The 57671-nt window shown below is 57.5% G+C and carries 50 protein-coding genes and 4 tRNA genes (2 of these 54 running past the window's edge); 18 read left to right on the forward strand and 36 right to left on the reverse strand.

What is annotated here, in order from left to right; genetic code table 11:
• The 32 genes from rplC to AC1RN6_RS19030 form a co-directional block, all read right to left on the reverse strand.
• A protein-coding gene (gene rplC / locus AC1RN6_RS18875) for a 50S ribosomal protein L3 (RefSeq protein WP_007875299.1) crosses the window boundary here: on the reverse strand, positions 1 to 505 show its 5' portion. It extends 152 nt beyond the left edge of the window; 505 of the gene's 657 nt are visible here — the first part of the coding sequence; its start codon is at positions 503 to 505; its stop codon lies beyond the left edge, outside the window.
• A 195-nt stretch (positions 506 to 700) separates the two neighbouring features.
• Positions 701 to 1018, reverse strand: a complete 318-nt coding sequence (rpsJ, locus tag AC1RN6_RS18880) for a 30S ribosomal protein S10 (RefSeq protein WP_006464935.1) — start codon at positions 1016 to 1018, stop codon at positions 701 to 703.
• Between the two features lie 81 nt (positions 1019 to 1099).
• Positions 1100 to 2296: an elongation factor Tu gene (tuf, locus tag AC1RN6_RS18885; RefSeq protein ID WP_493006980.1), complete on the reverse strand. Its 1197-nt coding sequence runs from the start codon at positions 2294 to 2296 to the stop codon at positions 1100 to 1102.
• Between the two features lie 83 nt (positions 2297 to 2379).
• Positions 2380 to 4485, reverse strand: a complete 2106-nt coding sequence (gene fusA / locus AC1RN6_RS18890) for an elongation factor G (protein WP_050480086.1) — start codon at positions 4483 to 4485, stop codon at positions 2380 to 2382.
• A gap of 127 nt (positions 4486 to 4612) precedes the next feature.
• Positions 4613 to 5083 carry a 30S ribosomal protein S7 gene (rpsG, locus tag AC1RN6_RS18895; RefSeq protein ID WP_007875292.1) on the reverse strand — a complete coding sequence of 157 codons (471 nt, stop codon included), beginning with the start codon at positions 5081 to 5083 and terminating at the stop codon, positions 4613 to 4615.
• Positions 5084 to 5219: 136 nt separating this feature from the next.
• Positions 5220 to 5603 (reverse strand): 30S ribosomal protein S12, encoded by a 384-nt coding sequence (gene rpsL / locus AC1RN6_RS18900; RefSeq protein ID WP_094565768.1) that lies wholly within the window; start codon positions 5601 to 5603, stop codon positions 5220 to 5222.
• Between the two features lie 341 nt (positions 5604 to 5944).
• The gene (locus AC1RN6_RS18905) at positions 5945 to 7084 is read right to left on the reverse strand and encodes a hemin-degrading factor (protein ID WP_493006981.1); all 1140 of its coding nucleotides are present in this window, start codon (positions 7082 to 7084) and stop codon (positions 5945 to 5947) included.
• A gap of 45 nt (positions 7085 to 7129) precedes the next feature.
• Positions 7130 to 9397, reverse strand: coding sequence for a TonB-dependent hemoglobin/transferrin/lactoferrin family receptor (locus AC1RN6_RS18910; RefSeq protein WP_493006982.1), 2268 nt, complete (start codon positions 9395 to 9397; stop codon positions 7130 to 7132).
• A gap of 433 nt (positions 9398 to 9830) precedes the next feature.
• Positions 9831 to 14069: a DNA-directed RNA polymerase subunit beta' gene (gene rpoC / locus AC1RN6_RS18915; RefSeq protein WP_493006983.1), complete on the reverse strand. Its 4239-nt coding sequence runs from the start codon at positions 14067 to 14069 to the stop codon at positions 9831 to 9833.
• A gap of 251 nt (positions 14070 to 14320) precedes the next feature.
• A complete protein-coding gene (gene rpoB / locus AC1RN6_RS18920; RefSeq protein WP_493006984.1) occupies positions 14321 to 18427 on the reverse strand; it encodes a DNA-directed RNA polymerase subunit beta in 4107 nt (1368 codons plus the stop codon).
• 301 nt (positions 18428 to 18728) lie between these two features.
• Positions 18729 to 19106 (reverse strand): 50S ribosomal protein L7/L12, encoded by a 378-nt coding sequence (gene rplL, locus AC1RN6_RS18925; protein ID WP_402277763.1) that lies wholly within the window; start codon positions 19104 to 19106, stop codon positions 18729 to 18731.
• Positions 19107 to 19205: 99 nt separating this feature from the next.
• A complete protein-coding gene (rplJ, locus tag AC1RN6_RS18930; RefSeq protein ID WP_094565773.1) occupies positions 19206 to 19703 on the reverse strand; it encodes a 50S ribosomal protein L10 in 498 nt (165 codons plus the stop codon).
• 323 nt (positions 19704 to 20026) lie between these two features.
• Positions 20027 to 20722 (reverse strand): 50S ribosomal protein L1, encoded by a 696-nt coding sequence (rplA, locus tag AC1RN6_RS18935; RefSeq protein WP_007875266.1) that lies wholly within the window; start codon positions 20720 to 20722, stop codon positions 20027 to 20029.
• Positions 20722 to 21153: a 50S ribosomal protein L11 gene (gene rplK / locus AC1RN6_RS18940; RefSeq protein ID WP_007875265.1), complete on the reverse strand. Its 432-nt coding sequence runs from the start codon at positions 21151 to 21153 to the stop codon at positions 20722 to 20724. The genes rplA and rplK overlap by 1 nt, the downstream gene beginning before the upstream one ends.
• A 137-nt stretch (positions 21154 to 21290) precedes the next feature.
• Positions 21291 to 21881 (reverse strand): transcription termination/antitermination protein NusG, encoded by a 591-nt coding sequence (gene nusG, locus AC1RN6_RS18945; RefSeq protein WP_050480079.1) that lies wholly within the window; start codon positions 21879 to 21881, stop codon positions 21291 to 21293.
• A 2-nt stretch (positions 21882 to 21883) separates the two neighbouring features.
• Positions 21884 to 22264: a preprotein translocase subunit SecE gene (gene secE / locus AC1RN6_RS18950; RefSeq protein WP_493006985.1), complete on the reverse strand. Its 381-nt coding sequence runs from the start codon at positions 22262 to 22264 to the stop codon at positions 21884 to 21886.
• A 35-nt stretch (positions 22265 to 22299) separates the two neighbouring features.
• Positions 22300 to 22375 (reverse strand) — tRNA-Trp (locus AC1RN6_RS18955).
• Positions 22376 to 22485: 110 nt separating this feature from the next.
• Complete coding sequence (gene tuf / locus AC1RN6_RS18960; protein WP_493006980.1) at positions 22486 to 23682, reverse strand: elongation factor Tu; 1197 nt, start codon at positions 23680 to 23682, stop codon at positions 22486 to 22488.
• A 102-nt stretch (positions 23683 to 23784) separates the two neighbouring features.
• Positions 23785 to 23859 (reverse strand) — tRNA-Thr (locus AC1RN6_RS18965).
• A 48-nt stretch (positions 23860 to 23907) separates the two neighbouring features.
• Positions 23908 to 23981 (reverse strand) — tRNA-Gly (locus AC1RN6_RS18970).
• Between the two features lie 63 nt (positions 23982 to 24044).
• Positions 24045 to 24130 (reverse strand) — tRNA-Tyr (locus AC1RN6_RS18975).
• A 96-nt stretch (positions 24131 to 24226) separates the two neighbouring features.
• Positions 24227 to 25486 (reverse strand): AmpG family muropeptide MFS transporter, encoded by a 1260-nt coding sequence (locus tag AC1RN6_RS18980; protein WP_493006986.1) that lies wholly within the window; start codon positions 25484 to 25486, stop codon positions 24227 to 24229.
• A gap of 139 nt (positions 25487 to 25625) precedes the next feature.
• Entirely contained in the window at positions 25626 to 26231 is a 606-nt protein-coding gene (gene metW / locus AC1RN6_RS18985) for a methionine biosynthesis protein MetW (protein WP_493006987.1), read from the reverse strand.
• Entirely contained in the window at positions 26228 to 27367 is a 1140-nt protein-coding gene (metX, locus tag AC1RN6_RS18990) for a homoserine O-succinyltransferase MetX (protein WP_493006988.1), read from the reverse strand. Before metX ends, metW begins: the two co-directional genes overlap by 4 nt.
• A 274-nt stretch (positions 27368 to 27641) precedes the next feature.
• Entirely contained in the window at positions 27642 to 29435 is a 1794-nt protein-coding gene (ptsP, locus tag AC1RN6_RS18995; protein ID WP_493006989.1) for a phosphoenolpyruvate--protein phosphotransferase, read from the reverse strand.
• Positions 29436 to 29642: 207 nt separating this feature from the next.
• The gene (locus AC1RN6_RS19000; protein WP_050478380.1) at positions 29643 to 29912 is read right to left on the reverse strand and encodes an HPr family phosphocarrier protein; all 270 of its coding nucleotides are present in this window, start codon (positions 29910 to 29912) and stop codon (positions 29643 to 29645) included.
• A 75-nt stretch (positions 29913 to 29987) separates the two neighbouring features.
• Positions 29988 to 30395, reverse strand: coding sequence for a PTS sugar transporter subunit IIA (locus AC1RN6_RS19005; protein WP_050478379.1), 408 nt, complete (start codon positions 30393 to 30395; stop codon positions 29988 to 29990).
• A 53-nt stretch (positions 30396 to 30448) separates the two neighbouring features.
• On the reverse strand, positions 30449 to 31396 hold the full coding sequence (gene gshB / locus AC1RN6_RS19010; RefSeq protein WP_493006990.1) for a glutathione synthase: 948 nt from the start codon (positions 31394 to 31396) through the stop codon (positions 30449 to 30451).
• Positions 31397 to 31429: 33 nt separating this feature from the next.
• Positions 31430 to 32725, reverse strand: a complete 1296-nt coding sequence (gene gshA, locus AC1RN6_RS19015; RefSeq protein ID WP_493006991.1) for a glutamate--cysteine ligase — start codon at positions 32723 to 32725, stop codon at positions 31430 to 31432.
• A 250-nt stretch (positions 32726 to 32975) separates the two neighbouring features.
• Positions 32976 to 34532: an ammonium transporter gene (amt, locus tag AC1RN6_RS19020; RefSeq protein WP_493006992.1), complete on the reverse strand. Its 1557-nt coding sequence runs from the start codon at positions 34530 to 34532 to the stop codon at positions 32976 to 32978.
• Between the two features lie 12 nt (positions 34533 to 34544).
• Positions 34545 to 34883: a P-II family nitrogen regulator gene (locus AC1RN6_RS19025; protein ID WP_007884397.1), complete on the reverse strand. Its 339-nt coding sequence runs from the start codon at positions 34881 to 34883 to the stop codon at positions 34545 to 34547.
• 11 nt (positions 34884 to 34894) lie between these two features.
• A complete protein-coding gene (locus tag AC1RN6_RS19030; RefSeq protein WP_493006993.1) occupies positions 34895 to 35695 on the reverse strand; it encodes a TorF family putative porin in 801 nt (266 codons plus the stop codon).
• A 628-nt stretch (positions 35696 to 36323) separates the two neighbouring features.
• On the opposite strand from AC1RN6_RS19030, the gene AC1RN6_RS19035 reads away from it, so the two are divergent.
• The 6 genes from AC1RN6_RS19035 to AC1RN6_RS19060 all read left to right on the forward strand — a co-directional run bounded on the left by AC1RN6_RS19035 (position 36324) and on the right by AC1RN6_RS19060 (position 40874).
• Entirely contained in the window at positions 36324 to 36566 is a 243-nt protein-coding gene (locus AC1RN6_RS19035; protein ID WP_094565785.1) for an accessory factor UbiK family protein, read from the forward strand.
• Positions 36567 to 36608: 42 nt separating this feature from the next.
• A complete protein-coding gene (locus tag AC1RN6_RS19040) occupies positions 36609 to 38132 on the forward strand; it encodes a YifB family Mg chelatase-like AAA ATPase (protein WP_493006994.1) in 1524 nt (507 codons plus the stop codon).
• Between the two features lie 48 nt (positions 38133 to 38180).
• Positions 38181 to 38732 (forward strand): hypothetical protein, encoded by a 552-nt coding sequence (locus AC1RN6_RS19045; RefSeq protein ID WP_493006995.1) that lies wholly within the window; start codon positions 38181 to 38183, stop codon positions 38730 to 38732.
• Positions 38733 to 38816: 84 nt separating this feature from the next.
• Positions 38817 to 39797, forward strand: coding sequence for a DMT family transporter (locus AC1RN6_RS19050; protein ID WP_493006996.1), 981 nt, complete (start codon positions 38817 to 38819; stop codon positions 39795 to 39797).
• A 9-nt stretch (positions 39798 to 39806) separates the two neighbouring features.
• A complete protein-coding gene (locus tag AC1RN6_RS19055) occupies positions 39807 to 40325 on the forward strand; it encodes a hypothetical protein (protein ID WP_493006997.1) in 519 nt (172 codons plus the stop codon).
• Positions 40326 to 40529: 204 nt separating this feature from the next.
• A complete protein-coding gene (locus tag AC1RN6_RS19060) occupies positions 40530 to 40874 on the forward strand; it encodes a DUF1840 domain-containing protein (protein ID WP_493006998.1) in 345 nt (114 codons plus the stop codon).
• A gap of 71 nt (positions 40875 to 40945) precedes the next feature.
• Here the strand turns inward: AC1RN6_RS19060 and AC1RN6_RS19065 are convergent, their stop codons facing one another.
• Both AC1RN6_RS19065 and AC1RN6_RS19070 read right to left on the reverse strand, forming a co-directional pair.
• On the reverse strand, positions 40946 to 42154 hold the full coding sequence (locus tag AC1RN6_RS19065; RefSeq protein ID WP_493006999.1) for an MFS transporter: 1209 nt from the start codon (positions 42152 to 42154) through the stop codon (positions 40946 to 40948).
• Between the two features lie 170 nt (positions 42155 to 42324).
• Positions 42325 to 42528 (reverse strand): hypothetical protein, encoded by a 204-nt coding sequence (locus AC1RN6_RS19070; RefSeq protein ID WP_493007000.1) that lies wholly within the window; start codon positions 42526 to 42528, stop codon positions 42325 to 42327.
• Between the two features lie 4 nt (positions 42529 to 42532).
• Between AC1RN6_RS19070 and rsmB the strand changes: the two genes are divergently transcribed.
• From rsmB to AC1RN6_RS19105, 7 genes are all read left to right on the forward strand, one after another.
• Positions 42533 to 43852: a 16S rRNA (cytosine(967)-C(5))-methyltransferase RsmB gene (gene rsmB / locus AC1RN6_RS19075; RefSeq protein ID WP_493007001.1), complete on the forward strand. Its 1320-nt coding sequence runs from the start codon at positions 42533 to 42535 to the stop codon at positions 43850 to 43852.
• A 58-nt stretch (positions 43853 to 43910) separates the two neighbouring features.
• Complete coding sequence (locus AC1RN6_RS19080; RefSeq protein WP_493007360.1) at positions 43911 to 44495, forward strand: DUF4390 domain-containing protein; 585 nt, start codon at positions 43911 to 43913, stop codon at positions 44493 to 44495.
• Complete coding sequence (locus tag AC1RN6_RS19085) at positions 44492 to 46798, forward strand: sensor histidine kinase (protein ID WP_493007002.1); 2307 nt, start codon at positions 44492 to 44494, stop codon at positions 46796 to 46798. The genes AC1RN6_RS19080 and AC1RN6_RS19085 overlap by 4 nt, the downstream gene beginning before the upstream one ends.
• Positions 46799 to 47024: 226 nt before the next feature.
• Positions 47025 to 47765 (forward strand): response regulator, encoded by a 741-nt coding sequence (locus AC1RN6_RS19090; protein WP_493007003.1) that lies wholly within the window; start codon positions 47025 to 47027, stop codon positions 47763 to 47765.
• A gap of 339 nt (positions 47766 to 48104) precedes the next feature.
• On the forward strand, positions 48105 to 48362 hold the full coding sequence (locus tag AC1RN6_RS19095; protein ID WP_050478365.1) for a BTH_I0359 family protein: 258 nt from the start codon (positions 48105 to 48107) through the stop codon (positions 48360 to 48362).
• A gap of 189 nt (positions 48363 to 48551) precedes the next feature.
• Positions 48552 to 49229, forward strand: a complete 678-nt coding sequence (trmB, locus tag AC1RN6_RS19100) for a tRNA (guanine(46)-N(7))-methyltransferase TrmB (protein ID WP_493007004.1) — start codon at positions 48552 to 48554, stop codon at positions 49227 to 49229.
• A gap of 72 nt (positions 49230 to 49301) precedes the next feature.
• The gene (locus AC1RN6_RS19105) at positions 49302 to 50138 is read left to right on the forward strand and encodes a DMT family transporter (RefSeq protein WP_493007005.1); all 837 of its coding nucleotides are present in this window, start codon (positions 49302 to 49304) and stop codon (positions 50136 to 50138) included.
• 19 nt (positions 50139 to 50157) lie between these two features.
• On the opposite strand, the gene AC1RN6_RS19110 is transcribed toward AC1RN6_RS19105, so the two are convergent.
• Positions 50158 to 52059, reverse strand: coding sequence for a potassium transporter Kup (locus AC1RN6_RS19110; protein ID WP_493007006.1), 1902 nt, complete (start codon positions 52057 to 52059; stop codon positions 50158 to 50160).
• 502 nt (positions 52060 to 52561) lie between these two features.
• Between AC1RN6_RS19110 and AC1RN6_RS19115 the strand changes: the two genes are divergently transcribed.
• From AC1RN6_RS19115 to AC1RN6_RS19135, 5 genes are all read left to right on the forward strand, one after another.
• Entirely contained in the window at positions 52562 to 53548 is a 987-nt protein-coding gene (locus tag AC1RN6_RS19115; protein ID WP_493007361.1) for an ABC transporter substrate-binding protein, read from the forward strand.
• Position 53549: 1 nt separating this feature from the next.
• Complete coding sequence (locus tag AC1RN6_RS19120; protein WP_493007007.1) at positions 53550 to 54551, forward strand: ABC transporter substrate-binding protein; 1002 nt, start codon at positions 53550 to 53552, stop codon at positions 54549 to 54551.
• Complete coding sequence (locus AC1RN6_RS19125; RefSeq protein WP_493007008.1) at positions 54532 to 55434, forward strand: ABC transporter ATP-binding protein; 903 nt, start codon at positions 54532 to 54534, stop codon at positions 55432 to 55434. The genes AC1RN6_RS19120 and AC1RN6_RS19125 overlap by 20 nt, the downstream gene beginning before the upstream one ends.
• Before the next feature lie 159 nt (positions 55435 to 55593).
• Positions 55594 to 55989, forward strand: a complete 396-nt coding sequence (locus tag AC1RN6_RS19130; RefSeq protein WP_493007009.1) for a nuclear transport factor 2 family protein — start codon at positions 55594 to 55596, stop codon at positions 55987 to 55989.
• 220 nt (positions 55990 to 56209) lie between these two features.
• Entirely contained in the window at positions 56210 to 57076 is an 867-nt protein-coding gene (locus AC1RN6_RS19135) for an ABC transporter permease (protein ID WP_493007010.1), read from the forward strand.
• Between the two features lie 391 nt (positions 57077 to 57467).
• On the opposite strand, the gene AC1RN6_RS19140 is transcribed toward AC1RN6_RS19135, so the two are convergent.
• Positions 57468 to 57671: the end of a MetQ/NlpA family ABC transporter substrate-binding protein gene (locus AC1RN6_RS19140; RefSeq protein ID WP_493007011.1), read on the reverse strand. Its footprint extends 618 nt past the window's final position; only the last 204 of its 822 coding nucleotides appear in the window; the start codon falls outside the window, past its right edge; the stop codon is at positions 57468 to 57470.

Genomic DNA, 57671 nt, shown 5'->3' on the forward strand with positions numbered 1-57671 from the left:
CCAGGTGACCGGTCATGCGCTTACCAGGAAAAACACGACCTGGATCTTGCGCCATACCGATGGAGCCTGGAACATTGTGCGAACGGGAGTTACCGTGCGATGCGCGGCCGGATGCGAAGTTGTAACGCTTGATCGTACCAGCGTAGCCCTTACCGATGGACACGCCTTGCACGTCCACTTTTTGGCCAGCTTCGAACAAGCTTGCAGCGACGACGTCGCCAGCTTTCAACTCAGCAGCCTTAGCTGCATCAATGCGGAATTCTTTCAGAACGGTCCCGGCTTCAACGCCAGCTTTGGCGTAATGACCGGCAGCAGCTTTAGTCACACGCGAGGCGCGACGCTGACCGAATGCGACCTGAACAGCGGAATAACCATCCACTTCAGGCGTTTTGATTTGGGTCACGCGATTGTTCGACACATCCAACACGGTCACAGGAATAGAATCCCCGTCTTCCGTGAAGATACGCATCATACCAACCTTGCGACCAACAAGGCCTAGGCTCATTGTTTTTCTCCATTCCCGCCTGCGATTGGGCGGGGCTGATGTTTGTACAACTAAAATATGTGAAGTCACGAATCCCGTGACTCCACCGAAGCCGATCAGTATAACCGGGTAAATTTTTATTTGCAATACCCGACAGTGTCGTGGTATGTCAAAGTTTTATCCGCTCACACTTTTTACAACACTTGCCGCAAATGCTTATTGCAGCTTGATTTCAACATCAACGCCAGCCGGCAGATCCAGCTTCATCAATGCATCGACAGTCTTGTCGGTTGGATCAACGATATCCATCAGGCGTTGATGCGTGCGGATTTCGAATTGATCGCGCGAAGTCTTGTTGACGTGTGGGGAACGCAGAACGTCGAAACGCTGGATGCGTGTTGGCAGCGGAACAGGACCCTTGACGACAGCACCGGTGCGCTTTGCTGTGTCGACGATTTCCAGTGCGGATTGGTCGATCAGACGATAGTCGAATGCCTTCAGGCGGATACGGATTTTTTGGCTAGGAACTGACATGATTTTCCTTTAAAGAACGAACCGCGGATGACAACCATCCGCGGCAATGATAAAAAATTACTACTACGCTGCTACTTTTTATTACGCGTCAGCCAGGATCTTGGCAACAACACCTGCGCCAACAGTACGGCCACCTTCGCGGATCGCGAAGCGCAGACCTTCTTCCATCGCGATCGGGTTGATCAGCATCACGGTGATCGACACGTTATCGCCTGGCATAACCATTTCCTTGTCCTTCGGCAACTCGATCGAACCAGTCACGTCCGTGGTACGGAAGTAGAACTGTGGACGGTAGTTGTTGAAGAACGGTGTATGACGGCCGCCTTCGTCCTTCGACAGAACATAGATCTCGCCTGTGAAGTGTTTGTGCGGCTTGATCGAACCTGGCTTCGCCAGAACCTGGCCACGCTCCACGTCTTCACGCTTGGTGCCGCGCAGCAGCACGCCGACGTTGTCGCCAGCCTGACCTTGGTCCAGCAGCTTGCGGAACATTTCAACGCCGGTGCAAACTGTGTCTTGTGTGTCACGGATACCAACGATTTGCAGGGCTTCGCCGACCTTGACGATACCGCGCTCAACACGGCCGGTCACAACAGTACCGCGGCCGGAGATCGAGAACACGTCTTCCACTGGCAGCAGGAAGGAGCCGTCAACAGCGCGTTCCGGTGTCGGGATGTAAGTGTCCAGTGCTTCTGCCAGGGCCATGATGGCTTGCTCGCCCAATGGGCCAGTGTCGCCTTCCAGAGCCAGCTTTGCCGAACCCTTGATGATTGGCAGGTCGTCGCCTGGGAATTCGTACTTGGTCAACAGCTCGCGCACTTCCATTTCGACCAGTTCCAGCAGCTCTTCATCATCGACCATGTCGGCCTTGTTCAGGAATACGATGATGTAAGGAACGCCAACCTGACGCGACAGCAGGATGTGTTCCCGTGTTTGCGGCATCGGGCCGTCTGCTGCGGAGCAAACCAGGATCGCGCCGTCCATCTGCGCTGCGCCGGTAATCATGTTCTTCACATAGTCGGCGTGGCCTGGGCAGTCAACGTGAGCATAGTGACGGTTGGCTGTTTCGTATTCAACGTGGGCTGTGTTGATGGTGATGCCGCGTGCCTTTTCTTCTGGCGCTGCATCAATCTGATCGTAGGCCTTCGCTTCGCCGCCGAACTTCTTCGACAACACTGTTGCGATTGCTGCTGTCAGCGTGGTCTTGCCGTGGTCAACGTGACCAATCGTACCAACGTTCACGTGCGGCTTGGTCCGCTCGAATTTACCTTTTGCCATTTTGCATTTCCTTCAAAAAGAACGATTTTCTTAACAATTAAAAGCTCATTCCCCGCCAACGCAGGGAATGAGCAAAACTTAACTTACTTGGTCTTGGAAGTAACGATCGCGTCGATGACGTTCTTCGGTGCTTCGGAATAGTGCTTGAATTCCATCGAATATGTCGCACGACCTTGTGTTGCAGAACGCAACGAAGTCGAGTAACCGAACATTTCCGACAGCGGCACTTCAGCCTTGATGATCTTGCCGCCACCTCCGGCGATTTCATCCATACCTTGCACCATACCGCGACGGGACGACAAGTCGCCCATCACAGTACCAGCGTAGTCTTCTGGCGTTTCAACTTCAACTGCCATCATTGGCTCCAGAATAACCGGGCTGGCTTTACGGCAACCATCCTTGAACGCCATCGAGCCGGCCATGCGGAACGCATTTTCGTTCGAGTCAACGTCATGGTAGGAACCGAAGAACAGAGTGACCTTGACATCAACCACTGGGTAGCCGGCCAACACGCCGGTGTTCAGTGTTTCACGCACACCCTTTTCAACTGCCGGGATGAATTCGCGAGGAACGGTACCGCCCTTGATCGCGTCAACGAATTCAAAGCCCTTGCCTGGCTCTTGCGGCTCGATCTTCAGAACCACGTGACCATACTGACCACGACCACCGGATTGCTTGACGAACTTGCCTTCGATTTCTTCGCAAGTCTTGCGAATGGTTTCGCGGTAAGCAACCTGTGGCTTACCGACGGTCGCTTCCACGTTGAATTCACGCTTCATGCGGTCGACGATAATGTCCAGATGCAACTCGCCCATACCGGCGATAATCGTTTGACCCGATTCTTCGTCAGTACGCACGCGGAACGATGGATCTTCAGCAGCCAGACGGTTCAGCGCCAAGCCCATCTTTTCCTGGTCAGCCTTGGTCTTTGGCTCAACAGCTTGCGAAATCACAGGCTCAGGGAAGACCATGCGTTCCAGCACAACAACAGCCTTGTCGTCGCACAGGGTGTCGCCGGTTGTGGTGTCTTTCAGACCGACCACAGCAGCGATGTCGCCTGCCAGCATTTCCTTGATTTCTTCACGTTGGTTGGCGTGCATCTGAACGATACGGCCAATACGCTCTTTCTTCGACTTCACCGAGTTGAACACGGTATCGCCCGAATTCAGGGTACCCGAGTAGCAACGGATGAAGCACAGCTGACCGACGAACGGGTCAGTTGCGATCTTGAACGCCAGCGCCGAGAACTTCTCGGTGTCTTCTGCTTTACGCACGACTGGCTCGTCATCTTCATCCAGACCTGGAACAGGTGGAATATCAACCGGCGACGGCAGGTATTCGATCACGCCGTCCAACATGGCTTGCACGCCCTTGTTCTTGAACGCAGTGCCGCACATCATCGGAACGATTTCGCTGGCGATGGTACGCTGACGAATCGCAGCCTTGATGTCGGCTTCGCTCAGATCGCCGTCTTCCAGGTACTTGTTCATCAGTTCTTCGGATGCTTCAGCAGCCGCTTCGACCATGTTTTCGCGCCATTTTTGCGCTTCTTCCTTCAGATTTTCAGGAATATCACGGTAGTCGAACTTCATGCCCTGGCTGGCATCATCCCAGTAAATAGCGCGCATCTTGACCAGATCGATAACGCCTTCGAAACCGTCTTCAGCACCGATAGGCACTTGCATAGGAATCGGGTTGGCCTTCAGGCGTGCACGCATTTGGTCGTACACCTTGAAGAAGTTCGCGCCGGTGCGGTCCATCTTGTTGACGAACGCCAGACGTGGAACTTTGTACTTGTTCGCTTGACGCCAGACTGTTTCCGATTGTGGCTGAACGCCGCCGACTGCACAGTAGACCATGCAAGCGCCGTCGAGCACGCGCATCGAACGCTCAACTTCAATGGTGAAGTCAACGTGGCCCGGGGTGTCGATGATGTTGATGTGGTGAGCCGGGAAGTTGTTCGCCATACCCTTCCAGAAACAGGTCGTCGCAGCGGAAGTAATGGTAATACCGCGCTCTTGCTCTTGTTCCATCCAGTCCATGGTGGCGGCGCCATCATGCACTTCACCGATCTTGTGGTTCACGCCTGTGTAAAACAGAACGCGCTCAGTCGTCGTTGTCTTACCAGCATCAATGTGAGCAGAAATACCGATGTTGCGGTAACGCTCAATGGGGGTCTTGCGAGCCATGATTTATTCCTAAGTCTTTAATGCGCGAAACCGAGCGCCATTTTTGTAAAATAGTCGCTCGGCTCGAACAAATTTTAGATACAAACGGAGCTTCTCAAAAAAACCTGAAAAGCCCCGCCCAGTCTTGTTAGAAGCGGAAGTGGGAGAACGCCTTGTTCGCTTCAGCCATACGGTGAACTTCGTCACGCTTCTTCATCGCACCGCCACGGCCTTCAGCTGCTTCGATCAACTCGCCACCCAGACGTTGCGGCATGGACTTTTCGCTACGCTTGTTTGCGGCTTCGCGCAACCAACGCATCGACAACGCCATACGGCGGACTGGACGCACTTCAACCGGGACCTGGTAGTTAGCACCGCCGACACGACGGGACTTCACTTCGACCATCGGCTTGCAGTTGCTCAGCGCAGCGGCGAACACTTCCAGCGGGTCTTTACCAGTTTTGGTTTGAATGTGCTCAAACGCACCGTAGATGATGTTTTCAGCGACCGACTTTTTGCCGGACAGCATCAACACGTTGACGAACTTAGCAACATCAACATTGCCGAACTTTGGATCAGGCAGGATTTCCCGCTTGGGTACTTCACGACGACGTGGCATTTCAATTCCTTTCAGTCTTCAGTTGAGCGGGCAGAATGAATCTCACCGCACTCGCGGACGGCCATCATAGCCACCCACTTACTCGGCCCATCACGGACCGACACATTTCACCAGGCTTGCGCCCGAGGAAAACAAATTACTTCTTAGCCGCTTTAGCGCGCTTAGCACCGTACTTCGAGCGAGCTTGCTTACGATCCTTGACGCCTTGGGTATCCAGAGCACCGCGAACCATGTGGTAACGCACACCCGGCAAGTCTTTTACACGACCGCCGCGAATCAGCACGACGCTATGCTCTTGCAAGTTGTGGCCTTCACCACCGATGTACGAAATCACTTCGAAGCCGTTGGTCAAACGCACTTTTGCAACCTTACGCAAAGCGGAGTTTGGCTTTTTCGGAGTCGTTGTGTAAACGCGGGTACATACGCCACGTTTTTGCGGGCTGTTTTCCAGCGCCGGCGATTTGCTCTTCACGATCGCGGAGACGCGTGGATTGCGAATCAATTGATTGATGGTTGGCATCGTTTTAATCCAACAAAATTACGACGTTAATAACATTAATTCCAGAAACGGTTGCCTGGAATTAAACAAGAAACTTGCACGAAAGAAACCTGTGCACACCGACTTTAGAGAAAACGAGAGAAGCGCCGAGGAAAACCGGAAGCAGACCAAAGAACGCTTAAGCTCAGGAGAGCCTAAATTCGAGAACTCGCGAGTATATGCCTGAATGAGCAAGGGGTCAAGGCCCGTTTCCAGCACCCGACCCCCATTGGTAAATTTACGACGCTCTTACCGCCAGCCTGAAATCGCCAATAAATTGGCTTCAGGCAAGATTGCAGCGGCAATACTTGCCGCATTAACTACTACGCGCGTGCCAGGCTGGCAACAATGCTGCGCCACAACGCCGATTCCTCCTTGTTGCGGTCGCGACGGGAGAAGAAATTGACCACTTGTTCGCCATTGACGTCGTAAAACTCCACCGAGGTGATCACCCCATCCTTGGCCGGACGCTTGACCACCCAGCCGTGATCGATGCCAGCCTGGCGCAGATGCAGGTTGAAGTCCGGATCGAGCACATTGAACCACTCATCGGTTGCCTTCACTTTCTTGACCGTGCCGCTGAAGATCTGCGTCATGCCGGGATTGCTCACAAACACCATGATCGGCTGGGATTGACTGGAAGCGCTATTGAGCAAGGTCTGCACCGATTGTGCATTGATGCGATAGGCGGCATCTTTGCCGATCAGATCCAGGGCTTGCTCGCGGGTGATTCCCAGATCCTTCAGCAGACGCGGGAATTCGTGCACATCGGTCAGCTCATCCCATGACGCGCGCAGTTCCTTGACGTCAACGTCGCCGTTCGGTTTTTTGACGATTTTGGTCGGAGCGCGGTCCACCTTCAACGCGGCAAACTGATCGGGCGCCTTGAAATCGGCAACGAGCTTATCGAACGCAGCGGCACCAGCTTCATTGTCCAGGTAGACCTTGTTCACAGCGTTGCCGTGCACGTCAAAGAACTGCAGGCTGCGGCTGATCTTGCCTTCGCGGCCCGGCTGGACCACGGCGAAAGCGGAACGCCAGTTGTCGGTGCCGAAGCGTAGGTCGATCGGACCGCCGGCAAAGCCGGTTCCCGGAATGACGCGGCCTTCGTCGTTCAGCCTGGCCTTAGTGACGGTGCCGACACGCTCCAGCACGGCGTTGTCGTTACGCGTTATTGCCTTGATCTGCCCCAGTTCATGCAGTTGATCGTAGACGGCCTTATACGCTTTGCCACCATCCTGCAGACGTGTCACGCCCTTGCCGATATTGGTCGCCACCAGTTCGGCCTCGGACACACCCAGTTTTTGCGCGGCGTCGCGCGGATGAGTCTTCGGTTCTGCAGTACGCAACGCCGACCAGCGATCCGCGAGATCGCTATTCTGCGGCGCCGAGGTCGTCGTGCAAGCAGCGATACTGATCACGCCGGCGGCCAACAGCAATACGCTCAGTTTCTTGTATTTCATTCCATGCCTCTTTTCGGTTAAGTGCCTTACGGCGTTCTGCGGATGTCAGTACTCATACTTCATGCTGACGTTGAAGCTGCGGCCGGGTTCGGTGTACGCATCCTTGTTGGTAGCGCTGTCGGCCAGAGACAGACCGCGGATATCGGTCCAACTCCAATATTTACGATCGAACAAATTGCGAATGCCTGCGTTGAATGAGAGATTTTTGTTGACGCGATAACCGCTGCGCAGATCGACCACAAAGAACGACGGCGACACGAAGTTCGTCTTTGTGGCGATATCGTCTTTGTTCTTGGCTGCGTTGTAGACGACGTCGCTTTGCACGAACCAAACCTGATTAGGCTCATAGCGCAGACCCGTCACGACCGACAACGGTGCGACGGAATCCAGACCGCTCTTCACGCCGGCATTGCTGGTGGTTGTCCCCTTGGTGTAAGCGAAGCCGGTCTTGAGCGACAGACCGTTTTCCATGCGCCAGTCGAGACGCCCTTCGAAGCCATGAATCGACGCCTTCGCCGCATTCACATACTGGAAGATGGTCGGATTGGCGACGGTGCCCGCGCCGGAGATGGCCAACGAATCGATGAAGTTGCGATATTCGCCGGTGTAAGCTGCGGCGCTGTAGTTGAACATGCCAGCCGATGTCGGCAGCTTGCCGCGGAAGCCGATTTCGTACGAGTTGCTGGTTTCCGGCTTCAGATTCGGATTGGCAATCTGCGAGTAACCTTGGCTGGCGTTATTGAAGTAAGAGTTCACCTCTTGCGGCGACGGTGCGCGGAAGCCGCGAGCGTATTGCACGTACGGCGCGAATGCCGGCGCCACTTCATAGACAAAAGCCAGACGCGGCGACCATGCGCTGTCCTTGCTGGTGGACGCCGGCTGATTGTTGGCGATCGCTTGGGCATCGTACTTCGCGCTCGCCTCAGGCTTGAGCTTGTAGCTGTCGTAGCGCAGGCCAGGCACTACGCTGAAAGGACCGACGCGCATGTCGTACTGGTAGTACGCACCCAATACGCTGTACTCCGTCTTGGGGAAGTATTCGCAATATTGTGTGCCGGTGCATGTTGTCCAGCCGGTGCCGTTTGCGTTCATCTTCATCGTTGCCGTACTGGCGTCGACACCGTATGTCATCTTGTGCTTGATGGCGCCGGTGGTGAACGAGCTCTCCCCCAGCACGCCGCCGCCGAAGATGTCGTCCTGATACGTAATATCGCGGAAACGGGGGCGCACTGTCGCGCCGACCGTTGTGCCGCTTTCGTAGGAATACTGCTGCGTCTTGGAATCGCGGTAGTACACATTGGCGCGCAATTTCTGGATCAGCCTGTTGTCGGCATCATCGTGCTCGAAGATCGCCTGCAACTTGTTACTGGTCACATTGCTGTTGCTTTGGTAGCCGCTGATGACGGAGGTAATCGCCGACAGGCTGTCGCCGCGCAGGCGATTGTCCACCGTTTCGAAGCTGAGTTTGACAACATTGCGCGGGTCGATCTTGAAGACCACTTTACCCAGCGCTGAACGGTTGTTGTAGGTAAGCGGATCGGCCTTGGTGCGTGCGGCGCCTGTACCGCCTACGCTGCCGTTGGTTTCAGTTTCATTGCCGTGGCGAGCATTCAGCACCAGCATGCCCTGCACGACGTCGTTGCCGAACGCCATGGTGCCAGTCGCACCATAGCTGCTGTCGCTGGAATCATAGGAAGGACGCACTGCAAAGTAGCTGCTCTTGCCGAACACGTTGAGCAAATCCTGCGGATCTTTGGTAACGAAATTGACCACGCCGGTCAGGCCATCACTACCGTACATTGACGACGCAGGGCCACGCAAGATTTCAATACGCTGATACAAGTCCGTGTCCGTGTATGCGCCGCGCCCGGCGAACAACGTGCCCTGGCTAAATGAGCGTGGCAGTGAAACACCGTCTTCCAACATCATCACACGATTGCCGTCCAGGCCGCGAATGCTGATACCTTCGTTACCGCCGCGGCCCATGGTCGCCGATGCCCCGGTCACGCCACCGACACGGTAGACCGAGCGACGCACTTCGACGCCCGGTTCATAGCGCAGCGCGTCCTTGATATCCTTCGCGTTCCCCTGCTCAAGCTCTTCCGAGGTAATGACCGATACGGTCGCCGCGACGCGGTTGAGATCGGTGCCGACGCCACGTGTCGATGTAACGGTAATTTCTTCCAGCGGACGGCTTTGGGCCAACAGTTGCGGTGCGGATTGTTGTGCTTGTTGCGCCATGACCGGCGCCATAGACCATTGTTGCAAGACGACAGCCGTCGCCAATGCAAGTTTCTTTTTGCATAGAGCCATGAGACCCATTCCCCTGAGTGGATTTGGTCACTGGCGATGTTCTATGCTGGCTACCTGATTGTGTTTAACGAGAGTATCGACCGCTTCGTGGCGTGTTTCGGCAAACTGTGCCGAAGGGCTTTTAAGTGATCGAGATATCGGACGAGACGCCAAATCAAGAAAGATTTGCGGCCACCGCCTATCGAACGATGCGTGAAGCGAGACGATTTTTAATAAGAATAATTCTTATTTACTAATTGTAGGAGAAATCTGACAGATACTCAATATGAATCTGAAAATATACGTCATAGCCATATCTGTATAGGCAACAAACACCAAGACGGGCATGCGCACGCATTGCCTTCGTCAATGAAAAAACGGCGCCAGAATTTCTTCTGACGCCGTTTTTTGTACTGCTTCGACAGCCGGTAAAAGCTGCCGCGCTGCTATGCCATTACGCTTCGCCGTCCGCACCGCCGAGAGTCTCGGTGGAGTGCGCTTCGGTTTCGGTCACACGCGCCTGACGCTCGGATTCCAACAGCGCTGCGCGCTCGTCGGCTTCCCATGCGTCTTTTTCCTTGCGTGCACGGTGGAACGCCAGACCGGTACCAGCCGGGATCAGACGACCAACGATGACGTTTTCCTTCAGACCGCGCAGGCCGTCCTTCTTGCCCATGATCGCCGCTTCGGTCAGGACACGTGTGGTCTCCTGGAACGATGCAGCCGAGATGAACGAGTCGGTCGACAGCGATGCCTTGGTAATACCCAGCAAGACGTTTTCGTACGTTGCAGGGATCTTCGTCTCTGCATTGACGCGGTCGTTTTCGTCCAGCAGTTCCGAACGTTCGACCTGTTCGCCGGTGATGTAGTTGGTATCGCCCGGATCCACAACTTGCACGCGACGCAGCATCTGACGCACGATGACTTCGATGTGCTTGTCGTTGATCTTCACGCCTTGCAAACGATACACGTCCTGAACTTCGTCGACGATGTAACGTGCCAGCGCTTCGATACCCAGCAGACGCAGGATGTCTTGCGGATCGGCAGGACCGTCGACAATCATTTCGCCCTTGTTCACCACCTGGCCGTCATGCACCAGCACTTGCTTGTCCTTGGTGATCAGGAACTCATGCTTGGCGCCGTCCATGTCTGTGATTTCCAGACGTTGCTTGCCCTTGGTTTCCTTACCGAACGCCACAGTACCTGTGACTTCAGCCAGCATACCTGCATCCTTCGGCGAACGTGCCTCGAACAGTTCGGCAACGCGTGGCAGACCACCGGTAATATCGCGCGTCTTTTGCGATTCAGTCGGGATACGCGCCAGCACTTCACCAACGTGAACTTGCTGACCGTCCTTGACGGTGATCAGCGCGCCGACCTGGAAGCCGATCGTCACTGCATGTTCGGTGCCGGCGATCTTGACTTCTTCGCCTTGCTCGTTCAGCAGCTTGACCTGTGGACGCAACACCTTGGCAGCGGACGAACCGCGACGCTTGGCATCGATAACCACCAGAGTCGACAGACCGGTCACTTCGTCGATCTGCTTGGCGACGGTCGAGCCTTCTTCGACGTTTTCGAACTTCACGGTACCGGTGTACTCGGTGATGATCGGACGTGTCAGCGGATCCCATGTCGCCAGCGCAGTACCAGCCTTGATGACCATGCCATCCTTGACGATCAGGGTCGCGCCGTACGGTACTTTATGACGCTCACGCTCGCGGCCCAGATCGTCGGTAATCAGCACTTCGCCCGAACGGGAAATGACGATCAGCTCGCCCTTGCCGTTGGTGACGTAACGCATCGTCGCTGTGAAGCGAATCGTACCGTTGGACTTGGCTTCCACCGACGAAGCAACTGCCGCACGCGACGCTGCACCACCGATGTGGAAAGTACGCATGGTCAGCTGAGTACCTGGTTCACCGATCGACTGCGCAGCGATAACGCCAACTGCTTCGCCGCTGTTGACCAGTACGCCGCGGCCCAGATCGCGACCGTAGCACTTGGCGCACAGGCCGTAGCGCGTGTCGCAAGTCAGCGGAGTGCGGACCTTGACTTCATCAATGCCGAGGCGTTCGACTTCTTCAACCGAATCCTCGTCCATCAAGGTACCGGCTTCGTACAGCGTCGCCTGGGTTTCCGGATTGATGATGTCGGTAGCAGCAACGCGGCCGAGGATACGGTCACGCAACGCTTCGATAACTTCACCGCCTTCAACCAGCGCCTTCATGGATGCGCCGTTGGATGTGCCGCAATCATCTTCGATCACGACCAGATCCTGGGTCACGTCAACCAGACGGCGTGTCAGGTAACCGGAGTTCGCAGTCTTCAGCGCCGTATCGGCCAGACCCTTACGGGCGCCGTGCGTCGAAATAAAGTACTGCAACACGTTCAGGCCTTCGCGGAAGTTCGCGGTAATCGGCGTTTCGATAATCGAACCGTCCGGTTTCGCCATCAGACCACGCATACCTGCCAACTGACGAATCTGTGCTGCGGAACCGCGGGCGCCGGAGTCGGCCATCATGTAAATCGCGTTGAACGACTCTTGTGTACCCTTGGTGCCGTCGCGGCGGACCACGTCTTCGACCTTCAGCTGATCCATCATCGCCTTGCCGACGTCGTCGCCGGCCTTGCCCCAGATGTCCACAACCTTGTTGTAGCGTTCGCCGGCGGTAACCAGACCGGACGAGTATTGCTGTTCGATCTGTTTGACTTCGCTTTCAGCGGTCGCAATGATGGTCGCCTTTTGTGGCGGCACCAGCATGTCGTCCACGCAGATCGAGATACCGGCGCGTGTCGCCAGGCGGAAGCCCGATTGCATCAGCTGGTCGGCGAACACCACGGTGGCGCGCAGACCGCACTTGCGGAACGACGTGTTGATCAGCTTCGAAATTTCTTTCTTCTTCAACGCGCGGTTCAGCACGGAGAATGGCAGACCCTTCGGCAGAATTTCCGACAGGATGGCGCGGCCGACAGTCGTTTCGTAACGCTTGACGGTACGCACGAATTCGCCAGTGACCGGATCCTTTGGATTTTCAACGATACGCACGGTGACGCGGGTAGCCAGTTCGACTTCCTTGTTGTCGTACGCGCGGATAACTTCCGAAACGTCCTGGAACAACATGCCTTCGTTCTTGGCGTTGATCGCTTCACGTGTCGCGTAGTACAGACCCAGCACGATATCCTGGGACGGCACGATCGACGGTTCGCCGTTCGATGGGAACAGGATGTTGTTCGACGCCAGCATCAGCGTACGCGCTTCCATCTGCGCTTCGATCGACAGAGGAACGTGGACCGCCATCTGGTCGCCGTCAAAGTCGGCGTTGAACGCGGCGCAAACCAGCGGATGCAGCTGGATCGCTTTGCCTTCGATCAGGACCGGCTCAAACGCCTGGATACCCAGACGGTGTAGTGTCGGCGCGCGGTTCAGCATGACCGGATGTTCGCGGATCACGTCTTCCAGGATGTCCCAGACCACAGGCTCTTGGATTTCGACCAGCTTCTTCGCAGCCTTGATGGTCGTTGCCAGACCCATCAGTTCCAGCTTGTTGAAAATGAACGGCTTGAACAGTTCCAGTGCCATCAGCTTCGGCAGACCGCATTGATGCAATTTGAGCTGCGGGCCCACCACGATGACGGAACGGCCCGAATAGTCGACGCGCTTACCGAGCAAGTTTTGACGGAAACGACCGCCCTTACCCTTGATCATTTCAGCCAGCGACTTCAGCGGACGCTTGTTGGCGCCAGTCATCGCCTTACCGCGACGGCCGTTGTCCAGCAGCGAGTCAACCGCTTCTTGCAACATGCGCTTTTCGTTGCGCGTGATGATTTCCGGAGCGCGCAATTCCATCAGGCGCTTCAGGCGGTTGTTACGGTTGATGACGCGACGATACAAATCGTTCAGATCGGAAGTCGCAAAGCGGCCGCCGTCCAGCGGGACCAGTGGGCGCAATTCCGGTGGCAGCACCGGCAGCACTTCCATGATCATCCAGTCAGGCTTGATGCCCGAACGCTGGAACGCTTCCAGAACCTTCAGACGCTTGGCGTATTTCTTGATCTTGGCTTCGGACTTCGATTCTTTCAGTTCCACGCGCAGGGTTTCTGCATCGCGGTCGATGTCGATCGAGCGCAGCAGTTCACGGATGCCTTCGGCGCCCATGAATGCGGTGAAGTCGTCGCCGTACTCTTCGTACTTGGCGGCGTAGTCGTCTTCCGACATGATCTGGCACTTCTTCAGCGGAGTCATGCCTGGATCGGTCACAACGTAGGCTTCGAAGTACAAAACGCGTTCGATATCGCGCAGGGTCATGTCGAGGACCATGCCCAGACGCGACGGCAGCGATTTCAGGAACCAGATGTGCGCAGTCGGCGAAGCCAGTTCGATGTGGCCCATGCGCTCACGGCGCACTTTGGCCAGCGTGACTTCGACGCCGCATTTTTCGCAGATGACGCCGCGGTGCTTGAGGCGCTTGTACTTGCCGCAGAGGCATTCGTAGTCTTTGATCGGGCCAAAGATCTTGGCGCAGAACAGACCGTCGCGCTCTGGCTTGAAGGTACGGTAGTTGATGGTTTCCGGCTTTTTGACTTCGCCGTAGGACCACGAACGGATTTTCTCAGGCGACGCCAGACCAATTTTGATCGCGTCGAATTGTTCGTTTTGCTGAACTTGCTTGAATAGATCGAGCAGTGCTTTCATGTATCACTCCAGTTGGCGTGAGAACGCTAAATTGCGCACTATGTATGACGATGAGACAAGAGGATCCTACCGCGCTGCTACACCCTGTTCGCATCTGCGGGAGAGCCGTGGCTTGCGCCGGGTTCCGCAGGTACCGGGACAGACTTGGTCGTCCTTAACTGCTTTTGAATTGCTTACTTTACTACCTTGCCGTCTTTGCTGCAGACAGCCAAACCGGGCGAAACGGCATCGCCGTTCCGCCCTTGAGAACATCAGTCGCGTTCCAGATCGATGTCGATACCGAGCGAACGGATTTCCTTGACCAGCACGTTGAAGGACTCCGGCATGCCGGCGTCAATCACGTGATCGCCCTTGACCAGGTTTTCATAAACCTTGGTACGGCCGTTCACGTCATCGGACTTCACAGTCAGCATTTCCTGCAGCACATACGATGCGCCGTAGGCTTCCAGTGCCCAGACTTCCATTTCACCGAAGCGCTGACCACCGAACTGAGCCTTACCGCCCAGAGGCTGCTGAGTAACCAGCGAGTAAGGACCGGTCGAACGTGCATGCATCTTGTCATCAACCAAGTGATGCAGCTTCAGGTAATGCATGTAGCCGACTGTCACGGTGCGCTCGAAAGCTTCGCCGGTACGGCCGTCATACATGGTGACCTGATTCTTCGACGGGGTCATGCCCAGCTGCTTGGCGATGTGATCCGGATACGCCAGATCCAGCATGCGGCGTGTTTCGTCTTCGTGTGCACCGTCAAACACCGGCGTAGCGAACGGAACACCCTTCTTCAGGTTGGCTGCCAGTTCCAGGATCTCGTGATCGCTGAACTCGTCGAGCGCTTCTTTCTTGCCCGATTCGTTGTAGATCGTGGTCAGGAACTTGCGCAGTTCAGCGATCTGCACCTGTGCGTTCAGCATTTCGCCGATACGCAGGCCCAGACCCTTGGCTGCCCAGCCCAGATGAACTTCCAACACCTGACCGACGTTCATACGCGACGGCACGCCCAGCGGGTTCAGCACGATGTCTGCTGGAGTACCGTCGGCCATGTGCGGCATATCTTCGATCGGCAGAATGCGCGAAACCACACCCTTGTTACCGTGACGGCCCGCCATCTTGTCGCCTGGCTGCAGACGACGCTTCACGGCCAGGTAGACCTTGACCATCTTTTGCACGCCTGGCGGCAGTTCGTCGCCTTGTGTCAGCTTCTTGCGCTTTTCTTCAAACGCCAGATCGAACTGGTGACGCTTTTCGGCGATCGATTCCTTGATCGCTTCCAGTGCTGTCGCCATGTCGTCATCCGCAGGGCGGATGTCGAACCAATGGTACTTGTCCAGATCGTCCAGGTAGGCCTTGTCCAGCTTGGTGCCCTTGACCAGTTTCTTCGGACCGCCGTTGGCGACCTTGCCGATCAGCATCTTTTCCAGACGCTGGAAGGCATCGCCTTCAACGATACGCAGCTGGTCGTTCAGGTCCAGGCGATAGCGCTTCAGTTCATCGTCGATGATCTGTTGTGCGCGCTTGTCGCGTTGGATGCCTTCGCGGGTAAACACTTGCACGTCGATGACGGTGCCGACCATGCCCGAAGGCACGCGCAGCGAGGTGTCCTTAACGTCCGAAGCTTTTTCGCCGAAGATCGCGCGCAGCAGCTTTTCTTCCGGTGTCAGCTGGGTTTCGCCCTTTGGCGTGACCTTACCGACCAGCGTATCGCCGGCTTCGACTTCAGCACCGATGTAGGTGATGCCGGATTCGTCCAGGCGCGCCAGTTGGTTTTCAGCCAGGTTCGAAATATCGCGAGTGATTTCTTCCGCGCCGAGCTTGGTGTCACGAGCCACAACCGACAACTCTTCGATGTGGATCGAGGTGTAACGGTCATCAGCAACGACTTTTTCGGAGATCAGGATCGAATCTTCGAAGTTGTAGCCGTTCCATGGCATAAAGGCCACCAGCATGTTCTGCCCCAGAGCCAATTCGCCCAAGTCGGTCGATGCGCCGTCGGCGATCACGTCATGCTTGGCAACACGGTCGCCAACCTTGACGATAGGACGCTGGTTGATGTTGGTGTTCTGGTTCGAACGTGTGTACTTGATCAGGTTATAGATGTCGACGCCGACTTCACCAGCCTGCGCTTCTTCATCGTTCACGCGAATCACCACACGGCCTGCATCGACGTAATCGACGATACCGCCACGCAGCGCTTGCACGGTCGTACCCGAGTCAACTGCAACGGTACGCTCGATACCGGTACCGACCAGCGGCTTTTCCGGACGCAGGCAAGGCACAGCCTGACGTTGCATGTTGGCGCCCATCAATGCGCGGTTCGCATCATCGTGCTCGAGGAACGGAATCAGCGACGCCGCCACCGACACGACCTGGCCTGGAGCCACGTCCATGTACTGAACGCGTTCTGGCGAGACCAGAATGGTTTCACCGGCTTCACGTGCCGAGACCAGTTCATCGGACAGCTTCAGCGAAGCGTCGATGGTCGCATTCGCCTGAGCGATGATGTAGCGGCCTTCTTCGATTGCCGACAGATAGTCGATCTGGTTGGTGACCTTGCTGCCTTCGACCTTGCGATATGGGGTTTCCAGGAAACCGTATTCGTTCAGACGGGCATACAGCGCCAGCGAGTTGATCAGACCGATGTTCGGGCCTTCAGGCGTTTCGATCGGGCACACGCGGCCGTAGTGGGTCGGGTGTACGTCACGTACTTCAAAGCCGGCGCGTTCGCGGGTCAGACCGCCAGGTCCCAGAGCGGATACACGGCGTTTATGCGTGATTTCCGACAGCGGGTTGGTTTGATCCATAAACTGCGACAACTGCGACGAACCGAAGAATTCGCGGATCGCGGCCGAGATCGGCTTGGAGTTGATCAGGTCGTGCGGCATCAGGTTGTCCGCTTCGGCTTGGCCGAGGCGTTCCTTGACGGCGCGCTCAACGCGAACCAGACCGGCACGGAATTGATTTTCCGCCAGTTCACCGACGCAACGGACGCGACGGTTACCCAAGTGATCGATGTCATCGACTTCGCCGCGGCCATTGCGCAACTCAACCAGAATCTTGATCACAGCCAGGATGTCTTCGTTCGACAGCGTCATGGCGCCAGTCAGTTCATCACGACCGATACGGCGGTTGAACTTCATGCGGCCGACAGCCGACAGGTCGTAACGGTCTTCGCTGTAGAACAGGCCGTTGAACAACGCTTCCACCGAATCTTCGGTTGGCGGTTCGCCAGGACGCATCATGCGATAGATCGCCACGCGCGCAGCGGTTTGATCCGCTGTATCGTCAGTGCGCAATGTTTGCGAGATGTAGCCGCCTTGGTCCAGATCGTTGGTGTACAGCGTCTGGATAGCATCGATGTCAGCTTCGCGCAAGCGAGCCAGCAATTCTTCAGTAAGCTCGTCGTTAGCCGACGCAATGACTTCACCGGTATCGCCGTCGACGATGTTCTTCGCCAATACGCGGCCCAGCAGGTAGTCTTCCGGCACGGAAATTTGCTTGATGCCGGCAGCTTCGATGTCACGCACGTGTTTGGCGTTGATACGCTTGTCTTTCGCGACCAGCGGCTTGCCGGACTTGTCGAGAATATCGAAGCGCGCGACTTCACCGCGCAGACGCTCGGAGACGAATTCCATCTCAGCGCCTTCAGCGTGCAGCGTGAAGTTGTCGAACACGAAGAAGTTCGCCAGGATCTGCTCGGATGTCATGCCGATTGCTTTGAGCAGGATCGTCACAGGCATCTTGCGGCGACGGTCGACGCGGAAGAACAGGATGTCCTTCGGATCGAATTCGAAGTCGAGCCACGAACCGCGGTAAGGAATGATACGTGCGGAGAACAGCAGTTTTCCGGACGAGTGAGTCTTGCCGCGGTCATGTTCAAAGAACACCCCAGGCGAACGGTGCAGCTGCGACACGATGACGCGCTCGGTACCGTTGATGACGAACGAACCGGTAGTCGTCATGAGCGGCAATTCGCCCATGTAAACTTCCTGTTCTTTCATTTCCTTGACGACCGGCTTGGTCGGCGATTCCTTATCCAGGATCACCAAACGCACCTTGGCACGCAGCGGCGACGCGAACGTCAGGCCACGTTGTTGACATTCCTTGACGTCGAACGGCGGCGCGCCCAACACATAGGAGAGAAACTCGAGACGCGCAAAACCATTGTGCGAAACGATAGGGAAAATCGATGTAAAGGCCGATTGCAGACCTTCGTTCTTACGTTGGGACGCTGTTTTGTCCGTTTGCAAGAATGTCTGGTATGACTCGATCTGAGTCGCTAGCAGGAACGGAACGTTGTGGACGTTAGCGCGTTTCGCAAAGGATTTACGAATACGCTTCTTCTCAGTAAATGAGTAGTGCATGGACACTCCGTGAGTGACAGGAAGGATAGAGAGTTCAGGACTCGCCCGGATTGCTTATTACCTTGTTGCCGCGATCCGTTAGCAGCGAAACCTCAAGTCTCAGCCCTTCAGTCTTGGTCTGGCGCCACCTCTTGCTTAGCTAAAACTAGCTGCAAAACAAGAAATTGCTAACCACTAAACATACAAAATTTCGAAACGACAAAGGAGCCAAAGCCGAATCCTTTTTTCAAAGGACTCTGCACTTTGACTCCGGTGGAACGATGCGCCGGCGAACCGGCGGATATTCCAGCTCAAGTAAAAATTACTTGAGTTCTGCTTTCGCGCCAGCTTCTTCCAGCTTCTTCTTGGCTGCTTCGGCGTCTGCCTTAGCAATGCCTTCTTTAACTGGCTTCGGTGCGCCGTCAACCAGATCTTTAGCTTCTTTCAAGCCCAGACCGGTGATTTCGCGAACTGCCTTAATAACGCCAACCTTGTTCGCGCCGACTTCCGACAGAACAACGGTGAACTCTGTTTGCTCTTCAGCAGCAGCGGCGCCAGCGCCACCACCAGCAGGACCAGCGACAGCCATTGCTGCTGCGGAAACGCCAAACTTTTCTTCGAATGCCTTCACCAGGTCATTCAATTCCAACACGGTCAAGGCGCCTACGGCTTCCAAGATATCGTCTTTGCTAATTGCCATTTGAAACTCCTAATTTATTTCGGTAATAACATCTAATCGGTACTGACGCAGAGGTCAAAGTGCTCATGAACAGCTGCCACATTGCTGCGGCCAGCGCTCTTAAGCTGCTTCGGCTTCTTTCTTGGCTGCCAGAGCAGCCAGACCACGCGCAAAACCAGCAACCGGAACCTGCATCATGCCCAGCAATTGGGCCAGCAGAACTTCGCGGGACGGGATATTTGCCAATGCAGTGACAGCAGCCTTATCCAGCGGCTTACCTGCATAGTTACCTGCCTTGACGACCAGTTTGTCGTTGGTTTTAGCAAAGTCAGAGATGACTTTAGCTGCAGCAACGGCATCTTCCGAGATCGAATAGATCAGCGGGCCGGTCATTTCAGAAGCGAGGTCAGCAAACGCGGAACCTTCAACAGCGCGGCGAGCGAGTGTGTTTTTCAACACGCGCAGGTACACGCCTTGGTCACGCGCTTTGGCGCGCAGTTGCGTCAAGTGACCAACCTGGATGCCACGGTATTCGGCCACGACGATAGTCTGTGCAGTTGCAACTTTTGCAGCGACTTCGGCGACAACGGCCTTTTTGTCATTCAGATTGAGACTCAAGATCAACCTCCAAAAATGATGCTTGGCGACGACACAGGCGAAAAACCTGCTTGCCTTACATCGGTTCGAACACGGCGTCCGACGTTAGGAGTTCATTGCAACGTTTCGAAAACCTGAAACGCTGGTGAGACTGCAAAACTTGTTCGGGTACACCATCTGCGCTGGGTAATCAAAAACGAGAGTTTTTGACGTTTTAACTTTGTGCCTGCCTGCTGCACGCCGCCCAACGGTCTTTGATTGCCTGAAGCACTTCACAATTGCAAAATGCTCCAGCCCAAAGATGTGCCTCGCTTCCGTGAGGAAACGAGGACTTGATTCTTTACTTAAGCAGCCAGAGTTGCCTGATCCACACGGACGCCGGCGCCCATAGTGGAGGACAGCGAAACCTTGCGCAGGTAAACACCCTTGCTGGTTGCTGGCTTAGCTTTGTTCAGTGCATCGATCAGTGCAACCAGATTGGACTTCAGATCTGCATCGCTGAACGACTTGCGGCCGATAGTGGCGTGAATGATGCCGGCCTTGTCGGTACGGTATTGCACTTGACCAGCCTTGGCGTTCTTGACGGCGGTAGCGACGTCAGGAGTAACAGTGCCGACCTTCGGGTTAGGCATCAGGCCGCGTGGGCCCAGGATCTGACCCAGAGTACCGACGATACGCATAGTGTCCGGCGAAGCGATAACGATGTCGAAAGGCATGTTGCCGGCCTTGACTTGCTCAGCCAGATCTTCCATACCGACGACGTCTGCACCGGCAGCCTTAGCTTGCTCAGCCTTTTCGCCCGAAGCAAACACAGCCACGCGCACAGTCTTGCCTGTACCAGCTGGCAGAACCACGGAACCGCGAACCACTTGGTCCGACTTCTTCGCATCAACGCCCAGCTGGACGGACACGTCGATCGATTCATTGAACTTCGCTGTTGCGAATTCTTTAACCAGCGCCAGTGCGTTATCGAAAGGATAAGCCTTGGTGCGATCGATCTTGCCTTCTTGCGCCTTAGCGCGCTTTGTCAACTTAGCCATTACAGACCCTCCACCGTGATGCCCATGGAACGTGCCGAACCAGCGATGGTGCGCACAGCCGCTTCCAGATCAGCAGCGGTAAGATCCGGCTTCTTCTGGGTAGCGATTTCTTCCGCTTGTTTACGAGTAATCTTGCCAACCTTGTCTGTATGCGGCTTGGCAGAACCCTTTTGAATGCCGGCAGCCTTCTTGATCAGAATAGTTGCTGGAGGAGTCTTCATCACGAATGTGAAGGACTTGTCCGCAAATGCAGTGATCACGACTGGAATTGGCAGACCTGGCTCAACGCCTTGAGTCTGGGCATTAAATGCCTTACAGAACTCCATGATGTTCAGACCGCGCTGACCCAGCGCCGGGCCGATCGGTGGGGATGGATTTGCTTTACCAGCTGGCACTTGCAGCTTGATAAAACCGATGATTTTCTTTGCCATGATGGCTCCTACGTTGATTGAGTGTTAGCGCCTTTTCTGCATCTTGCGACACGGTACTAAGGCTCCTCTGCTGCTTGCCGGATTTGATGAAATTTGCATTTCGCCGCGCTCCTGCGGGCGCTTGAATGGGGCAATGCTTAGACTTTTTCGACTTGGCCGAACTCGAGTTCGACTGGTGTGGCGCGGCCAAAAATAGTGACCGATACACGCACGCGGGATTTTTCGTAATTCACTTCTTCCACGTTGCCGTTGAAATCGGTAAAAGGACCATCCTTGATACGTACCAGCTCGCCCACTTCGTACAACACCTTTGGACGCGGCTTTTCGATACCGTCTTGCATTTGCTGCATGATCTTGTCGACTTCATGCGGAGGAATCGGGGTTGGACGATTCGACTTGCCGCCGATGAAACCGGTCACCTTGCTGGTGTTTTTCACTAAGTGCCAGGTTTCATCCGTCATTTCCATCTCAACCAGGACGTAGCCCGGGAAGAAACGACGTTCGGTAACCGACTTGTGACCGTTCTTGACATCAACCACTTCTTCAGTCGGCACCAGAATCTGGCCAAACTGTTCTTCCATACCGGCGCGAACGATGCGCTCGGTCAGTGCGCGCTGCACACTCTTTTCCATGCCGGAATAGGCATGCACAACGTACCAGCGCTTTTTACTGGCGCTTGAAACGCTTTGCGCACCAATCGGTGCGCTGTCTTGTGTGCTATCGCTCATTATTATTTCCAGCCCAAAATTACGTCATACAACAGGAATTCGAGCAACTTGTCCGTACCCCAGAGAAAGATTGCCATGATCAGCACGAAGGCGAAAACGATCGCCGTGATCTGCATTGCTTCCTTGCGGGTAGGCCAGACAACTTTTTTGGTTTCACGTACCGATTCTTTGGCGAAGCCGACAAAACCACGACCTTGCGCCGATGTCCAGGCAAAACCAATTGCCACCAGCAGACCAGCTACCAGGGCCAGTGCGCGCACTGCCGTAGATTGGCCGGACAAAACAAAAAAACCGACCACGCCGGCAAGGACCGCTACGATTGCGAGTGCAACCTTGAGCTTGTCGCTTGATGTGCTGACGGTTTGTACAGGCTGGTTAGACATTTATTTACTTTCAGTACCCTACTCACCTGAATCGGTGGCAGGGGCGGAGGGCATCGAACCCCCAACCTCCGGTTTTGGAGACCGGCGCTCTGCCAATTGAGCTACACCCCTACGATCAAAACACTGATCTGAACGGTTTGGCCAGCCAACTTACGCTTGCCGCTCAGACATCAACGCCGCGATACGGGAATTTCCCGGATCGCGGCGATTGCTACTTTTTATTACGCGTCAGCCAGGATCTTGGCAACAACACCTGCGCCAACAGTACGGCCACCTTCGCGGATCGCGAAGCGCAGACCTTCTTCCATCGCGATCGGGTTGATCAGCATCACGGTGATCGACACGTTATCGCCTGGCATAACCATTTCCTTGTCCTTCGGCAACTCGATCGAACCAGTCACGTCCGTGGTACGGAAGTAGAACTGTGGACGGTAGTTGTTGAAGAACGGTGTATGACGGCCGCCTTCGTCCTTCGACAGAACATAGATCTCGCCTGTGAAGTGCTTGTGCGGCTTGATCGAACCTGGCTTCGCCAGAACCTGGCCACGCTCCACGTCTTCACGCTTGGTGCCGCGCAGCAGCACGCCAACGTTGTCGCCAGCCTGACCTTGGTCCAGCAGCTTGCGGAACATTTCAACGCCGGTGCAAACTGTGTCTTGCGTGTCACGGATACCAACGATTTGTAGGGCTTCGCCGACCTTGACGATACCGCGCTCAACACGGCCGGTCACAACAGTACCGCGGCCGGAGATCGAGAACACGTCTTCCACTGGCAGCAGGAAGGAGCCGTCAACAGCGCGTTCCGGTGTCGGGATGTAAGTGTCCAGTGCTTCTGCCAGGGCCATGATGGCTTGCTCGCCCAATGGGCCAGTGTCGCCTTCCAGAGCCAGCTTTGCCGAACCCTTGATGATTGGCAGGTCGTCGCCTGGGAATTCGTACTTGGTCAACAGCTCGCGCACTTCCATTTCAACCAGTTCCAGCAGCTCTTCATCATCGACCATGTCGGCCTTGTTCAGGAATACGATGATGTAAGGAACGCCAACCTGACGCGACAGCAGGATGTGTTCGCGTGTTTGCGGCATCGGGCCGTCTGCTGCGGAGCAAACCAGGATCGCGCCGTCCATCTGCGCTGCGCCGGTAATCATGTTCTTCACATAGTCGGCGTGGCCTGGGCAGTCAACGTGAGCATAGTGACGGTTGGCTGTTTCGTATTCAACGTGGGCTGTGTTGATGGTGATGCCGCGTGCCTTTTCTTCTGGCGCTGCATCAATCTGATCGTAGGCCTTCGCTTCGCCGCCGAACTTCTTCGACAACACTGTTGCGATTGCTGCTGTCAGCGTGGTCTTGCCGTGGTCAACGTGACCAATCGTACCAACGTTCACGTGCGGCTTGGTCCGCTCGAATTTGCCTTTTGCCATCTTAGACTCCTAACGATTGATGAGAATGTTCAGGCAACGCGCCCGATTGACTTGCTGACTTGCTGAAGCGCTAATTGCTGTCACAACAACTACATATATAACTGGTGCCCTTGACGTGGATTGAACACGTGGCCTCTCCCTTACCAAGGGAGTGCTCTACCACTGAGCTACAAGGGCTTACCTGCCAATTGCACCAACAACCAAACGATGCAACCGGACAAAACTTGGAGCGGGCGAAGGGAATCGAACCCTCGTCATAAGCTTGGAAGGCTTCAGCTCTACCATTGAGCTACACCCGCGAGGAACTACTTTCGAACTTATTTCACTTCACAGCCGCAACAACTTGCAAACTGATCCCAAAATGGTGGAGAGGGCTGGATTCGAACCAGCGTACTCGTAAGAGGGCAGATTTACAGTCTGCTGCCATTAACCACTCGGCCACCTCTCCGCGCAGGGAACTCAAAACTATAGGCGAACACTTATCCCTTGTCAACTAAAATGCAAGAAGAGATGCATTATTTTTTCTTTGACGCCCCTAGTTTCCTTAAATCACGTCGTTGGCGCGACGGCCAACCTGATGCCAGGGCGCAATTCTAACCAGCATTACCATTCCGGGCAACGCCAGGATGAAGCACAGGATGAAAAAATTGAACCAGCCCAGATCGGCCACGATGTAGCCGACCGACGAATTGACAAATGTCCGTGGCACGGCAGCCAGGCTGGTGAACAGCGCAAACTGCGTAGCCGTGTAGCGCGGATCGGTTTCGCGCATGATGTAGGCCACAAAAGCAGCGGTACCCAAGCCGACGCCAAAAGCTTCAAAGCCGATGACCAAGGCCAGCACCAGCGTATCGGCCCCGGCCTGCGCCAGCCAGGCGAAACCGAGAATCGCGACCGCCTGGATCACACCGAATACCCACAAGGCCTTATTGATGCCCAGGCGAATCATCCAGACGCCGCCGACGATGCCGCCCACCACGCTGGCCCACAGGCTAGTTGTCTTGGAGACAACGCCGATCTGCGTCATCGAAAAACCCAGATCGATATAGAACTTGGTCGCCAGGGCCGTTGCCATGCTGTCGCCGAGCTTGTACAAGAAGATAAAGCCAAGCACCCACAGCGCAGAACTCCAGCCGTCGCGCGTCACGAATTCCTGAAACGGCATGACTACGGCTTCGCGCAAGCTTTTTGGCGGCGAACCGTAGACCTTCGGCTCCTTTACCAACAAGGTGCACAACAATCCCGGCAGCATGAACCCAGCGGTAATCCAGAACACGCTTTGCCAGGCCATCAGGTCGGCCAGCACCAGCGACAAGGCGCCGGGCACCATGCCGGACAGCTTGTAGGCGTTGACGTGAATCGCGCTACCCAGGCCGAGCTCTTCCTCCGGCAGGATTTCGCGGCGGAAAGCGTCGATGGCGATATCCTGGCTGGCGGAAAGAAAGGCCACCACCGACGCCATGAAGGCGATCGTGCCGACCTGCGTGTGCGGATCCAGCATTCCCATGCCGCCGATACCGAGAAACAGCGCGATCTGCGTGAAAAACATCCAGCCGCGCCGGCGTCCCATCCCGCCGAAGTGGAAGCGGTCCATCAGCGGCGACCAGAGGAATTTCCAGGTATAGGGAAACATCACCAGCGCGAACAGCCCCAGCGCCTTGACGTTCAGTCCCGATTTCGCCAGCCACGCCTGCAGCAGACTCAACAGAATGAACAGCGGCAACCCCGATGAAAAGCCCAAAAATACGCAAATCAGCATGCGACGGTTGAGATAGCTATGCCACGAAATCGGGGATGGGGTCATAAAGAAACGATGAGGGACGATGAATGATGCGCACGGCAAGGCACCGGAACTCCGTTCGCAAACACCTGTGAACGGAGGCGTCTGCGGAGTATAAGGAATTTGCCGGCGCCGGTCTGTTTTTCCGACGCCGGCGGCAGGCTTACGACTTCTTTTTCAGACGGAAAACAGCCAGGCTGCCGCGCCAGTTCGGCAAGAACGTAATCGGCTTGCCGTCATGCAGCGCCACACACTCCAGCACTTCCAGTCCGACTTCGTTAGCCAGCTCTTCGAAATCCTTGATGGTGGCGCAGCGCAAGTTAGGCGTGTCGTACCACTCGTACGGCAGCGATTTTGACACCGGCATGCGCCCGCGCAGCAAAGCCACACGGTGCGACCAGTAGGCGAAGTTAGGGAAAGACACCGTTGCTTCGCGCCCGACACGGGCGATTTCGCGCAAGATCCCTTCGACGTCCTTGACCATCTGCAGAGCCGACAAACACAGCACCGTATCGAAGGCATTGTCTTCAAACATTGCCAGACCGCCTTCCAGATCCTGCTGGATCACCGAGACGTCGCGCGCCACGCACTCTGGTATCAGCGCATCGTCGATTTCGATGCCATAGCCGCTGCAAGCCTTGTCGGTCTGCAGGTAGTCGAGCATCACACCGTTGCCGCAGCCCACATCCAGGACTTGCGAGCCTGCGCGTATCCAGTGGGCGATGAAGGCGAGATCGGGGCGCAATACGCTCAGTTCGGGAAAATTCATGCGCACTCCTCCTGAGCGATTTCAGCCCACACGCGTTGATAGTATTCGCGCAGCAATTTCATGTAGCGCGGGTCGTCGAGCAGAAAGGCGTCATGACCGTGCGGCGCATCGATTTCTGCGTAGGTCACGCGGCGCTTGTTGCTGACCAGCGCCTGCACCATCTCGCGGCTGCGTTCCGGTGAAAAGCGCCAGTCGGTCATGAATGACGCCAACAGAAACTGCGCCTTGGTGTTGGCAAAAGCCTTGGCCAGATCGCCGCCGAAATCGCGCGCCGGATCGAAATAGTCGAGCGCCTTGGTGATCAGCAGATAGGTATTGGCGTCAAAGTAAGTCGAGAATTTGTCGCCCTGATAGCGCAGATAGGACTCGATTTCAAAATCGATGCCGAAGCCGAACTGGTATTCACCCGAGCGCAGATCGCGGCCGAATTTTTCCGCCATGTCGTCATCGGACAAGTAAGTGATGTGCCCTACCATGCGCGCCACGCGCAGGCCGTTTTTCGGCACCACGCCATGCGCATAAAAATCGCCGCCGTGGAAGTCGGGATCGGTGAGGATGGCCTGACGCGCGACGTCGTTGAAGGCGATATTCTGAGCCGACAGTTTCGGCGTCGAGGCGATGACGATACAGTGACGCAGGCGATCCGGGAACATCATGCTCCACGCCACCGCCTGCATGCCGCCGAGCGAACCGCCCATGACCGCCGCGAATTGCGTGATGCCGAGCTGGTCAGCCAGCCGCGCCTGCGCATTCACCCAGTCTTCCACTGTCACCACCGGAAAACTCGCTCCGTAAGGCTTGCCGGTCGCTGGATTGGTGTGCATCGGGCCGGTCGAGCCGAAGCAGGAGCCGAGGTTATTGATGCCGATGACGAAGAACTTGTCGGTGTCGAGCGACTTGCCCGGACCGACCATGTTGTCCCACCAGCCGACATTCTCCGGGTCGTCGGCGTAGACGCCCGCAACGTGATGCGAAGCGTTGAGCGCATGGCATACCAGCACCGCATTGGACTTGTCGGCATTGAGCGTGCCGTAGGTTTCATACATCAGCATGTAGCCGGCCAGCGACGTCCCGTTCTTGAGCGGCAAGGGCTCGGGAAAATGCATGATTTGCGGCGATACGATTCCGATCGACATGGGCTCTCTTTGTAATCTTGCGGTTATGTCTGTGCGCAGATTTATAGCCCTGAAAACAAAAAAGCCCGGAGCTTACGCTCACGGGCTAAATTCTGGGCTTGTCCTGCACAACTCCAAGCTCGCTTTAGCCGTATTTAGATGGAACCTGGGTTCCGGCGCCCGCAAGCTGAGGTTGAGTAACCATTCAAATCGGCGCAGTGGTGTAAGAATAACCAAGTCGACGCATGCCGTCAAACCACGATTGACGGCATGCCATTGCAGCAACTTCGATAGCTTAGCGACGGCGCGCGGCGGTCGCCTTGATCTCCGGTTCGGCGTTGAGCGTGCGCAATTGCGCCATGGCGGCTTCAATCACGGACGGCTCGGTGGCTTTCAGCACTTTCCTGACCTGCGGCTCCAGCAGGGTCAGGTCGCTGTTAAGGATCTCCTGCTTGACCGACAGCAACTGCGACGGATGCATGGAAAACTCCAGCAAACCCATACCCAGCAACAGGCGTGTCCACTTCACGTCGCCGGCCATTTCACCGCACACGGCGACCGGGATGCCGGCTTTGCGGCCCATCGCGATCACGCTCGACAACAAGAACAGCACCGCCGGGTGCAGCGGATCGTAGAGATGCGCCACTTCGTGATCGACCCGGTCGATCGCCAGCGTGTACTGAATCAGATCGTTGGTGCCGATGGACAGGAAGTCGAGGCGTTTGATGAAAATCGGCAAAGCCAGCGCGGCGGCCGGGATTTCGATCATGGCGCCGACCTCGATCTCTTCGTCGAATTTTTGCTTGCGCTGACGCAACTGCTCCTTGGCTTGTTCGATCAGGGCGAGCGTCTGATCCACCTCGAAGGCATGCGCCATCATCGGAATCAGCAGCTTGATCGGACCAAAGGCGGATGCACGCAAGATTGCCCGCAACTGCGTCAAAAACATCTGCGGTTCGCTGAGGCAGTAGCGGATCGCGCGCAAACCGAGGGCCGGGTTCAGGGCAGTCTGCTCATCTTCGTCCAACGGTTTGTCGGCGCCGACGTCGAGCGTACGGATCGTGACCGGACGGCCCTTCATGGACACCACGGTCTGGCAGTACGAATCGAACTGTTCATCCTCCGTCGGAAACTTCTCCAGATGACCGGCACGTCCCATGAAGAGGAATTCGGAGCGGAACAGACCGACGCCATTGGCGCCGGCCTCCAGCGCGGGAGCACTATCCGTCGGCAACTCGATGTTGGCCAGCAGGGTAATTTCGGTGCCGTCTTGCGTGATGGCGGGCGTTTTCTTGAGACGGCCAAGCTTCTTGCGGTCGCGCAGCATGCGCTCCTGGCGCGCCCGGTATTGCGCCAGCACCAGAGGAGACGGGTTGACGATGGTCACGCCGGCGTCGCCGTCGATGATCAGGACGTCGTCCTGCTTGACCAGCGCCGAGGCGTTGTTCATGCCGACGGCGGCGGGAATATCCAGGCTGCGGGCAACAATCGCCGTGTGCGAATTCTGGCCTCCCAGGTCGGTGACAAAACCGCCAAAAGCACCGTCACGGAACTGCAGCATGTCGGCCGGAGAAATATCGTGCGCTACAACGATGATGCTGGCGGTGGCGCCGTCGCCGCCTTCAGCCGGCGGCAGATTGATGGCGCTGCCGGTGAGCACCTTGAGCACGCGATCGCCGACTTGCTGGATATCGGCCTTGCGCTCGCGCAGGTAGGGATCTTCGATCTCGTCGAATTGCGCCGACAGGCCGTCGATCTGCGTCACCAACGCCCATTCGGCGTTGTAATAGCGGTGACGGATGATATTGAGCGGCACTTCGGCCAGCATCGGGTCGGACAGGATCAGGGCATGCACGTCAATGAAAGCGCCCAGTTCGGGCGGCGCTTCCTTCGGCAGTTCGCTGCGGATGGTCTGCAACTCCTGGTGAACGGTGGCGATGGCGTTTTTGAGGCGCAGCACTTCGGCCTCGACCTGATCGTCGGGAATGAGGTAATGCTTGACGTCGAGAGCGGCGGGAGCAAGCAGATGCGCGCGGCCGATCGCGATGCCTTTTGAAACCGGGATACCGTGTAAGGTAAAAGATGCCATCGCGTTTGTCTCCTGCGTTATTTTGTTATGCCTTGATTAAACCTTCATCGCGGTAGCTCTCAAAACCTTACCGGACAACGCCGTGTTTGGCAATCATGCGGAAAAACAAGAGAGAAACAAACAGGAAAAATTTGATATTTACGACTGATTGCGGCGACAGATGACGGCACGTAACTGCACACGGCGGCCGCCATCGCTCACGATGTCTTACTGGCCTTCGCCGAAACGGTCGTTGATCAGCGCTTCCAGTGCGGTGAAGCAATCCTGCTCGTCGTCGCCTTCGGTTTCCAGCAGAACCTTGCTGCCCTTGCCGGCCGCCAGCATCATCACGCCCATGATGGATTTGGCGTTGACGCGGCGCTTGTTGAAGGTCATCCAGACCTCGCACTTGTATTTGGACGCCAGTTGGGTGAGCTTGGCCGAGGCGCGCGCGTGCAGACCGAGCTTGTTGATGATCTCAAGTTCTTTTTGAATCATGGAAGTTCTTTCTTTGTTCTTGTCGATTTGGGCCAAACGCTGTCAGCGCACGATATCGCTATATTGCCAGCCTTCTTATTGGGAGGAAACACGAACGCGGTTGTCCACGCGTACGGCGCCGCTCTGACCGCCGGCGAGCGCCATTTCCATGACGACGTCGAGCGTGTCGTTGCGATACGTCAACGCGCGCAGCAGCATCGGCAGGCTGATGCCGGCGATGACTTCGACGTTGTCGATGGCGCACAGATAACCGGTGCAGTTGGAAGGCGTGCCGCCCATGACGTCGGTGATCACCAGCACGCCGCTGCCGTCGTCGAGGCGACGCACGGCTTCTGCTGCTAGCTTTTGTACTTCTGCCGGGTTCTGGTCGGCGATGACGTCAATGGCTTCGATGCGCTCGGGCAAACCACGAAATACGTGCGTTGCCGCCGCGATGAAAGCCTGACCCAGCGGGGCATGCGTGAGAAGAAGGATACCGACCATGAATTTCTACTTGCTATATGTACGTTGCCAGACCGGGTGCTGGTGTGATTGCCTCAGCTGCCTGCGACTGCAGTTTCCAGCGCATCGACGAACATGGCGGCAACATCGAAGCCGCTTTGCTGCGTGATTTCCTGGAAACAGGTCGGACTGGTGACATTGATTTCTGTTAAATAATTGCCAATAGCGTCCAATCCTACCAGCAACAACCCCCGCTGCGCCAAAATCGGCGCCAGTGCTTCCGCAATCTCCAATTCGCGCGGCGAAATAGGCTGCGCAACGCCGAGACCGCCGGCCGCCAGATTGCCGCGCACTTCACCGCCTTGCGGAATGCGCGCCAAAACGTGCGGCACCACTTTACCGCCAATCAGCAGAATGCGCTTGTCGCCCTTTGAAATTTCCGGGATGAAACGTTGCGCCATGATCGTCCGGTTGCCGTTGTCGGTCAGGGTTTCGATCACTGAACCGAGGTTCATGCCGTCCTGCCCGATGCGGAAGATGCCCATGCCGCCCATGCCGTCGAGCGGCTTCAGGATCACGTCCTTGTGTTCGGCGTGGAAAGCACGCAGGCGCTTGGCGTCGCGCGTGACCAGCGTCGGCGCGGTGTATTGCGGAAATTGCGCAATCGCCAGCTTCTCGTTGTGGCTGCGAATCGCTTCGGGCTTGTTGAAGACGCGCGCGCCCTGCTTCTCGGCCAGCTCCAGCAGATACGTGGTGTAGATGTATTCCATGTCGAACGGCGGATCCTTGCGGATCACGATGGCGTCGAATTCCGACAGGAAAGTCGATACCGGCGCATCGGCGCGGTACCAGTCGTCGGCGTCGCCGGTGAGCGTGATTTTCGCCACGTTGGCGGTCACCAGACCGCTTTCCAGCACAATATCGGTCTGCTCGAAGGCATAAATGGCGTGGCCGCGCCTGGCGGCTTCGCGCATCATGGCGAAAGTCGAGTCCTTATAGGTCTTGAAGGTGTCGAGCGGGTCGGTCAGGAAAGCGATTTTCATGAAATGTCCGTCAAAATGTCAGGCAATTGAGAATTAATAGACTTCCGGATTCGGATCGGTCTTTTCCATTTCCAGCGACGCGGCCAGGAGCGCCAGGCGCGCCACCACGCCATACATATAGAAGCGATTCGGCGCTGCGGTGCCAGGCTTGGCCTGCAGATCCGGCAAAGCGTGCTGCTGCTGGAACGCCAAGGGCACGAAATGGGCGCCCGGCGCGTTCAGGTTTTCGTTGATGTCGCGATCCGCATGCACGCGGTAGAAACCGCCGACCACATAGCGGTCGATCATGTAAACCACCGGCTCGGCCACGGCTTCGTTGATGCGCTCGAAGGAATGCACGCCTTCCTGGATGATCAGTTCGCTGACTTCCAGACCTTCCTTGCCGACCACCATCTTGCTGCGTTGCTTGCGGTTGAAATCCTTGACTTCGCTGGCGTCCTTGACGGTCATGATGCCCATGCCGTAGGTGCCGGCATTGGCCTTGACGATCACGAAGGGCTGCTCCTTGATGCCGTATTCTTTGTACTTCTTGCGGATCTTCGACAACAGGCTGCTGACGTTATCGGCCAGACAGTCGGAACCGGCCTCTTCCTGCAGATTCAACTCGCCGCATTTGGCGAACAACGGATTCAGCATCCACGGGTCGACGTCGACCAGCTTGGAGAATTTCTTGACCACGTCGTCATAGGCCGAAAAATGATTACTCTTGCGGCGCACGGCCCAGCCGGCGTGCAGCGGCGGCAACACGTTCTGCTCGTCGAGGTTTTCCAGTACCGACGGGATGCCGATCGACAGGTCGTTGTTGAGCAGGACTGTACAGGGATCGAAATTCTTCAAACCGAGGCGGCGGCCGTTCTTGGAGCGCTCCAGCGGTTCCAGCGTGATGCTGGTGCCGTCCGGCAAGTCGATCTGCTTCGGCTTCTTGATGTCTTCCAGCGTGCCGAGACGCACATTGAGGCCGGTCTGGCGGAATATCTGCATCAGCCGCGCGACGTTTTGCAGGTAGAAGCTGTTGCGCGTGTGATTCTCGGGAATCAGCAGCAGGTTCTTAGCATCCGGACAATATTTTTCGATCGCGGCCATGGCGGCCTGGACAGCCAGCGGCAACATTTCCGGCGACAAATTGTTGAAGCCGCCTGGAAACAGGTTGGTGTCTACCGGCGCCAGCTTGAAGCCGGCGTTGCGCAAGTCAACCGAACAATAAAACGGCGGCGTGTGCTCTTGCCATTCCATGCGGAACCAGCGCTCAATCGCGGGAGTAGCGCCCAGAATTTTCTTTTCCAGATCCAGGAGCGGACCATTGAGGGCGGTGACAAGATGCGGAACCATAAAAAGACCTTCTGCGCGTGCTGGAGCGATAGAGACGAATAGCGGTCGGAGAATCGATAACAAAACCGACAGGAACCGGCCATTTTAGCGGGATTTTTGCTATTACGTCGTTAGCTGTCCGGCAATATCTGGTGGAGAGGTCATTTACGTGGTGGCGTTGTCGTTTTTTTAAAGCCCCCATAAAAAAAGCGCCCGGACCGGAGGTCTCGGGCGCTTCTGAAGGGAGCCGCAAGGGCCCCCGGGAGACAAATTACGAGTGGTAAGCCGATTCGCCGTGGCTGGAGATGTCCAGACCTTCGCGTTCTTCTTCTTCCGTCACACGCAGACCGATCACGATGTCGACCAGCTTGAAGGCGATGAAGGAGACCACACCCGACAGGATCACGGTAGTCAGGACGCCTTGGAACTGAATCCAGACTTGACCGCCGATGGAGTAGTCAGGAGCAACTGCGTTGGCAACGTAGTCATAGATCCCTGTGCCGCCCAGGCTAGGCGCAGCGAACACGCCAGTGAGGATCGCGCCCAGGATACCGCCCACGCCGTGCACGCCGAAGACGTCCAGTGCATCGTCCGAGCCCAGAATCTTCTTCAGGCCGGTAACACCCCACAAGCACAGCAGACCAGCGATCAGGCCCATGACGACCGCGCCGCAGACACCGACGAAACCGGCTGCAGGAGTAATTGCCACCAGACCGGCAACCGCACCCGAAGCTGCACCCAGCATCGAAGGCTTGCCCTTGCCGATCCATTCACCGAAGCTCCACGACAGGACAGCAGCAGCTGTCGCCAGGATGGTGTTGACGAAGGACAGAGCTGCACCGCCGTTGGCTTCCAGACCGGAACCGGCGTTGAAACCGAACCAGCCGAACCACAGCAGCGAAGCGCCAACCATGGTCAGAGTCAGGCTATGCGGCTTGAAAGCTTCCTTGCCGAAACCGACGCGCTTGCCGATGACGTAGGAACCAACCAGGCCAGCGACCGCAGCGTTGATGTGAACCACAGTGCCGCCGGCGAAGTCCAGCGCGCCCTTTTGGAACAGCCAGCCGGAGATTGCAGTTGCTTTTTCAGCAGCGGCAGCGTCGGTGAATGCATCCGGACCAGGCCAGAACCAGACCATGTGAGCCATTGGCAGGTACGAGAACGTGAACCAGATGATCGAAAAAACGATCACGGCGGAGAACTTCACACGCTCAGCGAACGAACCGATAATCAGCGCGACAGTGATCGCAGCGAACGCGCCCTGGAAGGCCACGAACGACAGCTCAGGAATCACGACGCCCTTGCTGAAGGTTGCTGTATTCGAGTCGCCGGTCAGACCGTGCAGGAAGAGACGATCGAAGCCGCCGAAGAATGCGCCGCCTTCTGTGAACGCGATGCTGTAGCCGTAGACGAACCACAGAATATAGATCAGCGAGAAGATCACGAAACATTGCATCAGCACCGACAGCATGTTCTTGCTGCGGACCAGGCCGCCGTAGAACAAGCCCAGGCCTGGCAGTGTCATCAGAATCACGAAGGCTGTGCAAATCAGCATCCATGCGGTGTCGCCCTTGTTAGGAACAGGCGCTGGTGCGGCAGCCGGAGCGGCAGGGGCTGCTGGTGCAGCCGCGGCGGCGGCCGGAGCTGCTGCCGGCGCGGCAGGTGCCGCTGCCTTCGGTGCTTCAGCAGCCGGTGCTGCCGGAGCAGCTGCAGCGGCAGCAGCTTCCGGCTTAGGCGCATCCTGCGCCTGCACCGGAGCGGCAAAACTCACTGCAAACAATAAAGTGCCCGCTGCCAGCGCACTCGACAACATTTTTTTGATACTCATTACTGTTCCCCCTTAAAGAGCGTCTTTGCCGGTTTCACCGGTACGGATGCGGATAACGTCCAGCAGATCTTGCACGAAGATCTTGCCGTCGCCGATTTTGCCTGTGCGTGCGGCAGCCTCGATGGCTTCCAGCGCGCGCTCGACGATGGAATCGTCGACTGCGGCTTCGATCTTGGTCTTCGGCAGGAAGTCCACGACATATTCCGCACCGCGATACAGCTCGGTGTGGCCTTTTTGACGACCGAAGCCCTTGACTTCAGTCACGGTGATGCCTTGCACACCGATCGCCGACAAGGCTTCACGGACCTCGTCGAGCTTGAATGGTTTGATGATCGCTGTAATCAGTTTCATACCGACCTCAATTAGAAAGTTTTGCTAAGGGAAACCACGAAACCGCTCTTGCCGACGTTCTTGGAGCCATCAGAGGCAGGAGTTGTTTGCACGCCATCCTTCAGGTTGGTGCCCAGGTAAGCAACGCCCAGCGTGATGCCTGCCAGGTCGTCGAAGGACTTGCTCAGGCCGACTTTCCAGTCGGTGTAGCTGTATTGATCGTTGGAGACGCCGGCATTGCTGCCCTTGATGTTCTGACGGCCCACGTGCAGGCCAAGGATCACGCCGTACCATGTATCAATGTTGGCGCCCAGGTCAAAGTACTGGCTGTACTTGCTGTCGACATTGCCGAACAGGTTGGTCAGCGATTGCGAGTACTTGAAGTAAGCAGGACCGTAACCGACCTGACCATACAATTCGAAGGTGTTGGCGTTCTTGACGCCGCTGTTGGACAGCGTGTTGCCTGGATAGTAGTAGTACAGGCCGCCGACGTCATAGGTGAAACCACCGCCGATGTCGCCGCGCTTGCCGCCGTAGATGTCCCATTCAATGTTGCCCTTGGTGCTTTGGCCCGCGATCGTACCGGCATCCTTGATCCATTTGATATTGGTCGCCCATGTACCCAGGTACAGACCTGTCGGGTTGTTGGTATAGTCAGCGCCCACTTGCAAAGCAGGATCGAAGCGCGTTTGAGTCAGACCGCGATAGCGATAGTCGCTGACGACAGCCGCATTAAAAGTGAACTCATTATCTGGCTTAGGTGCGTCCTCGGCATGCGCGAAGCTGGATACAAACGATGCTGCGACTGCGGCTGCAAGAATCAATTTTTTCATGGCGTCCCTCTAGGTTTCTGTTAAACAACAAATTATTCATTTCTGCACAATTTGTATAGCAGGAGCCATGCCAACCCTTTTTCACCGCTTTGCGTCAGTTTTTTTAGCGCAAATCAACATTCCAATTAGGCATTTTTTCTTTTTTTCCCAAATATAGTGCATAAATCTCACCCACGCATGATCACGCACAACAATAGGGCACAACAATTTCAGATCGACATTTTCCCTGTGGAAATAATGTGTCTTTAATGGTGCAAACGAAATACTCATGGGTATGAATAAGGAAATTCCCTCACTCACCGGAATGTTGCGTTCAGGCGGCAACTGATTTCGTCGTCCCTAATAGGGCGAATGGGTAGTGCTTGACGGATAACGAGCTGCGGCACGACGCTGTTCAATGTCTTCCAAGCAGAATCTCGATACCTTCATCACGCCGCATCGCAAGAAATCGACCGACGATGGATTAATTTCAAAATAACAACATTTCCGCTGAACGTTTTCGCCCGAAACCGGACCAAAGAAGACCATGCGCACGCCTTTCTTTGCCGTTCAGATTCCGTCGGCATAGTGAAAGCGCTACACTTGCCAGATCGTCATTGCCGAAACACTCTATATAAAAAGGACCATCATGGACAAACCGCAATTTTTTGAAGATCTGCAATCCAAGATCAACAAAGCGATCGAGAACTCGCCCGCCAAGGACATTGAAAAGAACGTCAAGGCAATGCTGAGCCAGGGATTTTCCAAACTCGATCTGGTGACCCGCGAAGAATTCGACATCCAGGCGCAAGTGCTGGCAAAGACGCGCGCCAAGCTGGAAGAACTGGAAGCCCGTGTCGTCGAACTCGAAGCACGCCAGAAAACATCCTGATCTCACCCCCCGGGGTCCAACCGTACCGCTATCGTGTCATAGATGAGTCTTGCCGTATTAAAGAGCCGTGCGCTTGCGGGCATGCATGCACCGCAAGTCACGGTGGAAGTCCACCTTGCCAACGGCCTGCCTTCCTTCACCATCGTTGGTCTCCCCGAAACCGAGGTCAAGGAATCCAAAGACCGCGTACGCGCAGCATTGCAGAACGCCCGGTTTGAATTCCCTGCCAAGAGAATTACCGTAAATCTGGCCCCTGCCGATTTACCAAAAGAATCCGGTCGATTTGATCTGCCCATTGCACTGGGCATCCTCGCAGCTTCCAGTCAGATGCCGGGCGACGCGCTCGACGGCTATGAATTTGCCGGTGAGCTTTCCCTGTCCGGTGACCTGCGCCCAATTCGCGGCGCGCTGGCGATGACCTACGCCATGCACAAGTCGAACAATAGCGACGGCTGTCAGCGTACGTTCATCTTGCCGCGTGAAAACGCCGACGAAGCGGCACTGGTCAGCGATGCCACCATTTTTCCGGCCGACTCCCTGCTGCAGGTATGCGCGCATTTTGCGGGACACGATCCGGATGTGAAATTGAGCCGGCATCGCCCTTCCGTACCGCCCGGCGCGCCGGTCTATCCCGACTTTTCCGATGTCAAAGGGCAATTGCAAGCCAAACGCGCGCTGGAAGTCGCCGCAGCTGGCGGCCACAGCGTCCTTCTGGTCGGCCCGCCGGGAACCGGCAAGTCCATGCTCGCCGCCCGCTTCCCCGGCATCCTGCCGCCAATGACCGATGACGAAGCGCTGGAATCGGCTGCGGTGCAATCGCTCACCGGCGGCTTCTCGGCCTCGCGCTGGAAGACCCGTCCTTTTCGCTCTCCGCACCATACCGCTTCCGGCGTGGCGCTGGTCGGTGGTGGCGGAACCCCGCGTCCGGGAGAAATCTCCCTCGCGCACCGCGGCATTCTCTTCTTGGACGAACTTCCCGAATTTGACCGGCGCGTGCTGGAAGTTTTACGCGAACCGCTGGAGTCCGGCCAGATCACCATCTCCCGCGCGGCGCGGCAGGCGGATTTTCCGGCGCGGTTTCAATTGATTGCGGCCATGAATCCGTGCCCGTGTGGATTTTTAGGCCACAGAGAGAGGCAATGCCGCTGCACTCCCGATCAGGTGACGCGCTATCAGGGAAAGATTTCCGGGCCACTGCTTGACCGTATCGACATGCAAATCCAGGTCGGCGCGCTGGCGCATGAAGAGTTGCTGCAGCAAGCCAACGGAGAAACCTCCGCCAGCATCGCCGAGCGCGTGGCGCGCAGCTTTGCGTTGCAGCAGCAACGCCAGCAAAAGGGCAATCACCTCTTGTCGACGAGCGAAATCGATCTCCACTGCAAACCCGATGCCGCCGGCGAAGACTTGCTGAGAACCGCCATGACACGTCTGAACTGGTCGGCGCGCGCCTATCACCGCGTATTGAAGGTGGCGCGCACCATCGCCGATCTTGCGCAGACCCCCGTCATCGGCAAAGCGCACATCGCCGAAGCAATCCAATATCGCCGCGCCTTGCGTGAGCAATAGCCGATAGTCGAGTGAGCGGCCTTGCCTTAGAGAAAATGTTGCGCGGAAATGTTTTCTTCTTGGGTTGCGCGATATCCGTCTTCGTTTGAGGAGCGTGCCCTTACGTTCTCCCACCCGACTTCCGAACCAGCTCCGTTTGCTATCATGACAGCCTTCCAGCCTACTTCCACCCTCATGACCAAGCACATCCGCATTGCCGCCGCTTCCCTGTTGCTGGCTTTGACAAGCGCAGCCGCTTTCAGTGCTGAGAATGTCGCCAGCGACCGCGACATCGGCAAAGCCATGAATGTCCTGCCACCTGACGTGCAAAAGAGCCTGGATGAAAATGCGGCCAAAGATGCCAAAAGCACGAGCGCCAAAGAACCAGAACTCAGCCCGCGCTGCCGCCAACTGCGCGCCGATATCGAGCGCGCGCAACACGGCGAACCGGAACTGCAGCACAACACTTATCCGCAGGAACGGCGTCGCGATGGCGGCTTTGTCCCCGCGCCCTCATCAATTCCGGGTGTGCAGGTCAGCTCTTCAAACAGCGCTCAGGGTCAGATCCGCTACGGCCGGCGCGCCCGGCTGGAGGATCAATTCCAGCGCGAATGCCGGTAAGCGGCGATACTGGCGCCTTCGCGCAGCATCGGCGTCAGCCATGACATCGATGCCGGCGTCTTTCATGCTCACTGATGGTCTCTTATGTTGATTGGTATTCTCTGCGCCCTGTGCGCCGGCCTGATGTGGGGCCTGGTTTTCGTCACACCGTTGTTGCTGGCCGATTATCCCGGCGTAGTGCTGTCGCTGGGGCGCTATGTGGCATTCGGCCTGATCGCATTGGTCCCGGCCTTCTTCGACCGCAAGCGCATTGCTGCGCTGAGCCGCGAAGACTGGAAAGTCGCCTTCAAACTGGCGCTGGTAGGCAACCTGCTGTACTACGCGATGCTGGCCACCGCCATCCAGCTGGCCGATGCGCCGCTGCCGACCATGCTGATCGGCACTCTGCCCATCGTGATCTCGGTCTGCGCCAACTGGCGTCCGGGACATGTATCGGAATCGGTGGCCTGGAGCCGCCTTGCGCCGTCGCTGGTGATCCTGTGCATGGGTCTGATGCTGGTCAACAGCAGCGAACTCGAACATCTCAAAAACAGCATCGGTGATGGCAGCAACGCCCGCTCCACCACGGACTACATGCTGGGCTGTCTCGTCGCGGTCTGCGCCGTTGCCGCCTGGACCTGGTATCCGATCGTCAATTCGCGCTATTTACGCACGCATCCGCGCATCAACTCGATCACCTGGGCCACGGCGCAAGGATTGGCGACGCTGCCGATGGCATTGACGGGCTTCGTCCTTTACGGGATTTACAACCATGTGGCCGGCAACGCCTACGACTTTCCGCTCGGGCCGCGGCCGGGCGTCTATGTGTTGATGATGCTGCTGATCGGCTTGTCGGCGTCGTGGATCGGCACCCTGCTGTGGAATAAAGCCAGCCAGTTGCTGCCTACGGCGCTAGTAGCTCAACTGATCGTGTTTGAAACCCTGGCGGCGTTGCTGTACGCCTTCCTCTTGCGCGGTGCGGCACCGGACCTGAAGATACTGGCCGGGGTCGTCTTCCTGTGCGTCGGTGTGGTGTTCGGCGTACGGACTTTTTCCCGGCAAGCGCCGGTGTCACCCTCAGTCTGAGTCTTGCCCATGCGTACACTCCGCCTCGCCTTCCTCTTTTTTTGCACGCTTGCCATGCTGGCCGCTTGTTCGCCCAAATACAACTGGCGCGAAGCCCATGGCGACAAGGTCCAGTTCAGCGTGCTGCTGCCGGCCAAACCGGCCTCGTTCTCGCGCCAGATCGACTTGAACGGCATGCCGGTGATGATGACCATGACCGCCGCCGAAATAGACGGCGTGACCTTCGCCGTCGGCGCAGCCGAGTTGTCTGACGCGGCACAGACGCCCAAGGCGCTGGAGTCGATGCGTACCGCGCTGATCAACAATATCGGCGGCACCGCACGCGACACGCCCATTCCCGGCAAGGCCGACGGCGATCACACACTGGATGTCAGCGCCGCCGGCGTGGCGCGCGGCCAGCCCATGGTGTTGATGGCGCGGCTGGTCGCCAAGGACAAACGGATTTATCAGGTGCTGATCATCGGCGGCGACAAGGCGGTGACGTCCGAGAACATCGAGACCTTTTTTACTTCGTTCAAACCGGCCTGAAGCGGCTCCCGGACACGTCGCCCGGCGCGAAGATGACAAGTGCTGCCGGGACGAGGTATCCTATCGGACTGCTGTAAACCGAATATTTGCATTAAGCGTTGTCTCCAAACCTGTTCAAAGTCTGTCGCGAGAAGCTGGCGCAGTAAGACTCTTGGCAGTTTTCAAGAAGAAACGCTCTGACTAACATCAATACCCTGAGGAAATATGCTGGTTACGTTCAAATCAAAAGCTGCTGCCGATGTTGTCATGTATGAATCGCATGCCAAGCCCATCCTCGACCTGCTGCACAAAGACATCGCGCGCGGTGTGATCACTGCCGCCGAGAGCGGCGCAGCGCTCGCCCTGCTGGAAAAGCAAATCGACTCCAGCAAAGCGCACGAAGCGGCTGAAGCGCTGGAGCGCGATGTGCACGCACATCACAATGCCAACGGCGACGACCATGGCCACGAAAAGATCGAGCCGGTGACATTCTCGGCACGCGCTTATCCGCTGCTGGACATGCTGCGGGAAGCAAACAAGGGAAGTTACGACATCCTCTGGGGCGTTTGAGCCTCAAACCCCGAAGAAATTGAGTACGACACAGGAGCTGCGGCTCCTGTGTTGCTTTGCGATATGCAAAACTATTTGGCCGTAGTGCGGAATTCGGTCAGGTAATACAGCAAGGCCAGCGCCGGGAAAGCAAAACCCAGCCAGGACGTCGCACTCCAGCCGCCCTCCGCATAAATCCATGCGCCCAGGGCCGAGCCCAGCGCGCCGCCGCCAAAGAAGGTCGCCATGAACAAGCCGTTGAGACGGCTGCGAATCTCGCCGCCGAGCGCGTAGATGGCGCGCTGACTCAGCACCAAATTGGCCGACACGCCGAAATCGAGCAGAATCGCCGCCGCCAGCAACACCGCCAGCGATGACTCACGCCCACCCGACCAGAAATGCGTCGACAAGAAGGCCGCAGCGCCTGCCAGCATCGCCACACCCGTAGCCGGACGGCTCCAGCCGCGATCGGCCACGCGCCCGGCAATCGGCGCCGCGATCACGCCGATCACACCAGCAAACGCGAACAAGGCAATTCCCTTTTGCGACATGTTGAACGCCGGACTTGCCAGCCACAGCGGGGAAGCCGTCCAGAACAGGCTGAAAGCGGCAAACATCAGGGCGTGGTACATCGAGCGGCGGCGCAGAATCGGCGTCGTTTTGACAAGATGCCACATCGAAGCCAGCAAATCGAAATAATGCATGCCGGCCGGCGGACGGCGTTGCGGCAGATAACGCAACAGCACCAGCGCCAACAAGGCGGTGGCGACCGCCGACAAGCCGAAGATCGCGTGCCAGCCCAGCAAATCCGCCACCAGGCTCGACAAGGGCCGCGCCAGCAGAATCCCCATCAGCAAGCCGCTCATGACATTGCCGACAGCGCGTCCGCGCGTTTCCGGCAGCGACATGTGAGCGGCATAGGGCACCAGCACCTGAGCGCCGACCGAGCTGACGCCGATGATGAACGCCGCCAGGAAGAATTGCGGGGCGTTGTTCGCGTACGCCGCGCCGACCAGGGCGATGCAGGTGACGACCATCAGGCTCACCACCAGTTTGCGGTTTTCAAGCAAGTCGCCGGCCGGGACGATGAACAGCAGACCAAGCCCGTAGCCGATCTGCGCCAGCGTGACGATCAGCCCGGCGGCGCCCGGCGAGATGCCGGTAGCGGCCGCAATCGGGCCGATCAGCGGCTGCGCGTAATAAAGATTGGCGACGATAATGCCGCAGGCGGCGGCCAGCAACATGATCATCCAGCCGGCGATATCCTGCTGCTTGCCCTGTAGTGCAGAAGCGGTTTCCATGAGACGGGTCTTCCGGTCAAAAATGAGGGAGACACTGTAGCCGAATTGGCGAAATCCTGCCGATGACCGCCGGATGCGGCAGAGCTGAGGCGCCGGTTACCGATGTAAATTTCTCCTTTGCCTGTAGTCCGGCCGCTATCATGGCGCGCCGGACTACAGGCAGTGCGCCTTCAAACAGACATTTTTGCCGCCAATCCGATTTTTGTTGCCCGCCGGTTATCGACAATGGCGATCCGGCCTTGGTCGCTGGTACACTGACGCTCCGCGTGGATGTCCGGATTTGCCAGGTTTGCGCCTGAAAATCCGACCTGCCATGCCGTCGGCGGCGTTTGACAGGTGTCGGCTTTGGCATCGAACCAGCTCTTATTAAGCATTAATGTGACTCAAGTTTCCTTAAAAACAGATTCCCTGGCCTACGGCCTGCATGGCGCCGCCCAGGCGATTGTCAGCGTACGCGAAGGCACGGCGTTGCCGCAGGCGCTGGCGCGCATCTTTTCGCACAGCGATGCCACACCGCAGGCACGCGGCGCAATCCAGGATCTGTCCTATCTGAGCATGCGCAAACTGGGCGTGGCCGACGGCCTGCTCAGCCTGCTGGCCAACAAGCCGCCGCAACCGGCCGTGCTGCACGGTCTGCTGACCTGTGCGCTGAGCCTGCTGCTGGACGAGGCCAATCCGGCCTATGATGATTTTACGGTGGTCAATCAAGCGGTCGAGGCAGCCGCCGCCGATCCTGAGATGAGCCATGCCAAGGGCGTGGTCAACGCTATCCTGCGCCGCTTCCTGCGCGAACGCGCGACTTTGCTGCCGCAGGTGGAAAAAACGCCGGCCGGCGCCTGGAATTATCCGACCTGGTGGATCGACCGCCTCAAAGCCGCCTATCCCGAACAATGGCAAGCCATTCTGCGCGCCGGCAATGCACCACCGCCCCTGACCCTGCGCGTCAATCGCCGCAAGACGACCATTGCCGCGTACCTGCAGACACTCTCTGCCCAAGGCGTCGGCGCCCGCCAGGTCGGCCCCGATGCAGTGCGCCTGGACAAACCCGTGCCGGTCGCGCAGATCGCCGGCTTTGCCGAGGGGCTGGTCTCAGTGCAGGATGCGGCAGCGCAGTTGGCGGCACCTTTGCTGGATGTACAGGACGGTATGCGCGTACTCGATGCCTGCGCCGCGCCCGGCGGCAAGACCGGTCATTTGCTCGAATGCGCCGATGTCGATCTGGTGGCGCTGGACCATGATCCCAAGCGTCTGCGCCGGATCGAAGAAAACCTGCAACGCCTGCAGCTGAATGCAGTGCTCAAAGCCGGCGACGCACGTGCTGGCAGCAATGCCGATGGCGGCTGGTGGGACGGCAAACAGTTCGACCGCATCCTCGCCGACATCCCTTGCACCGCCTCGGGCATCGTGCGCCGCCATCCGGACATCCGCTGGCTGCGCCGCAAAACCGATACGGCGCAACTCGCAACACTTTCCTCGCAAATCCTCGACAATCTTTGGCAGATGCTAAAGCCGGATGGTAAATTGCTGTTGGTAACTTGTTCGTTGTGGCCGCAGGAATCGGAAGATCAGGCTGCTGCGTTTGCCCAGCGCAACCAGGCCATCCGACTGCCAGCCCCAGGTCAACTGCTCCCGACCGCCAGTGCAGAAACCGACCATGACGGCCTGTTCTACGCGCTGTTTCAGAAAACTGGACCATGAATTGACGCAATCGGCCCTTATCTTCACTTATCTGCCGTCATTCCGCCACCCTACTTCGATGGCAGGAACCCCGACGGTCCTTCGTCTGCTCTGGCGAGTGTGCGGTCTTCTCCTGGCGCTTGTTCTGCTGTTCTCTCAGACTGACAGCCACGCCGCGGAAATCGACATCAAGCAAGCCTCGCTGGAAGCAACCGACGATGGCTATCGGCTATCGGCATCGTATTCCTTCGAACTCAACCGCAGCCTGGAAGATGCCCTGGTGCGCGGCGTGCCGCTGTACTTCACCACCGACGTGCAACTGACGCGGCGGCGCTGGTACTGGTTCGATGAAGTGTCGATTTCGGTCTCGCGCACGGTGCGCATTTCTTTCAACGTGCTGACCCGCCAGTATCACGCCTCGACCAGCGGTCAGCTGCAGCAAAGTTTTTCGACGCTGGAAGACGCCATGTCGCTGATCCGCCGGCCGCCGCGCTGGATCATTGCCGACAAGAGCACCCTCACGTCCGGCGATATCTACAAGGTCGGCTTGCGCATGCGCCTGGACGTGGCCCAATTGCCCAAACCGTTCCAGATCAACGCGCTTAACAACAGCGACTGGCGCCTTTCCTCCGACTGGAAAGAATTTACCTTCAAAGTCGAATGACCCGGACCCTGCGTTATTTGCTGGTGGTAGGCGGCGGCGTCATCAGCATCCTCCTGTTTCTGCTGGCCTCGGCCTCCGAAAACTCCGCACTGTTCGACCAGCACTACCCCTGGCTGCTCGGCCTGAATGCATTGGCGGCCGTGGCGCTGCTGTGCCTGGTGATCCTGCTGCTGACCCGTCTCTACAAGCGCTACCGGCGCGGCAAGTTCGGCTCCAAACTGCTGGCGCGGCTGGTGATGCTGTTTGCACTGATCGGCATTCTGCCCGGCGCGGTCATCTATCTGGTGTCGGTGCAGTTCGTCTCGCGCTCGATCGAATCGTGGTTCGACGTGCGCATGGAAGCGGCGCTGGAGTCGGGCCTGAACCTCGGCCGCAATGCGCTGGACTCTTCCCTGACTGACCTGGCCGCACGCGGACGTTCGATGGCGCAGGAACTGGCCGACATGTCCGAGTCCGAGCAAGTCACCTACCTGTCGCGCCAACGCGATCAGAGCATGGAAATTACCGTCGTCAACGCCAGCGGCCAGGTTCTGGCGACCGTGGGTGGACGCATCGGTGTGCTCACCCCCACCGTGCCGACCGCCGCAATGATGCGCCAGGCCAAAGTCACGCGCGGCTTCTCGGTGGTGGAAAGCGACGATTCGCGCCCGCTCAACGGCGAGTCTGATTCGGACGGCAACCTGCGCCTGCACGTGGTGATCTCGATACCGGCCTCAGCCAAAGCGATGGGACTGCAGAACGACAGCCGCTTCCTGCAGATACTGCAGCCGGTGCCTGACTACCTCGCCACCAATGCGGAAACCCTGCGGCTGGCCTACAGCGAATACCAGCAGCGCTCGGTGGCGCGTTCCGGCCTGCGCAAAATTTACATCGTCACGCTGACCCTGACGCTGCTGCTGGCCATCTTCGGCGCCATCGCCAGCGCCTTCCTGATTGCCAGCGATCTGGCCAAACCTTTGCTGCTGCTGGCCGAAGGCACCAAAGCGGTGGCCGAAGGCAACCTGTCGCCGCGCCCTATCGTCAGCACCTCGGACGAGCTCGGCACGCTCACCCAGTCCTTCAACACTATGACGCGGCAGCTGCTGGAAGCCCGTACCTCCGTGGAGAAGAATCGCGCCGAGCTGGAAAATGCCAAGGCCTACCTGGAATCCGTGCTGGCCAACATGTCGGCCGGCGTGATGGTGCTCGACAGCGAATTCTCCATCGTCAGCGTCAACGACTCGGTGCGCCGGATTCTCGGCTATGACTTCAGCGGCAGCATCGGCACGCCGCTGCACACCATCGAAGGCCAGGCATTGTTCGCCGAGGCGATCATCAAGGCCTTCTCCGAACAGCGCGCCCAGCTGGCATCCGACGCCACAGACAGCCTGCATTGGCAACAGCAGATCGAGCTGCCGCACCGCGGCACAAACACGGACGGCATCCATACCCCGGCGCCGGAAACCCGCAAGGAGGGCAGCAAGGAAGGCGACTCCGCCAGCGGCAAAATCACTCTGCTGGCGCGCGGATCGCACCTGCCGGTGGAAAGCGGCGTCGGCTATGTGGTAGTGTTCGATGACATCAGCAACGTGATTTCCGCCCAGCGCTCGATCGCCTGGGGTGAAGTGGCGCGGCGTCTGGCCCATGAGATCAAGAATCCGCTGACGCCGATTCAGCTGTCTGCCGAGCGCCTGCAGATGCGCCTGGCCGACAAGCTGCTGCCGCAGGACGCGGCGATATTGGAAAAAAGCACGACCACGATCGTGAATCAGGTCACTGCCATGAAGCACATGGTCGACGACTTCCGCGAATACGCGAAGACGCCGCCGGCCAAGCCTTCCGCGCTGGACCTGAACGCATTGACGGAAGAAATTCTGCATCTGTACCTGGCCGGCGACGGCCGCGACAGCATCCACGTCAAACTGGCGCCGGACCTGCCGAAAGTGATGGGCGACGCCACACAACTGCGCCAGGTGATCCATAACCTGCTGCAAAACGCGCAAGACGCGGTGGCCGAGAACGGCGATATCGCGCCGCGTATCGACGTAGCGACGGAACTGATCAAGTATCAGGGATCGGGCGGCGCAGCACGCAGCGCGGTGCGGCTCACCATCACCGACAACGGTCCTGGCTTCGGCTCAAAGATCTTGGCGAATGCATTCGAACCTTATGTAACATCGAAACCCAAAGGTACTGGCCTGGGCCTCGCAATGGTCAAGAAAATCATCGATGAACATGGGGGCCGCGTCGATATACAAAATCGAAGCGAAACAAGAGGCGCAAAAATATTGATTTTGCTGTTAAAGTTAGCATCCGATGCATAAGGATTAAGATTTTTGTCATAGCTGCCGTTGATACATGGGTCTTTACCGAGTAAGGTTGCGAAATTAGCCCGGCGTTTTTTGTGTCTGCGTGCCGTACCGTTATGCGTACTGTCCTCGCCGACACACTTAGACACACCAAGCCAGATTGATTTTGCAGCGGTGCTTGATAAAGAATTCAGCGGTCGCATAGAAAATCTCAAAAATATCTAGTGAGGAAAGCAGGCACATGGCTAACATCCTGGTCGTCGATGACGAAATGGGCATCCGCGAATTGCTCTCGGAAATTCTGGGCGATGAAGGACATGTCGTAGCAACCGCCGAGAATGCACAACAGGCGCGAGAATTGCGATCGGGCAGCGTTCCCGATCTGGTGCTGCTCGACATCTGGATGCCCGATACCGATGGCGTGACGCTGCTCAAGGAATGGCAGCGAGACGGTTTGCTGACCATGCCGGTGATCATGATGTCCGGCCACGCCACCATCGATACCGCCGTCGAGGCAACCCGTATCGGCGCACTCAACTTCCTGGAAAAACCGATCGCCCTGCAAAAACTGCTCAAAGCAGTTCAGCAAGGCTTGTCGCACAGCCGCGAACCGGCGGCGCGTCCGGTCTCCTACATCCGGCCCACGGTGGCGGCAAGCGCCGACAGCCTGGATCACCATGCAAGTCCGCCGTCATCCTACGCGCCGCCGAGCGCCGCCGACACGCTGCATCACGGACATGGCCTGGCCGTTGCACCGGCCTACGCACCGATTGCGGACAACGCTTCCAACATTTCCTTCGATTTGCCGCTGCGCGAAGCACGCGACGCCTTTGAGCGCGCTTATTTCGAATATCACTTGGTGCGCGAAAACGGCAGCATGACGCGCGTGGCCGAACGTACCGGGCTGGAACGCACGCATCTGTACCGCAAGCTGAAGCAGTTGGGCGTAGAGCCCGGCAAGCTGTCCAAAAAAGGCCTCTGACGTAATGCCCGGCGGCAAAGCAGGCCTTCCCTGCTTTGCCGCTTACCGTATTTCTACCATCCCCGCCCTGTCAGCCTTGGCGCCCGCACGATCGTTGTTTACCTTGAGCACCGGCAAGTATGCCGGAACCTTCCTGCCATACGCCTATCAACGCTGAAGGCAGCTCGCCTGTTTGTTCATGTCATTTTGTCATCCGGGGCACAAGTTATCCCCAATTGCGCCGTAAAACACTGAGGGAGATACAAGAACACGTTCTCAGGGAGCACACCCCCAAGTCTTGAAATCCCCGGATATGACGCCACTTCCTTCACAAAGCTAGCATTTGCATAAGGAGCCACTATGAACCTGATCTACAACAGTGAGCAATACAGCGTCGTTGAATTCGGTGCCGACCGTGACCATGAAGCCTTGCGCTTCGGTGGTTATGAAATCATGGACAAGTCGGGCCAGCGCGAAATCTACATCGACGGCCCGGCCGCCGAACTGTTTCGCAAGGATGTGCAGGAACTGATTGCGACGGAACCGTCGATGGAAGACATCGACACCTTCCTCAGCAAGTACGATCTGATGATGCGTCATCCGATGACTTTGCACTAGGCAAACCCTAAGCAGACACGACGCGATCCCGCAGCAGGACGAACAAGCGGGATTGCTTCGCGCGGCCAATCCCCGCCAACTCATCTTCACATCCTCTCGCGGCAAAGTGTCGCGCCCTGCCCTCCCCGCACACCCTTCCGCTTTTCCACACAGCTATAATGTCAGGCTTCTTCCGCATTCAAGCCTGAAGTGAACTCGTCCCCCATCACCAGCAGCCAGACCGGCATTCATGAGCAACTCGCCACGCTGGTCGCCAGACACGTTGCGACGCCCTTCCGCAAACCCGTCACCGACTACAACCGCAGCGCCTTCGACGACAGCATCGCCGCGTGGCGCGCGGCCGGATCGCCGCCGCTGATCCTCGATACCGGCTGCGGCGTGGGTTTGTCTTCGTACAACCTCGCAGTTCAGTTTCCGGATCACTTCGTCATCGGCATCGACCAGTCCGAAGACCGCCTGGCACGCAATACTCACTGGAGCGGCCCCGAGCCACAGAATCTGTGCTTCGTGCGCGCCGATCTGGTCGACTATTGGCGCCTGCTGCTGGAAGCCGGCATTTCGCCTGTCCGCCAGTACCTGCTCTATCCCAATCCATGGCCCAAAATCGGCCATGTGGCACGGCGCTGGCAGGGACATGCCGTGTTTCCGACCATCGTCGCGCTGGGCGGCTATATCGAATGCCGCAGCAACTGGCAGATCTACATCGAAGAATTCGCCGCCGCGCTCAATCAGGTCGCAGCAGAAAAACTCGATCGCATCGCCGCCGTCGAGGCCTATGCGACCGATGCACCCATCACGCCGTTTGAGCGCAAATACCTCGCGTCCGGACATGCCTTGTGGCGTTGTCGCGCACAAGTGACCAAGTAGCGCCGTGTTCTCACCCTCATCGATTGCTCCTCCAACCCTCGCCCATATGGCCTTTCTTCCCGGATATCCCGCATGAGTTTCACTGTCGTCGCCCTGGTGCTCTGCGCCGCTCTGCTGCACGCTTCCTGGAACGCTTTGCTGAAAAGCAGCGGCGACCGCCTGGCTTCGCTGACCATCATGACCATCGGTGCCGGCATCGGTGCGATTCCGCTGGTATTGTTCACACCGTTGCCGCATGCGGACGCCTGGTTCTACATCATCCTCTCGGCAATCCTGCATACCGGCTACAACCTGTTCCTGATCCGCGCCTATCGCATCGGCGACTTCGGCCAGTCGTACCCGATTGCGCGCGGCTCGTCGCCGATGCTGGTCTCGATCGGCGCCGCCATCTTCGTGGGCGAACAGATGAGCAGCTACACCTGGCTGGGCGTAGCGCTGGTGTCGATCGGCATCATCAGTCTGGCGCACATCAAAGACCGCCGCAACCTGTCAGGACCGATTGCCGCCTTCACCACCGGCGCCTTCATCGCGGCCTATACCGTCACCGACGGCATCGGCGCGCGGCTGGCGGGCAACTCGATCTCTTATTCCGGCTGGCTGTTCGTGCTCGACAGCTTTCCGCTGGCCCTGATTTTCATGTGGATGCACCGACGCCTGCCGATGGCAGCAGAACGCAAGCAAAACTGGCTCAGCCTCGCGGGCGGCGTCATGTCCTTGCTGGCGTACGGGATTGTGATCTGGGCGGTAACGCTGGCGCCGATGGGAACCGTCTCCGCGTTGCGCGAGACGTCGGTGCTGTTTGCAGCGTTGATCGGAGCGATCTTTTTAGGAGAAAAACTGACGATGCGGCGCATCTTTGCCTGCCTCGTCATTACCGTCGGCGCTATCGTGCTGGGGATGCATCGATAACACCGACGTACATGAAGTCTTAAATTTCGACCTTCGTTCCCAACTCCACCACCCGGTTCGCCGGAATGTGGAAGAAGTCCGAAGGCTTGGCGCCGTTCTGGTACATCCACGCGAACAGCTGTTCGCGCCACAGCGACATGCCCAGCAACTTGCTCGGCACCACGGTATCGCGCGCCAGGAAGAAGGACGTGTCCATCAGTTCGAATTCCATGTTGAACTGCGCCGCCGTCAGATCCAGCACCTTGTTCACTTCCGGCGCTTCCTTGAAGCCGAACGCGGCGCGCAACAGATAGACGTTGCCGCCCATGTCCTTGAGCGTCAGGCGCTCTTCATCGGACACGTAAGGCACGTCCCAGATACTGATCTTCAGGAAGAACACGCGCTCGTGCAGGATGCGGTTGTGCTTGAGGTTATGCAGCAGCGCCACCGGCACGGTGTTGATATTGCCGGTCATGAACACCGCCGTGCCGCCGACGCGATGCGGCGGATGCGCCAGTAAACCTTCGACGAAAGGTTCCAGCGGAATGCCGTCATCCTTGATGCGCATGCGCAGCAACATGCGGCCTGAATACCAGGTCATCAGCAGGAAGAACGCCGCGCCGCCAAGCAGCAGCGGGAACCAGCCGCCATCCGCGATCTTGAGCAGGTTGGCCGTGAAGAACGCCAGGTCGACCGTGAGGAAGGCGCCGATCACCAGCGTCACCAGCACCGGATGCCATTTCCATTCGATGCGCATGACCACCGCCGCCAGCATGGTCGTGATCACCATCGTGGTCGTCACCGCCACGCCGTATGCCGCCGCCAGATTGTCAGACTTCTTGAATGCCAGCACCACCGCCACCACCAGCACCAGCAGCATCCAGTTGATCAGGGGGATATAGATCTGGCCGCGCTCGTCTTCCGACGTATGCAGAATGCGCATGCGCGGCACGAAGCCCAGCAGGATCGCCTGGCTGGTCAGTGAGAACGCGCCGGAAATCACCGCCTGCGACGCAATCACCGTAGCAAAAGTCGCCAGCACCACCATCGGCACCAGCAGCAAGTCCGGCACCATCAGATAAAACGGGTTCTTGATCGCTTCAGGATTGGTCAGCAGATTGGCGCCCTGGCCGAAGTAATTGATCACCAGGCAAGGCATCACGGTATACAGCCACGCGAAGCGGATCGGACGAATGCCGAAATGACCCATGTCCGCATACAGCGCTTCTGCGCCAGTCAGCACCAGCACCACCGAGCCGAGCACGATGAACGCCTGCAGCGAATGCTCGATCATGAAATGCACTGCGTAGTAGGGATTGATCGCCACCAGAATGCCCGGCGCCTTGAGGATGTGAAACACGCCCAGCGCACCCAGTGAAATGAACCACACGAACATGATCGGACCGAACAGCTTGCCGACCAGATTGGTGCCGTGACGCTGGATCAGAAACAGGCCGATCAGAATAATCAGCGTCAGCGGAATCACATAATGCGAAGTCCCCGGCGCGGCGATATCCATCCCCTCCACCGCCGACAGCACTGAAATCGCCGGCGTGATCACCACGTCGCCATAGAACATACAGGCGCCGAACACGCCCAGCATCATCAGGAACTTGGCGCGCGGCGAACCGCTCACGGCCGTGCGCAGCGACAAGGCCATCAGCGCCAGCACGCCGCCTTCGCCGTTATTGTCGGCGCGCATGACGAACAGCACGTATTTGAGCGAGACCACAATGGTGATCGACCAGAACAGCATGGAGATGATGCCCAGCACCGCATCGGGAGAGAACGCGATGCCGTGTTCCGGGCTGAAGCATTCTTTAAGCGCATACAGCGGACTGGTGCCGATGTCGCCGAAGACGACACCCAGTGCTGCCAGAGTGATGATGTGGAGTTTTTGCGACCGGAAGGAATAATTTGGTCTGACCTGAGATGAACTCATTGTTTTCCCGTATTTGGTGTTGATGCTTTTCGTTCGAATTGCGTACCGGCGGAGGCGCTCAGTTGTTTGCATTGTTGCGGCCATCGATTCAGGCGCCGGTAAGCGCGTACTTTATCGCACTATTTCCCCGGTGGGATGCTGCGTTGCGCAAAGGCATCTGTCCTGTGCGCCGGCCTTGACATTGCAGCAAGGCCGAGCATCGGCGGCGGCGGCCGTGCGGCGATTTTTTACCGAAAACATAACGCGCGGCAATGGCTTTCAAAATGCAGCGAAAACCGCATAAAGATATGCAATAAACGCGTTTTTCATTCTCTCGGCGGCTTTATATACTCCTAGCTCATAAAGAACTGCGGCTTTCGATGGTGTTTGTTCTTAAGGCTGTTCTTTTCCGGATGTCTTTACTTTTTCTCTTCTTCTCGTATTGATACGAGAAGCGTGCAGTATCAACACGAAACACGGGGTATTCATGTTCGCCAAACGATTTCTTTCCGCCGCACTCAGCATGAGTGTCATGGCGGCTGCCACCACCCTCGGCGCACCGTCGCTGGCGCGCGCCGAAGGCCAGTTGCGTATCGCCGAACAATTCGGCGTCGTCTATTTATTGCTGAATGTGGCCCAGGATCAGAAGCTGATCGAAAAACACGGCAAGGCCCAGGGCATCGACATCAAAGTCGACTGGGTCAAGCTGTCGGGTGGTTCTGCCGTCAACGACGCGCTGCTGTCGGGCGCGATCGACATCGCCGGCGCCGGCGTCGGCCCGCTGCTGACCATCTGGGATCGCACCCACGGCCGCCAGAACGTGCGCGGCGTCGCCTCGCTGGGCAACCTGCCCTACTACCTGGTGAGCAACAATCCCAACGTCAAGACCATCGCCGATCTCAGCGACAAAGACCGCATCGCCCTGCCTGCCGTCGGCGTCTCGGTGCAATCGAGGGTGTTGCAATTGGCTTCGGCCAAGCAATGGGGCGACGCTCAATACAACAAGCTCGACAAGATCAGCGTGGCCGTGCCGCATCCTGACGCCGCTGCCGCCATCATCAACGGCGGTACCGAGATCAGTGCGCACTTCGGCAATCCGCCGTTTCAGGAACAGGAACTGGCCGGCAATCCCAAAGCCCACATCGTGCTGAACTCGTATCAGGTGCTCGGCGGTCCGTCGTCCGCCACGGTGCTGTACGCCACCGAAAAATTCCGCAAGGACAATCCCAAGACCTATAAAGCCTTCGTCGGCGCACTGGACGAGGCCGCCAAATTCGTCACCGCCAATCCGGACAAGGCTGCCGACACCTATATCCGCGTCAGCAATGCCAAGATCGACCGCGACCTGCTGCTGAAGATCATCAAAAATCCGGAAGTGCAATTCAAGATCACGCCGCAAAACACCTATCCGCTCGCCGAATTCATGCAACGCGTCGGCGCCATCAAGAACAAACCGGCCTCGGTGAAGGACTACTTCTTCGACGACGCCCACATCAACGGAGGCAGCTGAGATGCGCTTCGCTTCACTTATCGCCACCACCGTCATCGCGGCGGCAGCCAGCTTCAGTACCGCCGCCCACGCTGAAGGCCAGATCCGCATCGCCCAGCAATTCGGCATCGGCTACCTGATCCTCGATGTCGTGCAGGATCAAAAACTGATCGAAAAATACGGCAAGCAGCAAGGCATCGACATCAAGGTCGAATGGAACAGCATCTCCGGCGCCACCGCCATGAACGAGGCGCTGCTGGCCGGCGCGCTGGATGTCGTCTCGGCCGGCGTGCCGCCGATGCTGACGCTGTGGGACCGCACGCGCGGCCGCCAGAACGTCAAGGCGATCGCCTCGCTGGGCTCCATGCCCAATTATTTGCTGAGCAATAATCCCAAGGTCAAGACGCTGCAAGACCTGAGCGACAAGGACCGCATCGCCGTACCGGCGGCCGGCGTCGGCTACCAGTCGCGCACCTTGCAGATCGAAACGGCGCGCGTGTTCGGCAAGGCCGACTACAAGCGCTTCGACAACATCTCTGTGAGCCTGTCGCATCCCGATGCCACCGTCGCACTGATCTCCGGCGGCTCCGAGATCAACACCCATTTCTCCAGTCCGCCATTCCAGTATCAGGCGCTGGAAAGCAAGAACGTCCACAAGATCATCAGTTCCTACGACATCCTCGGCGGGCCGGCGACCTTCAACGTGCTCTACACCACGCAAAAATTCCACGACGACAATCCGAAGACCTATAAGGCCTTCTACAATGCCCTGGTCGAGGCGGCGCAGTTCATCCGTGCCAACAAGGCCAAGGCAGCCGATACTTTCATCCGCGTGCAGAAGTCGAAACTCGCGCCCGAGTTCGTACGCAAGATCGTCGAAGATCCGGAAATCGACTTCACCGTCTCGCCGCAACGCAGCTACGTCTACGCTGACAAACTACATGACATCGGCGTATTGAAGAATCGCGCTGCGTCGTGGAAAGACTACTTTTTCGAAGAAGCGTATGCACAACCGGGAAGCTGATCAGGCGCGCAGCGCCTTGCATGCTGTCGGCGACAGCGATGCCGGCCGCGATGTTGGCAGTGCTGTCAGCGGCCACACACCGCTGCTGCACGTCGACCGCGTCGGCCTGCAATACCGCAGCGCCACCGCCGTAGTGCAGGCCACGCACGACGTCAGTTTCAACGTCTATCCGGCCGACCGCTTCGTGCTGCTCGGCCCGTCGGGCTGTGGCAAGTCAAGCTTGCTGAAGGCGGTTGCCGGTTTCCTCAAACCCGCGTCGGGTGAAATCCGGCTCGACGGTCAGGCCATCCATCAGCCCGGACCGGACCGCATCGTCGTCTTCCAGGAATTCGACCAGCTGCCGCCTTGGAAGACGGTCAAGCAAAACGTCATGTTTCCGCTGCTTGCCTCGCGCACGCTGGGCAAGCGCGAAGCCGCCGAGCGCGCGCTGCATTACCTCGACAAGGTCGGGCTCGGCAAATTCGCCGACGCTTATCCGCACACGCTGTCCGGCGGCATGAAGGCGCGCGTCGCCATCGCGCGCGCCCTGGCAATGCAGCCGAAGATCCTGTTGATGGACGAACCCTTCGCCGCGCTCGACGCCCTTACCCGCCGCAAGATGCAGGAAGAGCTGCTGATCCTGTGGGAGGAAGTCCGCTTCACGCTGCTGTTCGTCACCCACTCGATCGAAGAAGCGCTGGTGGTCGGCAACCGCATCCTCCTGCTGTCGCCGCATCCCGGCCGCGTGCGCGCCGAAATCAACAGTCATGAATATGATCTGCAAAGCCTTGGCAGCGTCGGCTTCCAGGAAACCGCGCGACGCATCCATCGCCTGCTGTTTGACGAGGGCCAGGCAGAACCCGCGGCGCAGGTAAATTTCAAGGATGTGCGCTTTTCTTACTGAACGGGACTTTTCGCCTGGACGTGGCGGCGGCCGCGTTCCGTCCGGAGGAAAAGCCGCAACGACTATCTGGCTTTGCATATACCCGTTATCAGCGGCGGCCCGGCTCACGGCAATGCGGTTCGCGCATCATGGAACATTTTTACTCTCCAGGAACCCGCCATGAGCACCAGCGCAGCAGCATCCCAGCCGATCTACGGCACCGAACAATCCGAAGTGCTGAAACCGATCGAACAGTATTTTCTCGGCCATGCCCGCGACGATGCAACCCATATGCGCCAAGCCTTTCTGCCGACCGCCCACATCGAATCGATGCGCGACGGCGTGTTCACCTCATGGCCGCTGGACGTCTACTGCGAACGCTTCAAAGGCACCCCGGCCGCCGACGAAGCAGAGCGCCGCCGCACGGTGGACTGGATCGACATCGGCGGCCTCTCGGCAGCCGCCAAGATCACCCTGGTGCATGGTCCGGTCACCTTCACAGACTATTTCGTGCTGCTGAAAACAGCCGACGGCTGGAAGATCGCCAACAAGGCTTTCCACGGCCGCCCGAGCTGAGCCTTCGCAGTCCCTGTCCGCTACGTCCCTCTCCTTCTCGCCGCTCCTGCCATGCACGCCCATGGCGGCGGCGACGAACCTCCTGCGCCTCTCGCTGCAAACAGCTATATACAAAATCCGCATTTGTTTGTGCGAAATAATTCGTGTGCGCTGGCGACAAGATCCGCTAGGGTGAATGATTTTTTAACACGATACGGCAATCCACAAGGTCGAGTCCGCCATGAATCTCTCCCCGCCCATCCGCGAAGAATACGAAATCACCCTCACGCCGCTGGACAACGTCCCGCTGGAACGCACGCTGTCGCTGCCGCAACGCATATGGCAGCAAGGCTGGGTGCGCAAGGCCGTTATCCTTCTGATACTGGCCGTGATCTGGGAAGTCGTGGCGCGCATCCAGAACAACGACTTGCTGCTGCCGGGTTTCATACAGACGGCGCAGGCATTTATTGACGGCATCGCCACCGGCGAACTGATCGGCAAGGTATGGATCTCGCTGAAAGTCCTGGTGAAAGGCTACCTGATCGGCATCGTGCTGGCCTTTGCACTGACGACTCTCGCGGTATCGACTCAACTGGGCCGCGATCTGCTCAGCACGCTGACCTCCATGTTCAATCCCCTGCCGGCCATCGCGATGTTGCCGCTGGCTTTGCTATGGTTTGGTCTGGGCGAAAACAGCCTGATCTTTGTGCTGGTGCATTCGGTGCTGTGGGCGCTGGCGCTGAATACCTATGCGGGATTTCTCGGTGTGTCGGATACCTTGCGCATGGCGGGGCGCAACTATGGGTTGCGCGGAATACGGTTTGTGATTTTCATGCTGGTGCCGGCGGCCTTGCCGTCGATTCTTGCCGGCCTGCGCATCGGCTGGGCGTTTGCCTGGCGCACGCTGATTGCGGCGGAGCTGGTGTTTGGGGCATCCAGCGGCAAGGGCGGGCTGGGTTGGTATATTTTTCAGAATCGCAATGAGCTGTATACGGATAAGGTGTTTGCCGGGTTGGCGATGGTGATTCTGATTGGATTGCTGGTGGAGAATCTGGGGTTTAATGTGATTGAGAGGGTTACTGTTAAGCGGTGGGGGATGCAACGCTGATTGTGATTTTTTCTGCGTTGTGTTTTTGTTCCGACTTTCTGTGTGAGGTGGCTTCGGTTTTTCTTTCTTCGATCAATCCTTCGCCGGGGGTAGCCCGAAAGGTTGGAGCATTGCTCCAACACAGGCTGGGTCGTAGCCCCCTTCGGGGGTTCCCGGCGCCGGCTACTCTCCAGCGGACTTCGAGACTGGCTCGCTGCGCATCGCCAGGGCGACCGTGCAGATGCATGCTTCTCCGGCTTTCTTTATCGCTTCTCCCACTTTCTTACTTTCGTCGTTCCAACGAAAGTTGGAACCCAGTGTCGTAACGACGGTTCGATGACGCGCTGCCGCCACTGGGTCCCAGCGTTCGCGGGGACGACGGAGATGGTGATGACCGTCAAGGGCCCCTCTATCACCAAGCCGCCAAAATACCCCCCTTAAACTCCGAATCAATAAACTTCTTCACCTCATCCGACTGATAAGCCTTCACCAGCTTGGGCAGCCAAACCTGTTCCTTATCCTTTTCCCGCACAGCAATCAGGCAAGCATAAGGACTATCCCCATTCTCCACCACCAGACTATCCCGCACCGGATGCAAGCCCGCCTTCGCCGCATA

The sequence above is a fragment of the Herbaspirillum sp. GW822-FHT03A08 genome, from assembly GCF_058801885.1.

Coding starts and splice junctions, on each gene's coding strand:
- AC1RN6_RS19115 (WP_493007361.1), top strand. CDS start 52,562: ATGAGTGTCATGGCGGCTGCCACCACCCTCGGCGCACCGTCGCTGGCG.
- AC1RN6_RS19070 (WP_493007000.1), bottom strand. CDS start 42,528: ATGCTTAATAAGAGCTGGTTCGATGCCAAAGCCGACACCTGTCAAACG.
- rpsG (WP_007875292.1), bottom strand. CDS start 5,083: ATGCCACGTCGTCGTGAAGTACCCAAGCGGGAAATCCTGCCTGATCCA.
- AC1RN6_RS19095 (WP_050478365.1), top strand. CDS start 48,105: ATGAACCTGATCTACAACAGTGAGCAATACAGCGTCGTTGAATTCGGT.
- AC1RN6_RS19090 (WP_493007003.1), top strand. CDS start 47,025: ATGGCTAACATCCTGGTCGTCGATGACGAAATGGGCATCCGCGAATTG.
- AC1RN6_RS19110 (WP_493007006.1), bottom strand. CDS start 52,059: ATGAGTTCATCTCAGGTCAGACCAAATTATTCCTTCCGGTCGCAAAAA.
- AC1RN6_RS19045 (WP_493006995.1), top strand. CDS start 38,181: ATGTTTTCTTCTTGGGTTGCGCGATATCCGTCTTCGTTTGAGGAGCGT.
- rpsJ (WP_006464935.1), bottom strand. CDS start 1,018: ATGTCAGTTCCTAGCCAAAAAATCCGTATCCGCCTGAAGGCATTCGAC.
- AC1RN6_RS19120 (WP_493007007.1), top strand. CDS start 53,550: ATGCGCTTCGCTTCACTTATCGCCACCACCGTCATCGCGGCGGCAGCC.
- AC1RN6_RS19030 (WP_493006993.1), bottom strand. CDS start 35,695: ATGAAAAAATTGATTCTTGCAGCCGCAGTCGCAGCATCGTTTGTATCC.
- rplK (WP_007875265.1), bottom strand. CDS start 21,153: ATGGCAAAGAAAATCATCGGTTTTATCAAGCTGCAAGTGCCAGCTGGT.
- AC1RN6_RS19085 (WP_493007002.1), top strand. CDS start 44,492: ATGACCCGGACCCTGCGTTATTTGCTGGTGGTAGGCGGCGGCGTCATC.
- rplA (WP_007875266.1), bottom strand. CDS start 20,722: ATGGCTAAGTTGACAAAGCGCGCTAAGGCGCAAGAAGGCAAGATCGAT.
- ptsP (WP_493006989.1), bottom strand. CDS start 29,435: ATGGCATCTTTTACCTTACACGGTATCCCGGTTTCAAAAGGCATCGCG.
- gshB (WP_493006990.1), bottom strand. CDS start 31,396: ATGAAAATCGCTTTCCTGACCGACCCGCTCGACACCTTCAAGACCTAT.
- AC1RN6_RS19035 (WP_094565785.1), top strand. CDS start 36,324: ATGGACAAACCGCAATTTTTTGAAGATCTGCAATCCAAGATCAACAAA.
- AC1RN6_RS18980 (WP_493006986.1), bottom strand. CDS start 25,486: ATGACCCCATCCCCGATTTCGTGGCATAGCTATCTCAACCGTCGCATG.
- AC1RN6_RS19025 (WP_007884397.1), bottom strand. CDS start 34,883: ATGAAACTGATTACAGCGATCATCAAACCATTCAAGCTCGACGAGGTC.
- tuf (WP_493006980.1), bottom strand. CDS start 2,296: ATGGCAAAAGGTAAATTCGAGCGGACCAAGCCGCACGTGAACGTTGGT.
- nusG (WP_050480079.1), bottom strand. CDS start 21,881: ATGAGCGATAGCACACAAGACAGCGCACCGATTGGTGCGCAAAGCGTT.
- secE (WP_493006985.1), bottom strand. CDS start 22,264: ATGTCTAACCAGCCTGTACAAACCGTCAGCACATCAAGCGACAAGCTC.
- AC1RN6_RS19055 (WP_493006997.1), top strand. CDS start 39,807: ATGCGTACACTCCGCCTCGCCTTCCTCTTTTTTTGCACGCTTGCCATG.
- AC1RN6_RS19105 (WP_493007005.1), top strand. CDS start 49,302: ATGAGTTTCACTGTCGTCGCCCTGGTGCTCTGCGCCGCTCTGCTGCAC.
- AC1RN6_RS19060 (WP_493006998.1), top strand. CDS start 40,530: ATGCTGGTTACGTTCAAATCAAAAGCTGCTGCCGATGTTGTCATGTAT.
- rpsL (WP_094565768.1), bottom strand. CDS start 5,603: ATGCCAACCATCAATCAATTGATTCGCAATCCACGCGTCTCCGCGATC.
- AC1RN6_RS19000 (WP_050478380.1), bottom strand. CDS start 29,912: ATGATTCAAAAAGAACTTGAGATCATCAACAAGCTCGGTCTGCACGCG.
- AC1RN6_RS19125 (WP_493007008.1), top strand. CDS start 54,532: ATGCACAACCGGGAAGCTGATCAGGCGCGCAGCGCCTTGCATGCTGTC.
- amt (WP_493006992.1), bottom strand. CDS start 34,532: ATGAGTATCAAAAAAATGTTGTCGAGTGCGCTGGCAGCGGGCACTTTA.
- AC1RN6_RS19135 (WP_493007010.1), top strand. CDS start 56,210: ATGAATCTCTCCCCGCCCATCCGCGAAGAATACGAAATCACCCTCACG.
- rpoB (WP_493006984.1), bottom strand. CDS start 18,427: ATGCACTACTCATTTACTGAGAAGAAGCGTATTCGTAAATCCTTTGCG.
- rpoC (WP_493006983.1), bottom strand. CDS start 14,069: ATGAAAGCACTGCTCGATCTATTCAAGCAAGTTCAGCAAAACGAACAA.
- AC1RN6_RS19040 (WP_493006994.1), top strand. CDS start 36,609: ATGAGTCTTGCCGTATTAAAGAGCCGTGCGCTTGCGGGCATGCATGCA.
- metX (WP_493006988.1), bottom strand. CDS start 27,367: ATGTCGATCGGAATCGTATCGCCGCAAATCATGCATTTTCCCGAGCCC.
- AC1RN6_RS19065 (WP_493006999.1), bottom strand. CDS start 42,154: ATGGAAACCGCTTCTGCACTACAGGGCAAGCAGCAGGATATCGCCGGC.
- AC1RN6_RS19050 (WP_493006996.1), top strand. CDS start 38,817: ATGTTGATTGGTATTCTCTGCGCCCTGTGCGCCGGCCTGATGTGGGGC.
- AC1RN6_RS19130 (WP_493007009.1), top strand. CDS start 55,594: ATGAGCACCAGCGCAGCAGCATCCCAGCCGATCTACGGCACCGAACAA.
- AC1RN6_RS18910 (WP_493006982.1), bottom strand. CDS start 9,397: ATGGCTCTATGCAAAAAGAAACTTGCATTGGCGACGGCTGTCGTCTTG.
- AC1RN6_RS18905 (WP_493006981.1), bottom strand. CDS start 7,084: ATGAAATACAAGAAACTGAGCGTATTGCTGTTGGCCGCCGGCGTGATC.
- fusA (WP_050480086.1), bottom strand. CDS start 4,485: ATGGCTCGCAAGACCCCCATTGAGCGTTACCGCAACATCGGTATTTCT.
- AC1RN6_RS19005 (WP_050478379.1), bottom strand. CDS start 30,395: ATGGTCGGTATCCTTCTTCTCACGCATGCCCCGCTGGGTCAGGCTTTC.
- rplL (WP_402277763.1), bottom strand. CDS start 19,106: ATGGCAATTAGCAAAGACGATATCTTGGAAGCCGTAGGCGCCTTGACC.
- tuf (WP_493006980.1), bottom strand. CDS start 23,682: ATGGCAAAAGGCAAATTCGAGCGGACCAAGCCGCACGTGAACGTTGGT.
- metW (WP_493006987.1), bottom strand. CDS start 26,231: ATGAATTTTCCCGAACTGAGCGTATTGCGCCCCGATCTCGCCTTCATC.
- AC1RN6_RS19080 (WP_493007360.1), top strand. CDS start 43,911: ATGGCAGGAACCCCGACGGTCCTTCGTCTGCTCTGGCGAGTGTGCGGT.
- gshA (WP_493006991.1), bottom strand. CDS start 32,725: ATGGTTCCGCATCTTGTCACCGCCCTCAATGGTCCGCTCCTGGATCTG.